This is a genomic window from Streptomyces cirratus (genome assembly GCF_014650775.1).
Taxonomy (GTDB): Bacteria; Actinomycetota; Actinomycetes; order Streptomycetales; family Streptomycetaceae; genus Streptomyces; species Streptomyces cirratus.
Genome location: NZ_BMVP01000003.1, coordinates 394,026 through 449,354 on the forward strand (window position 1 = coordinate 394,026; position 55,329 = coordinate 449,354).

A 55,329-nucleotide genomic window follows, 5' to 3' on the forward strand; every position below is an offset into this window, starting at 1 on the left:
GCTCGATGACCAGGTCGCGGTTCTCCTGCGACACCAGCAGCGCCGCCGCGGGCTGCCCGAGCGCCTCCTGCGCGGAATAGCCGAACAGCTCCTCGGCCTGGGGGCTCCAGAACACGATGCGCCCTCGGTCGTCCAGGACCACCGCGGCAAGGCTCAATACGTCGAGCAGGCCGCCCGTGGCCGCCGGATCCGCCTCCGTGCTGTGGATCTCGGCCCGGAACGCGTCGGACGTGCTCATGGCCCGAACCCTTTCCGTTCACTGCGTGGCGCACCCTGTGCCCGGCCCACACCACCGGCGCCGTCCTCCAAACCCTCCCACCGTCTCCGCGTACCGGCGACCCGGATTCCGGCGGTGGGCTTCATAAGGCAGGAGCCGCCAAACACAGCCAGGCATAAGGTCGCCTTTGGCGCGGGTGCTGCTTTCTGCTGAACCGGGCCCCCGCCCGGCGTCGCGGCCCCGCCCGGTGGGCACGCAGCACGCGTGACCCCTCCCGCCCTGCGCACGGCGACCGCGACCCGCCCCGGCGCCCGTCGTGCGCTGCTGGCCGGCTCGGCGGGCAACCTCGTCGAGTGGTACGAGTTCGGCGTCTACGGCTGCTTCGCGACCGTGATCGCGGCCCACTTCTTCACCCCGTCGGCGGAAACGCCGGGCGGCTCCTCGGCGCTGATCGCCACCTACGCCTCGTTCGCCCTCGCGTTCTTCTTCCGCCCCGTGGGAGCGCTGCTGTTCGGGCGGCTCGGCGACCGTCTCGGCCGGCGGCCCGTCCTGGTGGTCGTGGTGGGCCTCATGACGCTGGCCACCACCTTGATCGGGCTGCTGCCCACCCGGGCCGTCATCGGCCCCGCCGCGCCCTGGCTCCTCACCCTGCTGCGTGTCCTACAGGGGCTGTCGGCCGGCGGGGAGTTCGGCGGCGCCGTGTCGCTGATGACGGAATCCGCCCCGCCGGGCCGGCGGGGCCTGTACGGGGCGTGGCAGTCCTTCACCGTCGCCCTCGGGCTGCTCGCGGGCGCGGCGACGGCCGCCACCGTGGCCTGCGCCCTGTCCCCGGCCGCACTCCAGGCCTGGGGGTGGCGGATCCCGTTCCTGCTGGCCCTGCCGCTCGGCGGGGTCGTGCTGTGGCTGCGTACGGCCCTGGAGGAGCCGGCACCAGGCTCGGCTCCGGCCCCCGGTGCGGCAATGCGGCGCGAGGAGGGGCCGGTGCGCGCCGTGGCGCTCGCCGTCGCCCGCGTCATGGGCTGGTCGGCGGCCGGGTACACGTTCCTGGTCGTCCTGCCGTCCTACCTCCAGTCGGTGCCGGGCTCCTCGACGCGCGAGGCCCTGGTCGCCACCGCCCTCGCGAACCTCGGCTTCGCGGCCTGCGTGCTGCCCGCCGGGCAGCTCAGCGACCGGATCGGCCGGCGCCCGGTCATGCTCGGCGGGGCCCTGGCCGTCGTACTGCTGGCCTTCCCGCTCCTGCACCTGCTGCGGGACCCCGGGCCCTCCCCCGCGGCGCGGGCCGGCTCGCTCCTGGCGGCGGGCGCGCTCGTCGGCCTGATGGCGGGGCCGGGACCGGCCATGCTCGCCGAGATGTTCCCGCGCGGCGTGCGCTGCACCGGGTTGGGGCTGGCCTACTCGCTGGCCAACGCGGTGTTCGCGGGCTGCGCCGGGCTCGTCATCACCGCCCTCGTCGCGGCCACGGGGGACGCTTCGGTACCCGCCTGGTACGCCGCCGCGGCCTGCGCCGTCAGTGCGCCCGCGCTGGCCACCCTGCGCGGCGATAGCCACAGGGGGCCGCTGCGATGAGGGTGATCGGGCTGATGTCGGGGACCTCGTACGACGCCGTCGACGCCGCGGCCGCGGACCTGAGCACCGAGGACGGGACGCTGTACCTGACACCGCTGGGGATGGTCGGCGAACCGTACCCCGACGACGTACGGGCGGCCCTGGCGGCCGCGCTGCCGCCCGCGGCGACCACGATGGCCGACGTCTGCCGCCTGGACACGCTGATCGGGCAGGCCTTCGCCCGGACGGCGGTGCGTGCCGACCGCGAACTGTGCGACGGCCGGGCGGATTTGGTCGCCTCGCACGGCCAGACCGTGTACCACTGGGCGCAGGACGGCCGGGTGCACGGCACGCTCCAGCTCGGCGAGCCGGCCTGGATCGCGGAGGCCGCCGGCTGCCCCGTCGTGTCCGGATTCCGCCCGCGCGACGTGGCGGCGGGCGGCCAGGGCGCGCCGCTGGTGAGCCTGGTCGACCTGATGCTGCTGCGCGGACGGCCCGGTGTCCCGGCCGCGCTGAACATCGGGGGCATCGCGAACCTGACCGTCGTCCCGTCGGGTGGTGACCCGGTGGCCTTCGACACCGGCCCGGGCAACGCGCTGATCGACGCCGCGGTGCGGGAGGTGACGCGCGGGCGGCTGCCGTTCGACGAGGACGGCGCCCTCGCAGCGGCCGGGCGGGTGCACCTGCCGTTGCTGGAGCGGCTGTTGGCGGAGCCGTACTACCGGATGCCCTGGCCCAAGACGACCGGCAAGGAGCTCTTCCACCGCGACTACGTGCGGGGCATGGCGGCCGGCCCGGCCTACGCCGCTCTCCCGCCCGAGGACCTCATCACCACGCTGACGCGTCTGACCGCCACCACCATCGCCGCCGCGCTGCGCCCGCTGGGGGCCACGGAGGTCTTCGCCTCGGGCGGGGGCGTCCGCAATCCGACGCTGACGGCGATGCTGCGCGCGGAGCTGGGTCCCGCCGCGCTGCGCACCTCGCAGGAGCTGGGCCTGCCCGCCGCCGCGAAGGAGGCCTACGCCTTCGCGGTGCTGGGTTACCTCACCCTGCACGGGCTGCCGGGCAACGCGCCCCGCTGCACGGGGGCCCGCGGCCCGCGCGTCCTGGGCTCGATCACCCCGGGCCGCCGCGCCCTGCGCCTGCCCGCGGCCCCCTCGCGCGCCCCGCACTCCCTGATCGTGCGGTGACCGCGGTCGGGGCGGCGGTGGCGTTGCCCCCGTGTGCCGTCGCTCAGACGCGGGTCCCCGTCACGTCGTGCGCCGCCCTGTGCTGCGGGGGCCGGGCACGCCAGGAGTTCGCAGGGTGGACGAGGGGCCAGTGGCGGTCCCAGTGGGCACGGCGACGGTGACGGTGGTGCGGGTGGGTGTGGTGGTGTTCGTGGACCGCGGGGGCGCTGCGCGCCAGCATGACCAGCGCGGCCGTGAGGGCCGCCAGCTCTATGTGGTCCGGGTTGCCGCGGACCACCTTGATCCGGCCTATCACCAGGTCACCGGAAGGGACTTGGGCCCGCGGATCAGGGCGCCCGGCTGCCATTGCATCTGCTCCGGTGGCACCGCCAACGCCAGATTCGGGTACCGCTCGAGCAGGGTGGTGACGATGATCTCGGACTCCATCCGGGCCAGCATCGAGCCGACGCAGTGGTGGGGCCCGTTGCCGAAGGCCATGTGCGCGATGGGGCCGCGGTCGAAGTCCAGCCTGTCGGGGTCGGGGAAGACGGCCGGGTCTCGGTTGGCCGCGAGGTACGACGAGTAGACGACCTCCCCCTCGCGGACCAGGACCCCGCCGATCTCGACGTCCCTCGTGGCGACCCTCGGGATGCCGACGCCGCTGCGGTGCGGGATGTAGCGCAGCAGTTCGTCGACGGCCTGCGGGATCATCTCCGGTTCGGCGCGCAGCCGGGCGAGGTGCTCCGGATGGGTGAGCAGGGCGTAGATCATGTTGGCGCTGTTGTTGCGCACCGCGTGGGCGCCGCTCACCAGGATCGCGGTGGCGAGGGAGACGGCCTCCGCCTCGGTGATCTCCCCGGCGTCGGCGGCCGACGCCAGGACGGCGGCGAGGTCCTCGCCCGGCTCGTCGGCCGGCTCCGCGCGGCGCAGCGCGAGGAGGGCGACGACGGTGTCGCGGACGGTCTTCATCGCGTCGGCGCTGCGCTCGGGGGCCGGACCGGGCGTCATGATCACGTTCGCCCATGAGGTCATGCCCTCGCGCATGTCCTGCGGCATCCCGAGGAGGTCGGCGACGGCCGCGAGCGGGAAGGGGCCGTGCAGGTGCTCCACGAGGTCGGCGGGTGAGCCGTGGGTCTCCATCTCGTCCAGGAGCCGGTCGGCGGTGGCCTGTACGGAGGGCCGCAGCCGCTGCATGCTCTTGCCGGTGAAGGCCCGCGCCACCACGCGGCGCATGTCGTTCAGGCGCGGGGGGTCGGCGTAGTTCAGGGCGGCCTTCTGCGAGGCGATGGCGTGCGGCGAGGAGCTGGTGATGGTGCGCCCGACCAGTTCCTGCCTGCTGAAGCGCGGGTCGGTCGTGGCCGCCTTGACGTCGGCGTAGCGCGCCATCAGCCAGGCGCTGCCCTCGCCGAACGGCAGTTTCACCCGAGTGGCCCTGCCCTCCCGGAGCCGGGCGTGCAGGAACGGGTCGAACTCCAGGGCTTCGAGGTCATCCAGGTTCCAGCAGTGCACCGGCCCGTCCGCGGGCGGGTCCGGACGCGTCCCGAGGGCCGTGTCGGGGTCTGACGTCATGGTTTTCTCCCAAGCCTTGATGTCACTCCTGGTAGGCGAGATGTGCCGGGAATGCGGCTGACGATCCCTTCCCGGCACCGGCTCGCTCCGCTTCCTGCGGCCGCGACTGTCACCGCAATGGCCCACATCGGCGGCGGGACGTTCCGACGAGCAGAACCGGCACGGGTCCGTGAGGCTTGTCGGGAAATGAAAGGAGAGCCGACTGTGGCGACTCTTTGCAGACCAACGGTGCACGTGCCGGAGCACGTGATCACCATGGAGCAGACCCTGGATCTGGCCCGGTCCGTGCACGCCGATCACCCGCAGCTCGACCTGGCCCTGCGACTGATCCGGAACACCGGCGTCGCGAAACGGCACATCGTGCGACCCATCGAGGAGACCTTGCGGCACCCCGGCCTCGAACAGCGCAACGCCGTCTACGAGGCCGAGGCCAAGGCTCGGATACCGGCGGTGGTGCGCGCGGCCCTCGACGACGCGCAGCTGCGTCCCGAGAACGTCGATCTGATCATCTTCGTGTCGTGCACCGGCTTCCTGATGCCGTCACTGACCGCCTGGATGATCAACTCGATGGGCTTCCGCACCGATACGATCCAGCTCCCCATCGCCCAGCTGGGGTGTGCGGCGGGCGGTGCGGCGGTGAACCGGGCGCACGATTTCTGCACCGCCTACCCGGACGCGAACGCGCTGATCGTCTCCTGCGAGTTCTGCTCGCTCTGCTACCAGCCGAGCGACCTGGAGGTCGGCAACCTGCTCTCCAACGGCCTCTTCGGTGACGGCGTCGGCGCCGCCGTCGTCCGCGGCCGGGGCGGCACGGGCGTGGACCTCCAGCGCAACGCGTCGTACATCATCCCCCAGACGGAGGACTGGATCATGTACGACGTCAAGGCCACCGGGTTCCACTTCAAGCTGGACCGGCGCGTTCCGGGAACGATGGAACCGCTCGCCCCGTCACTCAAGCGACTCGCCCAGGTGCACGGGTGGGACGCCGCCGCACTGGATTTCTACATCATCCACGCAGGCGGCCCCAGGATCCTGGACGACCTCAGCAAGTACCTCGGTGTGCCTGCCGAGGCATTCCGCTTCAGTCGGGCCACACTGACGGAATACGGCAACATCGCAAGCGCCGTGGTCCTGGACGCCCTGCGCCGGCTCTTCGACGAGAACGGCACCGCCGATGCCGCGAAGGGCATGCTCGCCGGGTTCGGGCCCGGCATCACCGCCGAGATCTCCATCGGGAGCTGGGTTTCGGAGCCGGCGACCCCGTGAGGGAGGAATCCGAACGATGCTGAGAGACGGCCCCGCCACTTCCAGGCCACCCGTCACGCACTGGCCCGCCCGGGACCTGGACGGGGTCGACTTCGACCCCGTCCTCGCCGAGCTGATGCGCGCGGGGCCGATCACCCGCATCAAACTGCCCAACGGGAGCGGGTGGGCCTGGCTCGTCTGCCGGTACGACGACGTGCGGATGGTCGCCAACGACCCACGGTTCAGCCGCAAGCTGGTCATGGAGCACGACGTCACCCGTCTGGCCCCCCACTTCATCCCGGCCCCCGGCGCGGTCGGTCTGGAGGACCCGCCCGACCACACACGGCTGCGCCGCACCGTCGCCGCCGCGTTCACCACCACGGGGGTGGAGCGCCTGCGGACCAGGGCGCAGCGGATGCTCGACGAACTCGTCGACGCGATCTTGCGCGACGGTCCGCCCGCGGACCTCACGGAGCGGCTGCTGGCGCCGTTCCCGCTCGCGGTGGTCTGCGAGCTGATGGGCGTTCCGGCGCCGGACCGCCCGAAGGTCCACGAGTGGACCACCCTGATCCTGTCTTCCGCGCAGGGCGCCGAGCGCAGCGAGCAGGCGAAGACGCGGATGTGCGACTACCTGGGCGAACGGCTGCGGGCCGGCCGCGGCGCCACCGTCGACGGCGGCGAGGCCGACGAGGCGGGCGAGGCGGGCGAGGCGGGCGATGTCATCGGCATGCTCGCCCGGGCGGTCGAGGCCGGCGAGGTCACCGAGGAGGAGGCCGTGGGGGTGGCCCTGCTCCTGCAGATCGGTGGAGAGGCCGTCACCAACAACACCGGCAACATGGTGTACATCCTGCTCACCCGGCCGGAGCTGATGGACAAGCTGCGCGCCGCACCGGACCTGCGGCCGACGGCCATCAACGAGCTCCTGCGCTACATCCCGCACCGCAACTCGGTCGGTCTGTCCCGGATCGCGCTGGAGGACGTCGAGGTCGCCGGTCAGGTCATCCGGGCGGGCGAGGCGGTGTACGTCTCCTACCTCGCCGCGAACCGGGACCCGGAGGTCTTCCCCGACCCCGACGAGATCCGGCTGGACCGCACGCCCAACGCCCACGTCTCCTTCGGCTACGGACCGCACTTCTGCCCCGGCAACATGCTGGCCCGACTGGAGTCAGAGCTGCTCGTGAACGCGCTGCTGGACCGTTTCCCCGACCCGCGGTTCGCGGTGCCGGTGGACGAACTGGGCTGGCGGCCGGGAGCGCTCATCCGCGGACCCGAGGCCCTGCCGGTGACCTGGTCGTGACGGCGCACCTGGCCCGGCACGGACTGCTGGTGCCGCCGGGGCACGGCCGCACCCTGCACACCGCCGCCCAGCAGGTGACCTTCAAGGTCACCGGCGAGCACTCACGGGTCGCCTCCAGCTTCGAGGTCGTCGTACCCCCCGGATTCGACGTCGGGGCGCACCTCCACACGCGCAGCGAGGAGCTGTTCTACGTCCTGGAGGGTGAACTCGACGTGATGGCGTTCGAGCCTCGCGTGCGCAGCGGCGACGACTGGCGACGCTGGGAGTCGCTCGACGGCCGCCAGGTCGTCCGGGCGACCCCGGGGACGGTCATCGTCGTACCGCCCGGCTGTCCGCACGCCTTCGCCAACCCCACGGGGGAACCGGCCCGGATGTTCTTCCAGGCCTCTCCCCCGCCCGACCACGAACGGTACTTCGAGGAGCTCCTCGAACTGCTCGACGCCAACCCCTCACCGGACGCCTCGGCGATCGGGGAACTGCGGGCGCGCTACGACATCGAGCAGCTGACACCACTGCGCCACGGCCCGTCCTGACCGGCGGACGGCCGGTCGGCCGGCCCCTTGCGGCCGGAACACCGCTCACCCTCTCCAACCCATCACCACGCTCGGGAGACTCAATGCTGCGCACTCGCCGCACGCTTCGCACCGCGACGTATGCCCTGGCCGCCACGGTGGTCGCCTCCGCCTCGCTCGCCGCGGGACCCGCCCAGGCCGCCGCCGAACCCCTGCCGTCCCACTGGTGCTACGTCAACGGCCAGGAGGCCCGGCCCGGACCGGTGGTGGAGGGCACGGACGGGCCCGACACGATCGTGTGCGAGAACGACGTCGAGAACGCCATCATCGACGGCAAGGGCGGCAACGACAACATCCGGGTGAAGGGCATGCTCATCGACGCCCAGGTCCTCGGCGGCGAGGGTGACGACACGCTCCAGGTCAACAACCTGTACCCGCGCAACGGCAACTCGACGGTGCGCGGCGGCCTGGGGAACGACACGATCATCACCGCCCTCGTCGTCGGCACGGCGGCCCACGGAGCCTCCGTGTACGGCGACCACGGCAACGACACCATCACCACCGGCAGCGTGATGGGCGCGCAGGGCGAGTACGAGCGCGGCGGCGGCCAGGTCTTCGGCAACGACGGCAACGACCTGATCCGCACGAACAGCGTCGACCTCGGCGGCCGGGTGCTCGGCGGCGCCGGCGACGACGTCATCGAGCCCAAGTCGGTGGGCTCGGAATCCTCGGGCGTCATCCTGGGCGGCCCCGGCGACGACCGGGTCCGTGGTCAGAACGACAGCGTCCTGACCATCGGCCCCGGCTACGGGCAGGTCGACGGCGGCATCGGCACCAACCACTGCAAGGTGAAGCACTTCTCGACCGGTGACCGGATCCGCAGCTCAGTCGCGAACTGCCTCTGACCTCCTCGGCTCCGCGGGCCGGCCGCGGCCCCGCTCCACCGAGAGTCCCTCGGGCAGCATGAACCACGTCAGGACGGCTCCGACGGCGAAGACGGCGGCCGAAGCCGTGAACGCGGCGTGACAGCCCTCCACAGCAGCCCGGCCCGCGGTGAGCGGCCCGGGCTGCCGGTGCGTGGCCAGGTAGCCGGCGGTCGCGGCCGCCGCGACGGTGCTCATCAGGGCCGTGCCGACCGAACCGCCGACCTGGCGCATCGAGTTGACGGCGGCGGAGCCGGCGCCGGCATCCCCGGGCGCGATGCCCGCCGTGGCGAGGTTCATGGCCGCCGCCGTCAGCATCCCCACACCGAGCCCGGCGGCGATCTGGGCGGGCAGCACCTCGACCAGGTAGGACCCGTCGACGGTCAGGCGGGTCATCCAAGCCATCCCGGCCGCCGCCAGCAGCATGCCGCCGGCGACGCGCGGGCGCCCGCCGACCCTGCGCAACAGGGCCGTGCCGCTGCCCATCGCGCTGAACATGATGGCGCCGGACATCGGCAGGAAGGCCAGACCGGTCATGGCCGGGCTGTAACCCCGGGTGTGCTGGAGGTAGAACGTCAGGAACAGGAACACCCCGAAGGTGGCGACGCCGGCGATGAACATGGCCAGCAGGGCCGCGCCCCGGACCCGGTCCAGGACGATCCGCAGGGGCAGCAGCGGATGCGGGGAGCGGCCCTGCCACACGGCGAACGCGGCGATCAGCAGGGCGCCCGCGCAGAGGAAGCCCCCGGCGCGCGGGGAGAGCCAGCCGTGGGAACCCGCCCCGGCGAGCCCGTAGACGACGCAGAACAGTCCCGTCGAGGCCAGTGCGGTACCGGGCAGGTCCAGCCGGGGCCGTACGGCGGCGGGCTGCGGCGGGAGCAGCAGTACCGCCCCGACCACGGCGGCGACGGCGAAGAGCACGTTCACGTACATGGTGGAGCGCCAGCTGAAGTGCTCGGTGAGTACGCCGCCCAGCAGCAGTCCCACCGCCCCGCCGGAGGAGGCCAGGGCCCCGAATACGCCGAAGGCCCGGCCCCGTTCCGCGGGGGCGGTGAACGTGGTGGTGAGCAGGGAGAGGGCCGCGGGCGCCAGCAGGGCCGCGAACACGCCCTGGCAGGCGCGGGCGCCGACCAGCAGGCCGAAGGTGGCCGCGGAGCCGCCGACCGCGGAGGACACCGCGAAACCGGCCTGGCCGATGATGAAGGCCCGCCGGCGCCCGAACAGGTCGGCGAGCCGGCCGCCGAGCAGCAGCAGACTGCCGAAGGCCATGGCGTACGCGGTCACCACCCACTGGCGCCGGCCGTCGGAGAAGCCGATGTCGGCCTGGGCGGAGGGCAGGGCGATGTTCACGACGGTGGCGTCCAGGACGACCATCACCTGGGCGAGGCCGATCACCGCGAGGATCCACCAGCGGCGTGGATCGGGCCGCGGTGCGGCGCCGGGGGCGTCGGCGGCGGTACTGGTTCCGGGACCGTTGGGTTCTGTCGACATGGTGGCACTCCGGGGATTCCACTCGTACTGGCGGGCGGGTGTCTGCTTCGACAGTGGGCGAGCGGAGCCCCCGGGCCGGGCCCCTGCCCCGTTCGCCACGCCACGATGCCGTCCGGACGGACCAGCGCGGCCGGCCGGCGGCCTCCGTGACCGGTGGCGCCGCGCCGGTGTGTGGAACGGCGGGGCCGGGGCATCCCGTAGGCTCGGCGAATGGCGAAGTACTTCGATGTGCACCCCGAGAACCCCCAAGCGCGCACGATCGGCAACGTGGCCGACAGCATCCGCTCCGGCGCGCTCGTCGCGTACCCGACCGATTCCCTGTACGCGCTGGGCTGCCAGCTCGGCAACCGTGACGGTCTCGACCGGATCCGCTCCATCCGCGACCTCGACGACCGGCACCACTTCACCCTCGTCTGCCAGAACTTCGCGCAGCTGGGGCAGTTCGTGCAGATCGACAACGACGTGTTCCGTGCGATCAAGGCGGCCACTCCGGGCAGCTACACCTTCATCCTGCCCGCCACCAAGGAAGTGCCGCGCCAGTTGCTGCACCCGAAGAAGAAGACGGTCGGGGTCCGCATCCCGGACCACACGGTCGTCCAGGCCCTGCTCGCGGAGATCGGCGAGCCGCTGCTGTCGAGCAGCCTGCTGCTGCCCGACGAGCCCGAGCCGCTGACGCAGGGCTGGGAGATCAAGGAGCGGCTCGACCACGTCGTGGACATCGTCGTCGACTCGGGCGACTGCGGGACGAAGCCGACCACGGTCATCGACTTCTCCGGCGGCGGCGCCGAGATCGTCCGCTACGGCGCGGGCGACACGGCCCGCTTCGAGTAGCCCGCCCCGGGCGGCGCCCACCACCGGCTGCCGTCGGCGCCGCCCGGCCTGGGGCCGAGCTTGATCCACTGTGCTGTGCTGGGGACGCCCTCGGCGTTGAGCAGGAACAGCATGTAGTACCCGGGCGGGGCGTCGGCCGCGGTGGGCGGGGTGCGCAGGGTGACGGTGTCGCCCCGGGTGGCGGTCACGCGCAGGTCCAGGTGTCGCTGACTGGTGTTCACCGCGTGCGTCACGGTCGTCGGGGCCAGCAGGACGGCCCGCGCCACGTCCGCCGGGGTGGAGGTGCGGACCGGGAACTCCGCGTCGTAGGCGAGTTCGCCGCGCGGCGCCCGGTCGAGGGCGGGCCGGGTCCCGCGGTGCAGGTAGGGCGGCTCGTAGAGTTCGATGCTGCCGTCCATGCCGTCCGCGATGTCCGGGTCGTTGGCGATCTGCTGGAGTTCGTCGCCGGTGATCATCACCCGCCCGTCGGGCATGACGAGGGCGTTGGAGTGGTAGCCCCGGGGCAGCCTCTGGGCCGGTCCCAGCCTCCAGCGGCCGAGCGCGTCGCGCAGTTCGATCCGCCGGTACTTGAGGTCGGCCTTCGGGTTGAACGGCCCGTAACCGTAGTTCCTGGTGTCGACCGCCCCGTTGACGGTGAGCAGGGTGGCGTCCGGGAGGATCAGGGTGTCGTCCTGGGTGCGGCCGAAGGCCCGGGGGGTGTCGGCGCTCCAGGCGCCTCCCGCCAGCCGGTAGGTGGACGCGTCGAGCGGGTCGCCGCCGAGCACCAGCACGGAGTCCGGACCGCGCAGGCCGGCGGGCAGCGGCACGGCCGAGCCGTAGCCGCGGAAGTCGGCCGGCCGCCGGGGCAGATCGGTGCGGGTCTCCTTGACGGGGTCGAACACCCACTGCTGGTCGGCGTCGCGGCCGAGACCGTAGATCATGCCGTCCCGCAACGAGAACAGGTGCGGGTAGTCGTTGCGGAACGGGGCGTCCGCCGCGAAACGCTCCGCCGGAACGCCCGCCGGGATGTCGTACGGGCCCCAGGGCACCCGGTGCCCGCGCGCCGGGAAGCGCTCCACCAGCGGGGTGGGGTGCCCGCTGCCGCGCTCGTCCTGCCCGGACATGATGAGCTGCCGGCCGTCGGCCCCTGTGACCACGGAGGGGTACCAGCGGCCCACCGCCATGTCGCGGTTGCGGAACCAGGTCTCGGTCCAGGGGTCGAAGACGAAGGAGAGCCTGGCCCCCGTACCGCCCTTGCCGCCGCCGTTGCCTCCGAAGACGCCGACCATGCCGTTGGGCAGGTAGGAGTGGCCCGCGCAGAAGAAGGGGGCGGGGCGCGGAACGTAGGTGCCGTCCGGCATCAGCACGGTCGGCGGCGGCACCTTCTTGAACGCCTGGGCGCCGGTGCCCTTGGCGGGGTCCCACAGGTAGGCCCGGCCGGCGTTGGTGCGGCCGATGCGGTCGGTGGGGCCGGTCTCCTTGGTGGGGTCGACCTCCACCCGCTCGAAGGAGAAGAGCAGCACCTTGCCGGTGGGCAGCTGGGCCACGTGCACGCCGAAGTCGGGCGAGGGGAAGTAGTCCGTGAACCGGCCGAACCGCGGCGCGGCGAAGCCGGCGTTGAGCCGACGCTGTGAGGCGCGCAGCGAGGCGAGGCCGGCGGTGCGTCTCGACTGGGGGTACGCGCGCATCGCGTCGGCGGCCTGCCGACGGCCGGCATGGGCGCGGGCGTGGTCCTCACCGAGTACGGCGGCCTCTTGGCGGGTGTCGTCGGGCGCGGGGGGCGAGGCGAGGGCGGGCGAGCCGGTGGCGAGGACGGCCGAAGCCAGCAGAGCCGTCGCGAGCAGGCGCAGCGGCGGGACGGGACGGTGCTCGAAGACCGCCCGGACAGGACCAAGGGACATGGGACTCCTCGCAGCGACCGCCGACGAAGCGCCCATAGTAGGAGAACTTGGACAACTGTCCGCGCGTGACCCGGCCGGTCCCCCGAACGGCCCACCCGACGGCGCAAGCGGCCTGCCGGCCCGCCGGAAGCCGGCGTCCGCGTACGGCGTCGCCCGCTCCGACAGCGGGTACCGGCGCGAGCGCCCGTGTCAGCGGGTGCGCGGGCCTCGCGACGCTCCTCTGGTGCTGTGGCCGGGAAGTCGCGCTACCAGCGGACGGGGAGCCGGCTCACGCCCCTCATCAGGCTTCCCGCCAGCCAGACCGGGGGCCCGCCGGCCGGGTCCTCGGCCAGGTCCGGGAAGCGCTCCAGCAGGCTCCGGATCGCAATGCGGCCCTCCATCCGGGCCAGCGGGGCGCCCAGGCAGAAGTGCAGCCCGTGACCGAAGGCGAGGTGGCCCTGGGGGGCGCGGTGGATGTCGAAGGTGTCGGGCTCCCCGAACCGCCCGGGGTCGCGGTCGGCGCCGGCGAGTGAAACGAGGACGGTGTCCCCGGCCGGGATGACGACGCCGCCGATCTCCACGTCCTCGCCGGCGTAGCGGAAGGTGGCGTTCTGCACAGGGCCGTCGTAGCGGAGCATCTCCTCGACCGCGCCGGGCAGGAGTCCGTCGAAATCGGCACGCAGCTCGGCGAGTTGGTCCGGGTGGGCGAGCAGGGCCCGTACGCCGTTGGAGATGAGGTTGACCGTGGTCTCGTGTCCGGCGACGAGCAGCAGGAAGGCCATCCCGATCAGCTCCTCCCCCGACAGGGAGTCGCCGTCCTCGTCGCGGGTGCGGATCAGCGCGCTGAGCAGGTCCTCGCCCGGCGCCTTCGCCTTGGCTTCGACGAGGTCGGCGAGGTAGGCGCTGAGCTGCTCGTGGGCGGCGCCGGCCGGGCTGCCCTCCGTGGGCGCGACGACCTCGTTGGACCAGTGCCGAAAGCGCTCGCGGTCCAGGTCGGGCACGCCGAGCAGTTCGCAGATCACGGTCATCGGCAGCGGGAACGCCAGTGACTTGATCAGATCGGCCGTGCGCTGCGGCCGCGCGGCCATGGCGTCCAGGAGTTCGTCGGTGATCTGCTGGACGCGGGCCCGCATGGACTCCATACGGCGCGCGGTGAACTCGCGCGCGACCAAGCGGCGCAGCCGCGTGTGGTGCGGCGGATCGGATTCCAGCATGTTCGCGTTGGCCGCCGTCGCCACGATCTCGGGGAACAGGCCGGTGTCGCGCCAGTCCTTGAGCAGAGCGGGGTGGTTGAGGGCCTGGCGGGCCTCTTCGTACCCCACGATCAGCCAGCTCGGCCCCGACACCCGGTAGTCCAGCATGACTTGGTGCACCGGGCCGCTGTCCCGCAGTTTCGCGTAGTAGGTATACGGGTCGGCGTTGAAGTTGTCGGCATCGGAACTGATGTCTACTGCAGGCATCAGTCCACAGTACGGCGGTCGCGCTTCGCCGGACGCGCTGTTTCCGGCCAGTCGTCACTGCCGCAATCGCCGCCCGGCAGCCACGCGTTCTTCGCGCCGCAGTGCGCCGGATCCGCCGACTCGCGCCGATCGCATGTCGGGTTGAAGGGACGGCCTCGGGCGGACGCGCCCCGGGACCGGGTCCGGGCAGAAGCAACTGCTCCGCCCGGACCCGACGGCGGGCCCGGGCCGCTTGCCGAGCAGGACGCCCGCTCAGCGGGCCGTGCAGCGCTTCCAGGAGAAGTGGTACTTCGTGCTGATGCTGCCGTCGGTCGAGTCGACCGTGATGTAGCTGGTCTTCGTGCTGTCCGAGCTGCCGACCTCGGCCCGCAGCTCGGTGTTGATGTTGAAGTTGCGCTGGGCGCCGCACGGGGCGAAGACCAGGGCCTCGATTTCCGTGGTGTCCGTGGTCTGCCAGTTGTCGTCCAACGCGCCGCGGAAGGTGTGCGTGCGGTAGGCGGTCTGGCTCATGCCCTGGAAGTAGTAGCTGGCCTTCTGGGTGCCGACCGCGCCGGGCTGGAGGTTGCCGTAGCCGCGGTAGTCGACCTTCGACACCGCGTAGGTGAAGCCCTGCGGCACGTGGACGAGCAGGGACAGGAGGCAGTTCTTGCGGCCCTCGGTCGTGGGGACTCCCCCGCCCGCCTGGGCCAGGTACTCGCTGTAGGTGACGGTGAAGGCCGAGTTGTCGGGGGCTACGGCGACGGACGCGGAGCCGGGCCGGCAGCCCGAGCCGTTGACCGAGGCGACGTCCACGGTCACCTTCTCCGGGGGCGCGGGGACGGTGGCCCCGGCGCCGGGGGCCAGCGTGAGGAGGGAGCCGGTCACGAGGGCTGCGGTCAGTGTGGTGCGCAGTGGCTTGATCACGCCGCCATGGAAACCTCCGGCGGGCGCCGCAGCCCGAGGGCGGACACGGGGACTCACCCCGATGGACGGCCCGGTTCACCGAAGAAACGATTATGCGGAGCGCGACGCGCGTCCGAACGGCCCAGCGCGGACAAGCCGGCGCCGAAAAGGAGGTGCGCGCGGGCTATGGCCCTTGGCAGGCTGCGTCGGTGAACCGTGAAGAGATGTCCCAGATCGCCCATGCCGACCACCCGGTGAAGGCCCCGCTCGACGACGTGTCCGTACGCCGGCTGCTGGAACGCGCCGTCCCCCGCGCCGACGCCCGGGTGCTCGACCTCGGCTGTGGCAGCGCGGAATGGCTGCTGCGCGCGCTGGACAACCACCCCCACCTGCATGCCGAGGGCGTCGACCTGTCCGAGGAGGCCTTGGCGCTGGCCGACCGCGCCGCCGGCCGCCTCGGCGTCCGCGAACGCCTCGTACTCCACCACCGGTCGGCCGAGGACTTCACGTCGGCCAAGCCGTTCGACCTCGTACTCAGCGTCGGGGCCACGCACGCCTTCGGCGGCCTGCTCCCCACCCTCGCCGCGGCTCGCGAGCACCTGGCCCCCGGCGGTCGCGTCCTGATCGGCGAGGGGTTCTGGGACCGCGAACCCTCGCCGGAGGCCGTCGAGATGCTCGGGGACTTCGCCGACCTGGCGACCACCGTGGACCGTGTCGTCGCCGCCGGGTGGACGCCCATCGGCGGACACGTCAGCACGCGCCGCGAACTGGACGACTACGAATGGGCCTGCTGGGGTTCGCTGGCCTCATGGGGCCTCGACCGTCCTGCGGATCCCGACGGCGCCCAGGCCCTCGAAACGGCCGGCATCCGGCGCTCCGAGTGGCTGCGCGTCTACCGGGACACCTGGGGCTTCGTCTCCCTGGTCCTGCGCCGGACCGCCGACTGACCCCCGTCGCGGGCCCACACGACCCTCTCTTCAACCTCTGAACTCCCCGCCCTGCAAACGGCTTTGCCGGTTCCATCTCTTGACGCTCCCGGTGGCGGGGAGCACAGTGGCGGGCGGCATCGCTTTGAGAGCGCTCTCACAACGGCGCCGCAGCCCGCACCTCCCCCCCACCGCGCCCCCGGGCGCACGCAGAGAGGGCACCCACCCATGCCTGAGACACCCCGCAGAAGGCGCCGCCCGGACACCCGGCGCTCCGTCATCGCCGCCCTGGGCGCGATGGCGGTCGCGGTGGCGGCCGCCGCGGCCGTGGCCGTCACCCCGCCCGCGAACGCCGCCGCTCCCCCCACCCCGGCCGGCTGGACGCGGGTGTTCCTGGACGACTTCAACGGGGCCGCCGGCTCCGGCGTGAACACCACCGACTGGCAGTACACGACCGGGCGCGGCTACCCGGGCGGCCCCACGGGCTTCGGGACCGGCGAGATCGAGACGATGACGGCGGACCCGGCCAACGTCTCACTCGACGGCGCCGGCAACCTCAAGATCACCCCCCGCCGGGACGCGGCCGGCAACTGGACCTCGGCCCGCGTGGAGAGCAGGCGGTCCGACTTCCGGCCCCCGGCGGGCGGCACCCTGCGCACCGAGGCCCGGATACAGATGCCGAACGTCACCGGCGCGGCCGCGAAGGGGTACTGGCCGGCGTTCTGGATGCTCGGGGCCCCGTACCGGGGCAACTGGTGGAACTGGCCCGGCATCGGTGAGCTGGACATCATGGAGAACGTCCAGGGCCTCAACAACGAGTGGGCCACCATGCACTGCGGCACCAGCCCGGGCGGCCCGTGCAACGAGACCTCCGGCATCGGCGGCCAGCGCGCCTGTACCGGCACCACCTGCCAGGCCGGCTTCCACACCTACGCGGTGGAATGGGACCGGTCCACGGCCGTGGAGGAGATGCGCTTCTACCTCGACGGCGTCAACTTCCACACGGTGAAGGCGAACCAGGTCGACGCCGCCACCTGGGCCAACGCCACCGACCACGGCTACTTCATCATCCTGAACGTCGCCATGGGCGGCGGCTTCCCCGACGCCTTCGGCGGCGGACCGGACGCCGGCACCGAACCCGGCCACCCGATGGTGGTCGACTACGTCTCCGTGCTCCAGAAGCCGGGCGGCGCTACGACACCGCCCACCACGCCCCCCACCACCCCGCCCTCGGGGGCGCGGGACGCCTACGCCGCGATCCAGGCGGAGTCGTACGACGACCAGGCCGGTACCGCCAAGGAAACCACCTCGGACACCGGCGGCGGCCAGGACCTGGCCTCGCTCGCGAACGGCGACTGGGCCCTGTACAGGGGCGTCGACTTCGGCGCGAGCGCGGCCCGGCAGTTCTACGCCCGGGTCGCGAGCGGCGCGGCGGGCGGGGTCAGCGGCCTCGTGGAAGTCCGCCTGGACAGCCGCAGCAGCGCGCCGGTCGGCAGTTTCTCCGTCGCCGGCACCGGAGGCTGGCAGAGCTGGCGCACCGTCCCCGCGAACATCAGCGCCGTCACCGGCACCCACGACGTCTACCTCACCTTCACCAGCGGCCAGCCGGCCGACTTCGTGAACGTGAACTGGTTCGACTTCGGCCACTGACCGGGCCGCAGCGCCGGGCGCTCCCGGCGGTACGGGTTAACCTGCTGCGCGGCAAGTCAACCGCCGACGGCCACGCATGAGGAGCGCCCGTGCCCGAACAGCTTCGTGTTCCCGGGAACCGCCCCACCCTGGAGGCCGTGGCGGCACTGGCCGGGGTGTCCCGGGCCACGGTCTCCCGCGTCGTCAACGGCGGTGACGGTGTCCGCGCGCACCTGGTCGACAAGGTGCGGGACGCCGTGCGGGAGCTCGGTTACGTGCCGAACCACGCGGCCCGCACCCTGGTCACCCGGCGCACCGGGGCGGTGGCCGTGATCATCCCCGAACCGGAGGTACGGATCTTCTCCGACCCGTTCTTCTCACGCCAGATACGCGGCATCAGCCGAGAACTCACGGCGCAGGATACCCAGTTGGTGTTGCTGCTGGTGGAGGACCGGGGGGACTACGACCGGATCGAGCGGTACCTGGCGGGCGGCCACGTCGACGGGGCGCTCGCCTTCTCGCTGCACACCGACGATCCGCTGCCCGAGATCGCCCGCCGGGTCGGCATGCCCACGGTCTACGGCGGGCGGCCGGGCTGGACGACCGGCCCCGGTGACCCGTGCGCCGCCTACGTCGACGCCGACAACCGGGGCGGTGCGCGGGAGGCCGTTCGGCACCTGCTCGCCCGGGGCCGCCGGCGCGTGGCGCACATCGCGGGGCCGCTCGACCAGACCTCGGCCGTCGACCGGCTCGACGGCTACCGGGACGTACTGGTCGGCTCCGACCCCGCGTTGGTCGCGGCGGGCGACTTCACGACGGCCGGCGGGGCCCGCGCGATGCGGGAACTGCTGGAGCGCCGGCCGGGTCTCGACGCGGTGTTCGCCGCGAACGACCTGATGGCGACGGGCGCCCTCACGGTGCTCCGGGAGCGTGGGCTCGACGTGCCGGGGGACGTGGCGGTGGTCGGCTTCGACGACACCGAGCGGGTGGCCGAGGCGGCGGATCCGCCGCTGACGACGGTGCGCCAGGACGTCGAGGGGATGGGGCGCCTGATGGCCCGGCTGCTGCTCGGCACGCTGGGCACGCCCGGCGCGGTGGAAGTTCCGCCGGCGCCCCGGGCGGTGATCACGCCGACCGTACTGGTCCGGCGGGCCTCCGCCTGAGGCCGGCGCCCCGGTCAGCGCCTCGCGCCGGCGCGGGCTTCCCCGCCCGGTCCGACTCCGCCGGGGCGGTCCCCCGGTGCCGCTCGCGGTGACCTGCGTCGCGGTGGCCCCCGGCGGCGCGACCGGGCGGCCCCCACAGGGCCGTACCTCCGCGGGCCTCCCGTCAGACGAGGCCGAGCCCGCGCGGCGGGACGAAGAGGTGCGCGGCCCGGTGTTCGGCGGCCACCAGGGCTGCGGCGAGAGCGAACTCCGCGTCCTCGGCCCGCGCCAGTCTGCGTTCGTGGTCGCCGCAGCGCTCACAGTCGGGCGCCCAGTCGGGCAGCAGGCTCTCGTGGCTGGTGGCCAGGTGGCGGGCGAGCCGGATCCGCGAGCCGGGCCCGCTGTCCACGGGGTCCCAGTCGGCCCCCCGCTGCCCCGTGAGCCACATCTCCTCCGTGACCCGCTCGATGCGCTTCATGGAACGGTAGAGGCGGAAACAGTCGGTGCAGTCGAACATCCAGGCCGGCGGCAGCGGCCACACGTCCCGGGGGTCGAGTTCATCGGCGCTCATGCCGCAACGGTAGTGGCGGCGCACTGCCGCGTGCAGCCGATCCGCCGCACTTCCCCCTCCCCCAACGCGTGTGCGGGGTCCAGGAGTTGACCGGCGGCGCAGACGCCTCCGGCGCCCCCTCGTCGGGGGCGCCGGAAGGGGCCGTCGCGGCGGCCGGCCACTTGGTGCGCCGGCTGCTCGACGGGCCGACTACTCGATGACGAGCTCGACGGGAATGTTGCCGCGGGTCGCCTTGGAGTACGGGCAGACCTCGTGCGCCTGCTTGACCAGGAGGGCGCCGGTCTCACCCTGGAGGGACTCGGGCAGCTCGATGCGCAGGGTGACGGCCAGACCGAAGCCGGAGCCGTCCTGACCGATGGAGGTCTCGGCGGTGACGGAGATGTCACCGGTGTCGACCTTGGCCTGCCGGCCGACCAGGCCGAGCGCGCTGGCGAAGCAGGCGGCGTAGCCGGCCGCGAAGAGCTGCTCGGGGTTGGTGCCCTGCCCGTTGCCGCCGAGCGCCGGGGGCATGGCCAGCGCGAGGTCGATCTGGCCGTCGGAGCTGACTGCGCGGCCCTCACGGCCGTTGGCGGTGGCGACAGCGGTGTACAGCGCGTCCATCGGAGTTCCTCTCGGGAGGGGGAAGGGCGGTCCGGGGGGACCTCGGCGGCCGGTGAACCGATCGCCTCCACCAATAGAGCACACAATTCAGTTGTGCACAACTCAATGGCTTGCAAGTCACCTCGCGGTACACTGGCCCACATGACGCAGCAGCCCGCCGCCCCGCTCGACGACCAGGACTTCCTGCGCCTGGACGGGCAGATCTGCTTCGCGCTGAACGCCGCGAGCCGTGCCTTCAACGGTCTCTACCGGGTCGTCCTCAAGGATCTGGGCCTCACCTACCCGCAGTACCTGGTGATGCTGGTCCTGTGGGAGCACGGCACGATGCCCGTCAAGCAGCTCGGCCGGCACCTGCGGCTCGACTCGGGCACCCTGTCGCCCCTGCTCAAGCGACTGGAAGCGGCCGGCCTGATCCGGCGCGAGCGCAGCACCGAGGACGAGCGCTCGGTCCACGCCGCACTGACCGACGAGGGCACGGCCCTGCGCGCCCGCGCGGTGGAGGTGCCCCGCCGCATCGCGGCGGCGACGGGGTTCGAGCTGGAGGAGATCCGCGATCTCCAGACGCGCCTGAGCCGCCTCACGGCGGCCCTCGACGCAGCCTCGTTCGACGAGGAACCCGGCGAGGAACCCCGCGGCGGATCCCGCGAGGAGCTCTAGGCCCGGGAATCAGGCGTCCTTCTCCATGGTGGGGCGGAGCCGCTCCAGCAGGGCGTAGAGGGTCGCGCCCTCCTCCTCGTCGAGGGTGTCGAGCGCGCCGTGCGTCGCCTGCATCTCCTCGCGCACCCGGCGGATGACATCCCGCCCCTCGTCCGTGGCGACGACGTTCTTCACGCGCCGGTCGACCGGGGACGGCTCGCGCCGCACCAGCCCGCGCGCCTCCAGCCGGTCGACGATGCCGGTGACGTTGGACGCGTCACACACCAGCAGGGTGGCGAGCCCCCGCATCGGCACCGGCCCCTTCAGCTCGGCGAGGACCCTGGCCTGCGTGGAGGTGAGGCCGTAGTGGGCGGCGGCGGCGGCGAAATCCCGCCATTGGGCGGTCCCGATGGCGGCGAGCAGTTCCAGGAGCTGCAGCTTGGTGGGGCGGTGGGGGGCGGCCGGTCCGGCGGTGGCACTCATGCGGTCGAGCGTACGCAAGAAGGTTGACATTATCAATTGTTTACTTGACCTCCTTAACTATTGCGGTCTACCTTCATCCAAGTACTTGATGAGATAAAACATCTGCGATCTGAAGCATTGAGAAGGTCCTGCCAGCCATGAGCACCGCCGCACCCGCCACCGCCGCCGCCCGGCCCGGGAACGAGACGGTCATCATCTTCGCCCTGAGCCTCGCCGCCATGGTCGTGTCGATGATGCAGACCCTGCCCGTCCCGATCCTCGGTCTGATCCGCAACGACCTCGGCACCTCGACCGCCAACGTCAGCTGGGTGACCACCGCCACCCTGCTGTCCGCCGCCGTCTTCACCCCGCTGCTGGGCCGCTTCGGCGACCAGCACGGCAAGAAGCCGACCCTGGTGGCCGTACTCGCCGTCATGGTCGCGGGTTCCGTCGTCGCCGCCCTCGCGACCTCGCTGCCCCTGCTCATCCTGGGCCGGGTGCTCCAGGGCGCGGCCACCGCGATCTTCCCGCTGGCCCTCTCCGTCCTGCGCGAAGAGGTCCGGCCGCAGAAGCTGCCCGGTGCCATGGCACTGGTCAGCGGCACGCTCGCGTTCGGCAGCGGCCTGGCGCTGGTCGCCACCGGCCTGCTGACCTCCGGCGACGGCGCCGACTACCGCAACGCCTTCTGGATGGCGACCGGCTTCGCGACCCTCGCCCTCCTGGCGGTCCTCTTCCTGGTCCCGGCCACCCGCCACAAGACCGGCGGCCGTACCGACTTCCTGGGCGCGCTGACCCTCGGCATCGCCCTGCTGCTGCTCCTGCTGCCCATCTCGCAGGGCCACGAGTGGGGCTGGTCCTCCGGCCGTACGCTCGCCAGCTTCGCCGGCGCCGCCGTCATGACGGCCGTCTGGGTCATGGTCGAGCGCAAGGTGCGCGAGCCGCTGGTCGACATGCGGATGTTCGTCCACCGCCCGGTGCTGATGGCCAACCTGGCCGGGATCCTCGTCGGCTTCGGCATGTTCGCGAACTTCCTGGGCGTCTCCTACCTCGTCCAGATGCCGAAGGCGCTGACCGGGTACGGATTCGACGCGTCCATCCTGCGCGCCTCGGTCCAGTTCCTGCTCCCTGGTGCGATCGTCTCGCTGCTCGCCTCGCCCATCGGCGGTCAGCTGGTCCGCCACCGCGGCCCGCGGATCGCGCTGGCCCTGGCGGCCGGGCTCGGCGCCGTCGCCTTCGGCTGGCTGGCCCTCGACCACGGCCACACCTTCTCGGTGATCGGCGCCGGCGTCGTCGTCGGCGCGGCCGTCAGCTTCGGTTACGCGGCCATGCCCGCCGTGATCATGGCGAGCGTCCCGCACCACCAGAGCGGCATCGCCAACGGCATCAACTCGATCTCCCGCTCGACCGGCAGCGCGATCGGCAGCGCCATAGTCACCACGATCCTGGCCTCCAAGACGATCGAGCACCTCCCGCCGGGCGTTCCCGCCCTGCCCGCCGAGTCCGGCTTCACCCTGACGTTCTCCATCGGCGCGATGGCCTTCGCCCTGGTCGCGCTGATCAGCTGGCTCGGACTGCGCAAGGGCCACGGCCCCCGCGTGACGGAGCCCGTCGCGTCCAGCGCGCCCCCGGCCCCGAAGGTGGCCGAGACGGCCGACGCCGTCTGATCCCCCGCCACCCGTACCCGTACCGCCCCCGGTCCTCCTGGACGACCGGGGGCGGTCCGCGTCTGCGGTGGAGCGGTCCTCGCGGGTGTCGGGCGGTGGAACGGGCGGTGGAACGGGCCGGGCTGGGTACGCTTCCCCGGACAGCGCGCGGAGTTCGGGGCGGGGTGGGGTTCATGGGTCGTCAGGCGGGGCTGCGGGGCGCGGCGGTGGCGGTGGCGCTGCTGCTGGGGCTGGCCGGATGCGGCCGGTCCGGCGGGCTCACGGACGGCAGGCAGGGCGGGGCCACCGGCAAACCCCCGGCCGGCGGTGACGCGAAACCCGCCGCCGGGGACGTGCTGCCGGGCATGGTCAGCGCGGCCGTGGCCCGGACGCAGCTGGCCGCGCTGGTCGTCGCCAAGCCGGGGACGATGGCCGGCTACAGCCGCGACAAGTTCACGCACTGGGCCGAGCAGGGCGACAAGTGCGACACCCGTGAGGTCGTCCTGAGGCGCGGCGGCAAGAACGTCAAGCAGGACGCGGAGTGCCGGGCGGTGTCCGGCACCTGGAAGAGCCTGTACGACGGGGCGGACATCAGCGACGCGTCGAAGCTGGACATCGACCACATGGTCCCGCTCGCCGAAGGCTGGCGCTCCGGCGCGGCCGGCTGGGACGCCGCCAAGCGCAAGGCGTTCGCCAACGACCTGACGCGCCCCCAGCTGCTGGCCGTCTCGGCGGCCTCCAACCGCTCGAAGGGCGACCAGAGCCCGGACCTGTGGCAGCCGCCGGACAAGGCGAGCTGGTGCCAGTACGGGCGCGCCTGGACCACCGTCAAGTCCTATTACGGGCTGACCGTCACCCAACCGGAGAAGGCCATGCTCACCACGATGATCGACACCTGCGCCTCATGACCGCGCCGCAGCAGTGGCAGGACGACGTGCTCGCCGGGCGCGGCGGCGCCATGACCGATGAGGTCGGCGTGATCACCGGCGACCTCACCCTGCGCACCGTCGCGCAGCCGGACGGCAAGGTCCGCTTCGAGATCCAGTACGTGGACGCCGACGAGTGGTACACCCTCTCCGGCAGTCCCGTCGCCCACGGCGACCCGTACGCCCTGCACCAGGCGGCCCTGCGGGCCGTCCGCGCGGGCGGCGGCGCCGGGGCTCCGGGCCCGGGCGCCTGACCGGTCCCTCCCCGCCGAGGGGAACGCGCTGGTCAGCCGGGCTGCGGGCTGACAGACTGAGGTGGCTCCATCACTCCCAGGAGGACCCCATGGCCGACGAGACCGATACCCCGCAGGACGAATCCCCCGCCGAGGAGGCCAAGCGCAAGTTCCGCGAGGCGCTGGAGCGCAACGCGGCGAACGCCCATTCACAGCAGTCCCACCAGAGCCGGGCGAAGGTGCAGGGCGCCAGCAGCGGCCCCGGCGGCAAGAACAAGAAGGTGCGCCGCAAGACCGGCTGACGCGCTCCGCCGGGCGGCCGGGACCCCTGTGCGGGGTGCGCCGCCCAGCGGGCGCTGTCGCCTTGCGGTCTTCGGATCGTTGGGCCGCATGGGTGATGGGTGATAACCCCCGGGCAGGTCGGTAGTTGATCTGTCCGTACCCGCCGGGGACAGCTCATGCGACAGAAGGATTCCTCCCATGCTCAAGAAGTTCATGGCCACCGCCGCGGTCGCCGCTTCCGTAGTCGGCGCCGGCGTCATCGCCGCCTCCCCGGCCATGGCGATCGGCAACGACAACGGCGTGAACACCGTCAACGGCAACGGCGCCGCGCAGATCTACGGCAACCAGAAGACCGAGGGCGCCATGAGCCCGCAGCTGAGCCTGGTCCAGGGCTCGCTGAACAAGCTCTGCGTCGGTCTGCCGGCCAAGGCGAACGTGCAGTCGCTCGTGGCCCTGCTCAACATCGGTGTCCAGGACATCAACGTCCTGTCCAACCCGCAGAACCAGCAGTGCACCGAGAACTCCACCCAGGCCAAGGGTGACGAGTCGCTGTCGCACATCCTGGACAACATCCCGGTCCTGTCCGGGAACCTGTCCGCCGGCAGCTGATCAGTTCTCATCCCCGGACCGGTGTGACGGCGAAGGCCGTCACACCGGTCCGGCGCGTGTACGGCCGAAACCGAATCTGCCAAAAGCAACAGCTTTGGTCTAGACCTTGACAGGTTCAGACCACTTTCGCTTCAGTGGGTGCAGTTGCCCCCCATCGACATCCCCGGCAACTCCCCCCACCGAAGGAGCAGTTCCGTGATCCGAGCGCTACGCCGCCGCGCCCTTTCCCTGGCCGCGGCCGTCGCCGTGACCGTCGGCCTCGCCGTCGCCCTGCCCGCCTCCCCCGCCGCCGCGGCCCCCGCCTGCGCGGGTTCCTGGACCGCCGCCGCCGTCTACACGAACGGCATGAGCGCCTCGTACGGCGGACACAACTGGCAGGCCAAGTGGTGGACCCAGGGCGAGACCCCCGGCACCACCGGACAGTGGGGGGTCTGGTCCGACCAGGGCGCCTGCGGCGGCGGTGGCCAGGACCCGGACCCCGGCACCGGGAACCCGTCGGGATTCGTCGTCAGCGAGGCCCAGTTCAACCAGATGTTCCCGAACCGGAACTCCTTCTACACCTACAACGGGCTGGTCGCGGCGCTCTCGGCGTACCCGGCCTTCGCACACACCGGGGACGACACCGTCAAACGGCGGGAGGCCGCCGCCTTCCTCGCCAACGTCTCCCACGAGACGGGCGGACTGGTCTACATCGTCGAGCAGAACACCGCCAACTACCCCCACTACTGCGACGCGTCCCAGCCCTACGGGTGTCCCGCCGGGCAGGCCGCCTACTACGGGCGCGGCCCCATCCAGCTGAGCTGGAACTTCAACTACAAGGCCGCGGGCGACGCGCTCGGCATCAACCTCCTCGCCAACCCCTACCTGGTCGAGCAGGACCCGGCCGTCGCGATGAAGACGGCCCTGTGGTACTGGAACACGCAGAACGGCCCCGGCACCATGACCGCCCACGCCGCGATGGTGAACGGCGCCGGCTTCGGCGAGACGATCCGATCCATCAACGGCTCCCTCGAGTGCAACGGCGGCAACCCGGCGCAGGTCCAGAGCCGGGTGAACGCCTACGAGAGCTTCACCCGGATACTGGGCGTCACCCCGGGCGACCACCTCACCTGCTGACCCGGTCCGCCCGCCCCCGTTCAGCGCGTCCGCAGGGCCGTTGCCAGCTGGGCCCGCGAACGGACGTCGAGCTTCTGGTAGATGCGGGTGAGCCGGGACTCCACCGTCTTCACGCTGAGGAAGAGCTTCGCGGCTGCTTCCTGGTTGCTCGCGCCCTGGCTGACGAGCAGCGCGAGACGGGTCTCGGCCTCGGTCAGGGCCGCCACCCCGGGATGCAGGGCGGCGGCTTCGGGAGCGCTCTCCCGGGCCAGGTCCAGCCAGGGTTTCGCCCCGGCCCGGTCGAACACCTCGGCCGCCTCCCGCAGCGCGGTACGGGCCGGGGCGCGGCGCCGGCGGCGGCGTTCGACGCGGGCCAGGGCCAGGAGCGTTCGGCCCCGTTCGAGGGGCAGCCCGAGCTCCTCGAACCGCGCGGCCGTGGCCTCCAGCAGGGCCACGGCCGCCTCCGCGGCGCCCTGCGCGGACAGGCACAGCCCCTGGGCCCGGTCGAGGGCCGCCAGGACTGCGGTGCGCCCGAGCGCGCGGGCCACCGTACGGACGGAGTCCAGCAGTTCGGCGGCTTCGCCGGGGGCGTCGGCCGCGACCAGGGCCTCGGCGAGTTCCCCGTGCCAGCGCAGGATGGAGGGGTCGACCACCTGCTGGGCCTCTTCCAGGCCGGCGACCCGGCGCAGCGTGGCCACGGCCTTCGCGGCGTCGCCCGTGGCCAGTTCGACGAGGCCGAGGGCGTACAGGTTCCGCGAGAGGAAGACCTGGTCGTGTTCCTCCTCGGAGGCCTGGATGCCGCGGCGGGCGTAGCCGGCGGCCCGGGCGAAGCTGCCGCTCGTGGCTTCGGCCGTCGCGGCGACGTACCAGGCGGGACCGGGCGACAGGCCGGCCTCGATGGTCAGTTCCAGGGCGCGCCGGGCGTGCGCGGCCCCGGCCGCGCACCTGCCGCGGCGCAGTTCGACCTCGGTGAGGCTGCGCAGCACCTCGAAGACGTCCTCGGAGGAGCCTGTGCGCTGTACGGCGGGCAGCAGGGCGAGGAGTTGGCGGTGGGCGTCCTCCAGGCGGTCGTCGAAGAGGGCGTGCCGGACGGCGAGGTACTGCGGCGCGTTGCGCATGCCGAGCGGCACTTCGGGGGCGGGCAGGGCCAGTGCCCCGGCGAGGATGTCCTCGGCTCCCGGGTCGCCGAGGATGCGGCCCATGCGGGCCTGCACGGTCAGGGCCATGGCTTCGGCGACCTGGTCGCCGCCGAGCGCGGCCAGGGTCCCGGCCTCGGCCGCGGCGTCGCGGGAGCGTACGGGGTCGCCGTCGCTGAGGTTGTGCTTCCAGGCGACCCGCAGCCGGACGGCGGCCAGCAGCGCCGGATCCCCGGCGGCGTCGTCGATGGCGTACGCGAAGGTTTCGTCGAGGTCGGCCAGTGCCTGCCCGGCGGCGTCGATCACGGCGAGGCGGGCGCGGACCCGGTCGGCGGGCGATGCGTCACGGGCGAGGACGGCGCGGGTGGCGCGGCGGGCGAGGTCGGCGCGGCCCGCCCAGCCCGCGTCCTCGGCCGCCGTGACGAGCCGGGCCAGTTCCTCCTCGGGCCGGTCGCTGGGGGTGCGTTCGGCGGCGAGCAGGCCGAGTTCGGCGGCCAGCGCCCGCTGGCCGCGGCGCCGGCAGGCCGCGGCGGCGTCGGCGATCTCGGCGGCGAGGCGGGCGTCGGCGGTGTCCACGGCCAGCGCCCGGTGCCGTACGGCCTGGACGGGGTCGTCCACGGCGGCGGCGAGTGCGGCGTGCCCCGCGGCCCGCTCGGGCCAGCCCGCGTCGGCGGCCAGTGCCGTGGGCAGCGCGCCGGCGGTGAAGCGGACGGCGCCGTCCTCCCCCACGGTGACCAGCGCGGCCCGTTCCGCCTCGGCCAGTTCCGCTTCGGCGTCGGGGCTGCCGGCGCGGCGCAGCAGGGCGGTCGTGGGGCGGGAGGCGAGGGCGGCCAGGAGCAGGGTGCGGCGGGCCCGTGCGGGGGCTTCGGCGAGGAGCCGCCGGGCGACTTCGCGGGCTTGCCCGGACACGGGCAGGGTGTCGGCGTGGTGGGCGCCGGGGCCGCCGTCGCGGGCTGCGGCGGCTTCGGCCAGGGAGTGGCCGAGGGCGAGGGCGAGGCGCGGGTTGCCGCCGCTGGCCTGGTGGATGCGGCCGGCCAGGCGGGCGGGCAGCCCGTGGCGCACGAGCAGTTCGGCGATTTCCTCCGCGCCGAGCGGGGGCACCCGGACGGCGGGGGTGGCGGGGCCGCAGAGCGGTCCGGCGACGGGGGCGCCGCCCTGGACGCATTCGGCGACCAGGACCCGGACGCGGGGCGGGGTCAGGCGCAGGGCGAAGCGGAGGAGGCCGGTGCTTTCGGCGTCGAGCCACTGGGCGTTGTCGATGACGAGCAGCACGGGGTTGCGGGCGGCGAGGGTGCGCAGCACTTCGACGACGGCGAGGCGCAGCGCCACGTGGTCGCGGCCGGCGCCGGGGGTGTCGGTCTCCCGGCGCAGGAGGGCGATCGCGGTGCGCTGGGGTCCCGCGAGCCGTTCGAGGGCGGCGCTGGGGACGGAGGCGAGCAGGGCGGCGGCCGAGGCTTCGGGTATCGACTGGTCGGCGGCCTCCGGGGCGAGGTGCAGGACCGTTTCGCGGCGCGCTTCGGCGGCGGTGGCGACGGCGCGCACCACCTCCGTCTTGCCGGCCCCGGCGGGTCCGGTGAGGATCGCCCGGCCGTGGGTGGTCAGCGCGCGGTCGACCGCCGCGATGAGTTCACCTTGTCCGACGCTTGTGTCAGCGTTCCCCGTCGCCGCCACGCACAGCCACCAGCCTTTCGCGCCCCTGCCCTGTGCCTTTCCTGTGAGCGCGACAATACGAGGTCGGCTGCCGGGCGGACCCTCATTGTGACGCAGAAATCAGCTGTGCGGCCGCAATGCCCGGCGGACCTGCCGGTACGTGGGGTACCGGCAGGTCCGGGGGCTGTTATCGACGCTGCTGTTGGTCCGTACCATCGGCCCGTCAGGGCCGCGGCGGTGGGCTCAGAAGCCGAGGCTCCAGGAGTCGATGTAGCCGGTGTCGGCGGCGGCGACGTCCTGGACGCGCAGCTGCCAGGTGCCGTTGGCGGGCAGGGCGGAGGCGTCCACGGTGTAGGTGGTGAGGACGTTGTCCGCGCTGTCGCCCGAGGAGTTCTGGAGCCGCTTGACGGTGCCGTTCGGCGCGACCAGGTCGATGACGAGGTCACCGCGGTAGGTGTGCTTGATGTCGACGTTCACCTTGAGGGCGGCCGGGGCGTTGCCGGTGATGCCGGAGACGGTGACCGAGGAGGAGACGGCGCCGCCGTTGTCCGGGATCGCGACGTCCGTGGTGTTCTCGAAGACCGGGGTGACCGGCGTGGACGTCACCGCGTTGACGGTGGCGGCCGCGTCGGCGAGGCCGGCGCCGCAGCCGCCGGTGCAGGTTCCGGCGAGCGGGCGGGCGTTGGCCTTGATGGCGGCCTTGACCTGGGCCGGGGTGAGGGACGGCTTTGCGGCCACCAGGAGCGCGGCGAGGCCCGCGACGTGCGGGGAGGCCATGCTGGTGCCCTGGTACGGCTTGTAGATCTCCGCGCCCGGGGTGGTGGCGCCCGCGTTCAGCGAGGAGAGGATGCCGTTCTCGGGCGTGGTGACGGTGCCGGGCGTGTCGGTGGCGCGGCGGGTCTCACCGCCGGGGGCGGTGATGTCGATGCGCGTACCGAAGTTGGAGTAGAAGGAGCGGTCGCCGGTCCGGTTGGAGGCGGCCACGGTGATCACGTTGTTGCAGCTGGCGGGGGTGAAGCCTGCCGCGTCGGCGTTGCTGTTGCCGGCGGCGACCACGACGGTGGTGCCGCGGGCGACGGCCGCGTTGATGGCGTTCTGGTAGCTGGTGCCGCAAGTGCCCGAGCCGCCGAGGCTCATGTTGATGACCTTGGCGGGGGTGGCGTTCGCCGGGACGCCGGGGACGGAGCCGCCGGAGGCCCAGGTGATGGCGTCGACGATGTCCGAGGTGGCGCCGCCGCACTTGCCGAGGACGCGGACGGGCTGGATCTTCGCGTTGTACGCGATGCCGGCGATGCCCTTGGCGTTGCCCGTGGCCGCGGCGATGGTGCCGGCGACGTGGGTGCCGTGCCAGGAGGAGCCACTGGCCGTGGAGCCGGTGCCGCACTCGCCGGCCGCGCTCCAGTCGCCCTGGTCGGCCGGGTTGTTGTCGCGGCCGTTGCCGTCGCGGGCGGCGGTGGAGTCGCTGATGAAGTCGTACCCGGCGACGATGTTGGGGGCGACGTCGGAGTGGGTCACGTAGCCGGTGTCGATGACGGCGACGGTGACGCCGGAGCCGGTCGACTTGTCCCAGGCGGCGGGCACGTTCATGCCGGCGGTGGCCTCGAAGAGGTCCCACTGCTTGGCGTACTCGGTGTCGTCCGGGGTGGCCATGGCGTAGGCGCGGGAGTCCGGCTCCACGTAGGCGACGTCGGGGTCGGCGCGGAACTGGGCCATCACGTCGGCCGCGTCGGCCGGGGCGGTCGCACCACCCAGGCTGACGAGGGCCGCGCCGGTGCCGAGGCGGCGGTCGAACTTCGCCTTCTTGCCCGCCTTCTTCCCCTTGGCGGCGGCGTCGTCGGCGGCTGCGCTGTTGGAGCCGGCTTCGGCGGCGGAGGGCTTGTAGCCGACGATCAGGTTCTGCACGGGAGCCGCGCCGGGCGCGGCGGGCGCCGCGGCGGCCGGGAGGGTGGTGGCGGGGTCCGAGGAGCCGGTCACGGCCACGGAGGCGGTGGCGGAGCCCGCCAGCAGGGTGACGGACATGGCCACCACGGATATGAGCCGGCGTCTGGATGCGTGCACGAGTTCCCTTTCGCGGGCCGTTTCCGGGCAGGCCGGAGCGGCCGGTTCGAGCTGTGTGGGAGGTGAACCGGCGGCCGGGGCGGGCCGGGAGCGGGCTGGTCAGGCCCGCTCCGGACACCACCGCGCGCCGCGTTGCCCGGCCGCGACGGCGGGGCGGGGCAACGGCGGTACCGGCGATCCGGCCCGGCCGCGCAAGGCTTCACACCATGTGGGGTTGGTGCGGGGGCCGGTCGTGGCGGGGAAGACCGCCGGTGGGCAGACAGTAGGCAACGCGGGGATGAACTCGATACGGGGAAAACCCTTGTCGGCCCCCCCTGCCCCTGTCCCGTGGGCTACCGGGGCGGGTGGAGGGCGCGGAAGTAGGTCCAGCTGGTCTCGTTCGGCTCGGTCCACTTCTCGGGGGCGTGGGCGAACTCCGGGTGGTGGGCGGCGATGTACGCGCGAGTGCGTTCGGGGGCCTCTTCGTAGGAGGCGAGTTTGCGACCGCGACAGTGGAAGGTGAGGCCGCCGGGCCGCGCTCCCTGCTCCATCCAGGGCAGCCACGGGGACATGCGGGTCCAGGACATCGTTGCGGGCACGCTGGGCGCCTCGGTCGTCAGGGCGGTCGCCGGGGCGAAGAACTGGAACAGCTCCAGGGCCCGGTAGGTGTCGTCCGCCGAGTTCAGCGGATACTGCGCGACGGGCAGCGGCGAGGGGTAGGAGAGGGGGATCTCCAGGCTGAAACACACCTGGTCGCCGAGGTCGGTCACGGGTACCGGGAAGGGCCGCCAGGTCTGGTTCGCCGGGTCGTTCCAGACGTGGACGACCGGCTTGTCCTCCCAGGTCTCGAGGATCTCGCGGCTGCGCGGGTCCAGGTAGAAGGCGGCTTCCCGGGTGAGGAGCCGGTACGTGCCCTCCTCCTCGCCCTCACCTGCGGCCAGCCGGGCCACATTGACGCCTTCGAAGCCGAACAGGTGCCGATAGGGCTCTCCCGGCGCCCAGGAGTGGACGTCGCCGGTCCACCAGAAGGTCACCTCGCCGCCGTCGAGCGAGGCGCGGGTGCGGGCGAGGGCGAGGAGGAGCTCGGCGGGCGTCATGGCGTCCACTGTGCGCGTTCGGCGGCCGCCCCGGCAAGGAGGGACATGGCCAACCGGGGGCCGGCGCGGGCCGGTTGAGGGGACCGGCGCAGGGCACGGCCATCGGGCCCCGCACGGGCGCGGTTGACTCCGGTGGCGGGCACCGGCAACCGTGAGCCCCATGGGGAACGAACACCGACTGCTCGCGCTGCTGGTCTGCCTGGTCCTGGGCGGCGGGCTGTGCGCCGCCGTGCTCGGCGCGTCACGGGCCGCCGGACCGCGCGCGGGCTCGCCGGCGGCCGACTTCGCCGCCCCGCGCGACATGTCCGCGGAGCCGGGACTGCTCCCCGCCGGGCCCGACGCATCGACCGGCACGGTGACCGAGGATTGCGGGCGCAACGGTGAAGGGCACTACAACCAGGACAACCTGGTGGTCTCGCCGGGGCTGCGGGCGGGCGCCCACCACACCCACGCCTACGTGGGGAACCTGTCGACGGACGCGCTGTCCACGGACGTGTCCCTGGCGGGCGCGCCCACCAGTTGCGCGGGCGGCGACCGGTCGACGTACTACTGGCCGGTCCTGCGCCGTACGGACCGGCCGGGCCGCGACCCGCACGAGAGTGCGGCGGGGCACGGCAACGCGGGCGAGATCGTGCCGGAGGCTGCGGTGACGGTGGAGTTCCGGGGCAGCCCGGCCGGCAAGGTGGTGCCGGAGCCCCGGTTCCTGCGCGCGGTGACCGGCGACGCCGTCGCGTACACGGCGGGCGGCGAGGCGCAGGTCCGCGCCCGCTGGGGCTGTTCCGGCTCCCCGGGGCTGGGCTCCGCACACTATCCGCGCTGTCCGGCCGGGCAGCGCGTCACCCGGACCCTTGTCTTCCCGAGCTGCTGGAACGGGCTGGACACCGACGGTCCCGGGCACCGCTCCCATCTGGTGTTCCCCACGGCGAGCGGCGTCTGCCCCCAGGGCACCTTCCCGGTTCCGCAGCTGCGGATCTCGCTGGCGTACGACCTGCCGCCCGGCGTGCCCTTCGCGCTCGACTCCTTCCCCGAGCAGATGCACAGCCCGAAGACGGACCACGCGATGTTCGTGAACGTGATGAGCGACGAGCGGATGCAGGGCGTGGCCGACTGCCTCAACGAGGGCCGCACCTGCCGCACCTGAGCCCGGCACCCGCCGAGTGACGCGGGTCACATGAACCCGAGCCGCCCGGGGTTCGTGTTCGGACCGCACCACGCAAGCGAGGAAGACGGAGAGGGTGAGATGGCCGGACCACTGTGGCCCCGCACTCGGCGGGGCTCGACCGATGAGGCACTGATCACGTCGGTGTACGAGGAGCACGGCCATGCCCTGCTCGCGTACGCCACCCGGCTCACCGGGGACCGGGCCGCGGCCGAGGACGTGGTCCAGGAGACCCTCCTGCGGGCCTGGCGCCACTCCGAGGCCCTCGTCAACGGGAAGGGCTCGGTACGCGGCTGGCTGCTCACCGTCGCCCGCAACATCATCACCGACCGGTACCGCGCGAAGGCCGCACGGCCTCCGGAGGTTTCGGGTGCGGCGGCCGCTCCCCCGGTGGAGGTGGACCACGCGGACTCGGTCGTCGACACCATGACGGTGCTCGGCGCACTGGACCGGCTGACCCCGGAACACCGGGACGTGCTGACCGAGTTGTACTACCGCGAGTGCAGCGTCGCCGAGGCCGCCGACCGGCTCGGCATTCCGGCGGGCACGGTCAAATCGCGTGCGCACTATGCGCTCAAGGCCCTGCGGGAGGTCTTCGCGGACGGCGCGAGGGAAGGCAACAGGAGCAAACGATCGGGCAGGCCGCCCCAGCAGCCCGGCGGACTGCGGGAGGTGGTGGCATGAGCCGGCAGCGGCACGAGGAGGAACTGCTCGGCCCGTACGTACTCGGAGTCCTCGACGAGGCGGACGTGCGGCGCGTCGAGGAGCACGTCGGCGACTGCGTGCAGTGCCGGGAGGAGGTGGCCGCGTTGCGCGAGATGGAGAGGGCCCTGGGTGAGGTCCCCGCGGAGGCGTTCCTCGACGGACCCCCGCAGGGCGGCGACCTGCTGCTGCGGCGCACGCTGCGGCAGGTGCGCAGCGAGCGGGCGGCGCTGGCGCGCCGGCGCTACGGGCTGGCGGGGCTGGCAGCGGCCGCCGCGCTGGCCGCCGTGTTCTGGGCCGGTACGCAGCTGGGCACGGGCGGCTCCGGGAACGTCGCCCAGGCCCCGCCGCCGTCCCCGGCCGTGTCCCCCGCGCCTTCGGCGGTGCCCGGGACCCGGGTGGCGTCCGCGACGGACCGGGGTACGGGGTCGCGGATGACGGTGCAGGTGGTGCCGGCGGCGGCGTGGGTGCGGGTGCACGCGGCGGTGACCGGTGTACCTCCGGGCGAGCGCTGCCGCCTGGTGGTGGTGTCCCGCGACGGGACGCGCAGCACGGCGGGCGGCTGGGTCGTGGGCACCGCGGAGAACGGCGAGGGCAAGGGCGCCTCCCTGGACGGCTCGGCGGCCGTGGCGGCGGCCGACGTCAAGGAGGTCCTGGTCGAGAACGAGGCGGGCAAGACCTTCGTCTCGGTCCCGGTCCGGGCCTGACGGCCCCCGGACGCGACGGAGCCCGGGAACCCATCCGGTTCCCGGGCTCCCGCGTGCCACCCGATCGCGCGCACCGGCGGCGCCCAAGAGTCGCGGATCGGTCTCGAACCGACGTGTTCTGCCTTTGGACTGCCGCGCCACGAGGAGGGGTGCAGGAGGGACTTGAACCCCCATCCGTCGTTGATCGTCCGCGCCCGGTCGATCCGGTGTCCGACGGCGAACACCGGGACCGGAGCAGGATCCGAGATTCAGGGACCGCCTCTGCGGGGCTTGGGCCACCTCCAGCGTGGTGCGCGGAGGAGGCACGCTCAGCGCAGGCGGACCGGGAGGTCGAACAGGTCGTTCTGGGTCAGGATCGGCTTGTTGCGCAGCTGCTCGCGGGGGACGGCCAGGGTCAGGTCCGGGAAGCGGGCGTAGAGCGCGGGGAGCGCTACGAGGGCCTCCAGGCGGGAGAGCGCCGCGCCCGGGCAGACGTGGGGGCCGTGGCCGAAGGAGATGTGCCGGTTGGGGGTGCGGGTGACGTCGAACTCGCCCGCGTCCGGGCCGTGCTGGGCCTCGTCGCGGCCGATGGCGCCGAAGGAGACGATCAGGCCCTCGCCCTCGGGCAGGATCCGGTCGCCCACCTCGATGTCCTCGGCGGCGAAGCGGATCAGGACGTGCGAGGTCGGGGTCGACCAGCGCAGGGTCTCCTCGACGACGTTCTCCCACGGCACTTCGCCCTTGAGGACGCGTGCGCGCTGCTCGGGGTGGGTCTCCAGGGCGACGACGGCGTTGACGATCAGGCTGATGGTGGTCTCGTGTCCGGCGGCGACCATCAGCTGGAGGGTGTTGGTGATCTCCTCGGTGGTGAGGTGGTCGCCGTTCTCCGAGGCCCCGATCAGAGCGCTGGTCAGGTCGTCGCCCGGGTTCTCGCGCTTGGACTCCACGATCCGGGAGAACAGTGCGGCCAGGTCGGCCATCATCTGCGGCACCTCGTGCGGCGGCGTTTGCGTCGAGAAGAACTTCTCGAAGAGCGCCTTGAGGCGGGGGTGCTCCGCGGTGTCGACACCCATGAGCTCGCTGATGACGTTCATCGGCAGCGGGTAGGCGAACTCCGCCTTGAGGTCCACGGTCTGGCCGGCCGGCAACTCGGCCAGCCGGTCGAGCATCCCGGTCGTCAGGGCCTCGATGCCGGCGCGCAGCTTCTCCACCCGGCGCACGGTCAGGGCCTGCGCGACGAGGGTGCGCAGGCGCCGGTGCTCGTCGCCGTCGACGGTGAGCATGGAGCGGCCCGGGTTGGCGAGGCCGATCAGGGGCCAGTCCTGCGGGATTTCGCCGCGCTGCCAGGCGCCCCAGACGCCGATGTCCTTGACCAGGCGGGCGTCGGTCAGCAGCGCCCGCGCCTCGGCGTGGCGGGTGACGGCGTACACCCCGACGCCGCCGGGCAGGACGACCCGGGCCAGCGGTCCGGCGGCGCGCAGCGCGGCGCTCTCGGCGTCGAGGTCGGCGACGAAGGGGTCCAGGGTGATGGCGGCGGGTCCCGTGTGGTCGATCGGGCACGTCATCGGGAGGCTCCAAGGGCGGGGGTCGGGGTGAAGGTCACGGGCAGCGCGGTCAGGCCGCGCAGCCAGGGCGACGGCCGCCGGGCGAGGTCGGCGGCGGGTACGGCGAGGTCCACGTCCGGGAGCCGGTCGAGGAGGACCTCGATGCCGGTCCGGGCGATGGCCTCGGCGACCTCCTGGGCGGGGAAGGGGCAGCGGTGTTCGCCGTGGCCGAAGGAGAAGAAGGCGTTGTTGCCGCCGGTCAGGGCTGCGGCGTCGGTGCGCACGTGCGGGTCTGCGTTGGCGGCGGCCAGGCCGAGCAGCACGAGGTCGCCCCGGTTGATGCGCGCTCCGCCGAGGTGGGTGTCGCGGGAGGTCCAGCGGCCGGCCACGTTCTGGGTGGGCGTGTCCTCCCACAGGACCTCGTTCATCGCTTCGCCGACGCTGTGCCGACCGCCCGCGAGGGAGGCGGCGAACCGGTCGTCGGTGAGCATGAGGCGCAGCGTGTTGCCGATCCAGTCGGCGGTGGGCTGGTGGCCCGCGGCCAGCATCACCATCAGGTCCTGTGCGATCTCCTCGACGGTGAAGTCGCCCCGGGCGGCGAGCATCCGGGAGACGACGTCGTGGTTCGGGCGCACCAGCTTGTCGGCGATCAGCGCGAACATCGATTCGGCGAGGTGGCGCTGGCCGTCGAGGGCGCCCTCACGGCCGTTGATCATGTCGTTCATGGCGGTGACGAGGCCGGGGCCCTGCTCGTCGGAGAACCCGTAGATGCGGGCGAGGACGCGCAGCGGCAGCAGCATCGCGTATTCGCCGACGATGTCGCACTCGCCCTTGCCGCACAGCTCGTCGATCAGTTCGTCCGCGAACCGTTCGGCGTGGCCCTTGAGTTCGAAGGGGTCGACGGCTTCCAGCGCGCCGGAGATCACCGCCGCGCGCTCGCGGTGGCGTTCGCCGACGGTGTAGAGGATGGAGGGCTGCTTGCGGCCGATCATCGGGAGCAGGGGCCAGTCGGCGGGGATGCGGTCCCACTGGTTCCACAGCTCGGAGTCGCGGGTGAAGAGCTGCGGGTCGCTGGTGACCTGGTGCAGTTCGCGGTAGCCGAGGACCAGCCAGGCCGGTACGTCGCCGTCGAGGACGACCGGGGCGACGGCACCGTGCTCGCGCCGCATCTCCCGGTACAGCGCGACGGGGTCGGTCTGGAACCGCGGGCCGCCGAGGTAGACGGGCTGCGGTTCACGGTCGTCGGGGGTGGTCACGGGGTGGGCTCCGGGGTGTGGGACAAGGTGGCCGTCTGGAGGTGGCTGACGAGGGAGATCAGGACGTCCTTGCTGGAGGCGCGGGAGCGGGCGTCGCAGAAGACGAGCGGCACCTCGGGCGACAGGTCGAGTGCCGCGCGGACCTCTTCGGCGGTGTGGCTCGGGCCGCCGAAGTCGTTGCAGGCCACCACGAAGGGAGTGCCGTGGTGTTCGAGGCGGTCGATGGCGTACCAGGAGTCGGCGAGGCGGCGCGTGTCGACGAGGACGACCGCGCCGAGGGTGCCGGAGAACAGCCGGTCCCACAGGAACCAGAAACGTTCCTGCCCGGGCGCGCCGAAGAGGTAGAGCACGTTGTGGGCGTCGAGGGTGATCCGGCCGAAGTCGAAGGCGACCGTGGTGGCGTTCTTCCCGGCGACGGCGTCGGTGTCGTCGACGCCCTCGCCCGCCTTGGTCATGGTCTCTTCGGTGTTCAGCGGCCGGATCTCACTGACCGAGCGGACCATCGTGGTCTTGCCCACTCCGAAGCCGCCCACGATGACGATCTTCAAGCCGTTGTCGGCGGTGCTGCTGAGGGTCCGCCGGGTTTCACGCCGGTCAGAGGTTGCGGAGTCCAACGAGCACCTGCTCCAGGATGTCGGGGTCGGGAAGGCGGTACGCCGAACGCGGGTGCCGGGCGCTGATCCGGCCGGTGCCGAGGAGGTCGGCGAGGAGGATCCGGACGATCGACACGGGCAGTCCCAGATCGGCGGCGATCTCCACGACCGCCGTCGGGTACTGGCACATCCGCAGGATCGCCGTGTGTTCCGACTGCATTCCGGGGACCGGATCGCACTCGGCGACGACCAGCGTGACGAGGTCGAAGGCGTCCGAACCGGAGCTGCTGCGGCCGCCGGTGAGGGTGTAGAGCCGGTCCGGGGAGTCGTCCCGGCCCGGCCTGGTACGGCTCAACCCCGGGGCCTCGCGATCAAATGCTCGCTCAGCTGCTCCACCAGTTCGGACATGTTGTGGCCGACCAGGCCCGCGTCGGCGTCCTCGGCGGCGACGAGCGCCAGGTGTGCGCCCTCCCCGGCCTCGACGATGAACAGGATGCCGCCGTAGAACTCGGCCATCGCGGAGCGGACTCCCCCGGTGCCGTCACCGAACTCGATGGACGCCCCGTGCGACAGGCTCTGGATTCCGGCGGCGATGGCGGCGAGCTGGTCGGCCTGGTCGACGGAGAGCTCGGGGGTGCGGCACAGCTTGAGGCCGTCCCGGGAGAGCACGAGCGCGTGGCGGGCGCCGGGGGTGCGCTCCAGGAGTCCTTCCAGGAGCCAGCTGAGCGTCTCGTCGGTCGTGGAGCCGGTCATCGAGTGTTGCCTTCCGGGTACGGGGGGTTCGTGGGCTGCTGCGCCGACGCGCCGCGCACGGCTTGGCGGAAGCTGCCGAAGCGGGCGGCGGACTGCGAGGCACCGGTCGGGGCGCCCTGGGTGCGGGCCGCGCGGGCGGCGGCTTCGGGTCCTTCGGGGTGGGCCGCGGCCAGGGTGCGGCCGCGCCGCCGCTGGGGCAGGCCGGTGTCGCCGGTCCGGGGATCCCCGTCGGCGGGTCCGGGGCGTGCGCCGGAGGCCGTGGGTGCGGCGTCCGGGGCGTCGTCCTGCGGCGATCGGGTACGGTCCTTCGCGCGTCCGGCGCCCCCGGAGCCGGCGGCGCCGCCGCGCGGGCCCGGCCCGTGGTCCGCCCCCGGTTCCCCGGTCCGCGCCCCGGCGGCTCCGGCCGGGGCGGCCACCAGCGCGGGCGCGGGCCCGGCTTCGGCCGGGGTACGGCTGATCAGCTCGTGCGGCAGCATCATCAGCGCGCCGGTACCGCCGCGCGCGGAGGGCCGGAACGAGACCGTCAGCCCGTGCTTGCGGGCGAGGCGGCCGACGACGGCGAGCCCGAGGCGGGTTCCGGAGAGCCCGGCCAGGTCCAGGGACTCGCCGGCCACGGCCTGTTCGGCGCGGCGCAGCTGGACCTCGCTCATCACCAGGCCGCTGTCCTCCACGGTGATGACGATCCCGGCCGGCACCTCCTCCACGTACACGTGGACTTCGGCGGTCGGCGGCGAGAAGTTGGCGGCGTTGTCGAGGAGTTCGGCGAGGGCGTGCATGACTCCCTCGGCGCCGTGTCCCGCGACGGCGGCGTCACTGGTGGAGTGCAGGCGGACCCGCTGGTAGCCGCCGATCCGGCCCATGGCGCCGCGCAGGATCGACTCCATGACGATCGGCTTCGCCCAGCGGCGGCCCGAGCGGGCTCCGGTGAGGACGGCGATGGAGTCGGCGAGGCGGCCCGCCTGTGCGGTGCGGTGGTCGAGGTGGAGCAGGTCGCCGAGGACGTCCTCGTCGGCGTGCCGGTGTTCCATCTCGCGCAGGTCGGCCAGCATGCCGGTGGCCAGGGCCTGCATCCGTCCGGCAGCGTTGGCGGCGGCGGCCATCGCCGCGGCCCGCCCGGATTCGGCGCGCCGCAGTTCGTCGCCGAGCCGCTCGCGGTCGGCCAGCTCGGTCATGGTCACGAGGTCGAGCTCGACCCTGTGGGCGGTTTTCAGCCGCTCCAGTTCCGCCGCGTGCTCCTTCGCGAGGCGCGCGGCCTCGGCGGTGCGGGCGGCCGTGTCACGGGCGGCGTCGGCGGTGAGCCGGGCGATGTGACCGTCCCGGGCGGCGATGTCCGCGTTCAGGGCGGCGATCCGGCCGCGCAGCAGGCGGCTGCTGCGCGTCAGCCAGGTGACGGCGAAGGCGGCGAGCGAGAGCAGCAGGACACCGAAGAGCGAGAACCAGCCGAGGGGGACGCGGACGTCCGACGGGGCCGCGGCCACCGCCGCCGTGCAGAGCACTCCGGCTGCCACCGCCGTGACGAGCAGGGCGAGCGCGGAGGGGCGAAGGGGGGAGGGCGACGCCGTCATCAATCAAAGCCTCAAACCGGGGCGTAAATGGAAGAGAGGGTTCCTGTGGCAACAAGCCCTCACTATAAGAGAATTGTTGATCAGTTTGGAAAGTTCTTGGTAAGAGTTACGCTGTGTAATGGCCAATTAAGGCACTTCTCATGCGTTTTCTGTGGAATCCCCGGCTGCTCCCGGACGATCATCACATTGCGGCCATGGCATCCTGTGACGTCACAACTCGCCGGGCGGGATCGGCGGACGTCCGGAAAATATGGGGAAGGTCCATGAGGCTCTGCTTCCTGGTGGAGGAGCACTACCGCCACGACGGCATGCCGAACGAGGTGATCCGGCAACTGGGCGCGTGGGGGCACCAGGTGGACGTGCTGCGGCCGGGCGGCTCGCTGCTGCGCATGACGGACCTGGTACGGGCCGGGGTACACGACGCCTGGGTGCTCAAGACGGTGTCCGGCGGCCCCGGGCTGACCCTGCTCGAAGCGGCCGCCGCGACCGGGATGACCACCGTCAACGACGCCCGGTCGATCCGCGGCGTACGGGACAAGGCGCTGGCCGCCGCCATCGGGCGCGCCCGGGGCCTCCCGCTGCCGCCGACGTACGCCGTGGCGCGCCCCGAGCTGCTCGCGGAGATCCCGGCGTCCGAGTACCCGCTGGTCGTCAAGCCCGCGGACGGCAGCTCCGGGCGGGCGGTGCACCTGGTGGCCTCCCCCGACCGGCTCGCCGCGCTGCTGCCCCGGCTGGCCGGCGAGGGCATGCTCATCGCCCAGCCGTACGTGCCCAACTCCGGTACCGACATCAAGGTGTACTGCGTCGGCGGGGAACTGTTCGCCACCGAACGCTGCTCCCCCCTGCACCCGGAGCGCTCGGTGCGCGAACGCCGGGTGCCGCTCCCGGCCGAGGTGGCCGCGATCGCCGCGCAGGTCGGCGTGGTGTACGGGCTGGACCTGTACGGACTGGACGTACTGCTGGGCCCCGACGGGCCGGTGGTGGTGGACGTGAACGACTTCCCGAGCTTCCGTCAGGTGCCCGAGGCCGCGGCCCGCGTGGCCCGGGCCGTGCTGGACCTGTCCCGTGCCGGCGGCGTGGGGCCGTGCCCGCCGCCGCGGCCGACGGCGCTCCAGGTGTCGATCCCGGCGCAGGTCGCGGCCCGGGCGGGTGACGGCGCGTGAGGGTCGGCCTGATCACCCCGGACGCCGGGCACCCCCTGCTGGCGGGGGCGGCCGCCGCGCTCTCCCCCGCGCACGAGGTGGTGGTGCTGGATCCGCGGGACGAGCAGGCGGTGGCGGCCCGGGCGCGGGCCGACGTGTACCTCCTCAAGGCCCGGGACCCCCGGGCGCTGGAACTGGCGCGGGCACTGGAGCGCCGGGGCGCACCGGTGGTGAACACCGCGGCGGCCACGGAGCGCTGCCAGGACCGCAGGGGCATGGCGGAGCTGGCCCGCCGGGCCGGGCTGCCGTTCGCGGCGACCACGGCCTTCGCTTCCCTGGACCGGCTGGCCGGGCAGGCCGGCGACGGCCCGGGGCTGCCGGGGCTGCCCTGGCCCGTGGTGGTCAAGAGCCGCCGCAGCCGCAAGGGCGACCTGGTCGCGCGGGTCGACGACGCGGAGCGGCTGCGGCAGCTGTCGGCGGGGTGGGGCGAGGAGCCGGTGGTCGTGCAGGCCTTCGCCCCCAACAACGGCTGGGACCACAAGCTGTACGCGATCGGCGACCGCGTCTTCGCGGGGCTGCGTCGCTCGGAGATGGCCCAGGGCGACCCGGAACCCGCCCAGCCCTGGACCGAACCACCGGCCCGCTGGACGGAGCTGACGCTCCGCGTGGGCGAGGTGTTCGCGCTGGACGTCTACGGGGTCGACATCATCGACACCGGCGACGGCGCCCCGCTGATCGTGGACGTCAACGCCTTTCCGGGCCTGCGGGGCCGCCCCGGCGCCCCGGAGGCCCTGGCGGCCCTCGCCCTGCGCCGGGCCGGGTGACGCACGGGCCACCGCCGCGCCCCCCGGGGCACCGGTCCGGCACCGGGCCACCGGCCGGCCATCAGGCCGCCCGGGGCACCGCCGGGGGCTTGCGGGGTTCCGCTACGCCACGCCGGACAGGGGCCGGGCGCTCCTCGCCTTCCGGCGCCTGGCCGCGCGGAGCACGAGGACCAGGGCGATGGCCGCGACCGCCGCTCCCGCCACCGTGAGGAGCCAGGCGGGGACACCGCCGACGGTCATGAGTTCGTCGCGGTAGACGGCCCGCCGGTAGGGGGTGTCCTTGGCCGTGGCGCGCAGTTCGTGGTCGCCGTCGATGCGGGCCGGCTCCGGGAACTCCTGCTCGATCGCCGTCAGGAACACCGGCTCGGCGGAGCCGGTGAGTTCCGCCACGGGGCCCTGCGGGGTGACGGTCCCGGCGAAGGCCACCTTCGGCGCGGCTCCGCCGATCGGGGAGAGCGGCTCCATCCGGTGCGCTGCGAGGACGTACAGCCCGAGCGACTGAGGGGTCTTGGCCATGCGGGAGAGCCGCATCGGGTAGACGAGCCGGTCACTGTCGAAGCGGATCCGCAGCGGGTCGAGGTCTCCGCCCAGGGCCTTCGTCCGGTCCCGGGGCGCGAGGCGGACGGCGACGTACTCCCACTTCTGGTCGACGTAGGGCCTCAGTTCGGCGGACAGGCGGTCCGGCATCTTGAAGCCGTTGGTCTCCAGCCACCGCTTCAAGGCGTCGGGGTCGGTGGCGGTCAGCCGGGCGACATCGAAGTCGCCGAGCTGTTCGCGGCCGACGACTCCCACGGACGGGGCGCCCGCGCCGGGCATCGCGGCGCCCACCCCGTCACCGGAACCCGAGGAGAAGGGCCAGTCCGCGTCGCGCGGCCAGAAGTAACCACGGGTCCTGCGCTCGGGCACGGTGAGCCGGCCGAGGTCGGTGAACAGCTCCGCCTTGCCCAGTTCGACCGTGGCGCGGCCGGGCACCGGCATGATCCAGGCCGCCTTCTTCGCGTCCCCGTCGACCCTGAACCGCATCACGATCTGTTCGTTCCGGCCGTCCCAGCGCACGACGGAGGTCTCCCGCTGCACGCCGATGCGGGAGAAACCGTCGGGGACCATCGCTCCGCAGCCGCACGCGTACGCCGGGCTGACGAGGGACCCCAGCTGAGTCGCGAGCAGCGCGAACAGCAAGGTCAGGACTCTTCGTCTCGTCTTCACGTTCCACACGGCGTCTGGGACGAACCGCCACCGCATCCGGTTCCGCGCCCTCTGGTCCGGCCGCGTGGCGGGATCTCATAATTGCGCCATGAGACGGACGGACAAGCCGCTGCGCAGCCCGCTGGTACCCGAGGCGGTGGAGGCCGAGATCGCACGGCACGACTGGGAGTCCATCCCGTGCGGCTGCGGGCGCGGCGCCGGTCATCTGGAGGACATGCTGTGGGACGCGGCCGAAGGTCATCCGGCCGCCTTCCACGCCCTGGCGGGGCACGTCTTCACGCCGACCGCGCTCCAGCCGCCCGCGCCGGCGGCGTGCGGTGTGCTGATGGCCGTATGGGCGGCGGGCCCGCCCCGGGAGAGCACCCGCGAAGCCCTGCTGTGGACGCTGCTCGCCCTGCTGGGTACGCAGGACGACGGCAGCTCCCACGAGGCCGGCCTGTACGGGCAGTGCGCCGCCTTCATCCGCACCGCCCTGCCCGCGCTGCGCCGCGAGGCCGCGACGGCTCCCGGCTCGGTGACGGGCGCGTACGCGAAGGGCGTCGTGGAGATCCTCGACCTGTGCGCGTAGCGGCGCCCGGGCGGCCGCTCAGGCCGGAAGACGCCGGGTCACGCACTCGCGCAGGACGTCCACGGTGACGTCCTCCAGGGTGCGGGCGAAGGTGCGCGCCGGTGAGCGCGGTACCGGCAGCAGGGACGGCACCACCAGGACCGCGCAGCCGGCGGCCTCCCCCGAGGCAGCGCCGTCCGGGGAGTCCTCCACGGCGACGCAGCCGGCCGGGTCGGCGCCGAGCCGTTCGGCGGCCGCCCGGTAGGGGTCCGGGTGCGGCTTCGTCAGCGCCGTGTCGTCGGCGGAGACGGTGAGGGCGAACGGTACCCCGGCCAGGGGGCCTTCGAGCACCGCGTCCACGACCAGCCGGGGGGAGGCGCTGACCAGGGCGAAGGGGACTCCGCCGGCCTCGAGGGCGCTCAGCAGCCGCCGTGCTCCCGGGCGCGGCGGCGCCCCGGCCCGCACCCGGCGCAGGAAGCCCTCGGTGAGCGCGGCGCCCACCTCTTCGGCGTCACCCGCACCGCAGACCCGTACGAGGTGCGCGGCGGTGTCCTCCACCGCCCGGCCGACGACCTCCGGCGCGTCGGCGTCCCCGAGCCGGTGGCCGAGGCCGGCGGCGGTCTCCTCGGTGGTCTCCCACCACAGCACTTCGGTGTCGACGAGGGTGCCGTCCATGTCGAACAGGACCGCGGCGAGGGCGCTCATGCGGCGCTCGCGACGACGAGCACGGGCCGCTCGGCCAGGCCGACGGCCGCCCGTGCCCCGGGCACCAGGTCCCCGGCGGTGCGCGAGGGCAGGTCCGCCTTGACCGGGCCGGCGCCCGGCAGGTCGAGGTGGAGCCGGGTGACGGCGCCGAAGAAGGAGGCGGAGACGACGGTGGCCGCGCCGTCCGCATCGGCGGTCGCGGTGACGTTCTCGGGCCGCACCAGCACCTCCACGTCCCCTCCGGCGGGCACGGGGCCGTCCACGGGCAGCCGTGCGCCCAGCACCTCCACCGTCCCGGAGCCGGTGAGCCGGCCCGGCAGCCGGTTCATGGTGCCGACGAACTCGGCGACGAACGCGGTCGCGGGCCGCTCGTACAGCTCGGCGGGGGCGGCGCACTGCTCCAGCTTCCCGGCGTTCAGCACGGCGACCCGGTCGGCCATCGACAGGGCCTCCTCCTGGTCGTGCGTGACGAACACGGTGGTGATGCCGAGCGACAGCTGCAGGCGGCGGATCTCCTCGCGCAGGTTCGCCCGTACCTTGGCGTCCAGGGCCGACAGCGGCTCGTCGAGCAGCAGCACGCGCGGACGCAGGGCCAGGGCGCGGGCGAGCGCGACGCGCTGCTGTTGGCCGCCCGACATCTGGTGCGGGTAGCGGTCGCCGTGGTCGGGCAGGCCGACGAGGTCGAGGAGTTCGGCGGCCCGCTCGTGGCGCTGTGCCGCGCCCACCTTGCGCACGCGCAGGCCGAAGGCGACGTTGTCGCGGGCGCTGAGGTTGGGGAAGAGGCTGTACGACTGGAAGACCATCCCGGCGTCACGGCGGTTGGCCGGTACCGCGGTGATGTCCTGACCGTCGAGCAGGACTTCGCCCGCGTCGGGCTGCTCGAATCCGGCGACGACGCGCAGCGCGGTGGTCTTGCCGCAGCCGGACGGGCCGAGCAGGGCGACGAGTTCGCCGGGTTCGATCGTCAGGTCCAGTCCGTCGAGGGCGACGGTGGAGCCGAACGTCCGGCGCAGGCCGCGGAATTCGAGGCGCGCGCCCGCGGGGGCGCCCCCGGCCGTCGTGCCCGCCGGCTTCCGGGAGGCGGGAAGGGTGGTGGACATGGGGGTCAGGACTCCTTGCGGGAGGTGGTGACGGGTGCGGAAGCCGCCGCGGAGGGACTGGTTCCGGCACGTGAGAGGAGGAGCAGCAGCAGCCAGGTGATCAGGAGGCTGAGGATGGAGACGGCCACCGACATCCGGGCCTGGGCACCCGAGATGGAGACGATCCACACCGCGAAGGGACGGAAGCCCAGGAGGGAGGCGATGGTGAACTCGCCCAGCACCAGCGCCAGGGTGAGGAAGGCGGCTCCGGCGAGCGAGCCCCGCAGGTTGGGCAGCAGGACGCGCAGGACGACGTACGGCCAGCTCGCGCCGCAGCTGCGGGCCGCCTCCACGAGGGTGGGGACGTCGATGGCGCGCAGACCCGCGTCGAGGGAGCGGTAGACGAACGGCAGCGCCAGCACCGTGTACGCGAGGACCAGGACGAGGGGGAACCGCTCGTTCTGGACGGCGATGAAGGTCTGGTAGAGCGGTGTCCGCGAAAGGTGCTCGGGCCCCCAGCGCAGCACGGTGGTGATGCCGGTGACCAGGGCGATGGGCGGCACCACCAGCGGCAGCATGCACATCACCTCCACGACGGGACGCAGCTTCGGCGAGCCGATCCGCACGGCGACCAGGGCGGGTACGGCGAGCAGCAGCGAGAGCGCGATGGTGGCGGCGGCCAGCCCCAGGGAGAGCAGCAGGCTCTCGGTGAAGCCGTCGGCGCCGAGCAGCTCGGTGTACGCCTCGAAGCTGATGCCCCGGCCGGGCACGTGCACGGTGAAGACGAAGGAGGCGACCAGCGGGAGGAGGAAGTACGCGCCCGCGAGCGCGAGTACGGCTCCGCGCCAGACGCGGGGGCGCGGGCGGCGGCCGGCGCGGGGCGCGGCGGCCCGGGGCGCCGGGACGGCCTCGGGTACGTCCGTCTCCGGCACGGTCGGGGTCATCGCAGCCATCGGGCGCTCCGTCGCTGGAGGGGCAGGTAGACCGCCATGACCAGGCCGGCGATCAGGATCATGTCGAGGCCGAGGGCGAGCGCCACGTTCTCCTGGCCGGTGAGGACGTTGCCCGACAGGGCGTCGGCGATCTTCAAGGTGACCAGCGGTACGGACCCGCCGACGAGCGCGGCGGCCGTGGCGTGCGCGGCGAACGCGGTGCCGAAGAGCAGGACGAACCCGCCGAGCAGCGAGGGCGTGAGCACGGGCAGGCCGACGTGGCGCCAGAACTGCCACCCGCTCGCCCCGCTGTTCTGGGCGGCCTCGCGCCACTGCGGGCGCAGCCCGTCCAGCGCCGGGGCTGTGACGAGCACCATCAGCGGGGTCAGGAAGTACAGGTAGACCACGGTCAGGCCGGTGAAGGAGTACAGGTTCCAGCCGAGGCCCGTCAGGTCGGCGAGCTGGGTGACGACCCCGGAGATGCCGACGGTCGCGATGAACGCGAACGCGAGCGGGACGCCGCCGAAGTTGGCGAGCACGCCCGAGGCGGTGAGGGTGGCGCCGCGCAGGGCGGCGGAGCGGGAGGTGACCACGGCCTGGGCGATGAGGACACCGAGCACTCCGCCGGTCAGTGCGGTGAGGGCGGAGAGCTGGACGCTGCCGATCAGGGAGCCGAGGTAGGGCCCCTGGAGGGAGCGCGCCAGGTGCTCGCCGGTCAGCCGGGTGGCCCCGGTCGCACTGTCGGTGCTGGTGACGGCGCCGAAGGCGATGGCGCCGAGCGGGATGCCGAAGCAGAGCCCGGTGAAGGCGAGGAGCGGGAGGGCGGCGAGCCAGGTGCGCGGGCCGCGCCGCCGGCGGCGGTCGCCGCCGGCGGTCCCGATCGCTTGGGTGGGGGTGGGGGCGGACATCAGGAGAGGGCCTTGTCCCACTTCTCGGCGAGGGTGGCCTTGGCCTTGTCGAGTTCGGTGGAGGCGGGGAAGTTCGGGGTGCCCTGTACCTGCGGGAGCTTGGTGACGGCGTCCTTGTCGACGGTGCCGTCCTGGGTCATGACCGGCAGGAGCACCGGGCGGGCGTGGCCCTTGAGCCACAGGTTCTGGCCCTCGGTGCTGTAGAGGAACTCCATCCACAGGCGGGCGGCGGCCGGGTTCGGGGCGTCCTTGTTGATGGCCTGGGAGTAGTACTGGGCGTAGACGCCGTCGGCGGGGACGGCGACCTTCCAATCGACGCCCTTGCCCTTGAACTGCTCGGCGTAGCCGGCGTTCAGGTAGTCCCAGTCGATGGAGATGGGCGTCTCGCCCTTCTCGACGGTGGCCGGGGTGGACTCGACCGGGATGAAGTTCCCGCTCTTGCGGAGCTGCCCGAAGAAGTCGATGCCCGGCTGGATGTCGCCGAAGGAGCCCTTGTTGGCGAGGGCGGCCGCGTAGACGCCGCCGAAGGCCGAACCGGACTTGGTCGGGTTGCCGTTGAGGGCGACCTTGCCCTTGTACTCGGGCTTGAGCAGGTCGGCGAAGGTCTGCGGGCAGGTGGGGATCTTGGCGGCGTCGCAACCGATCGAGACGTAGCCGCCGTAGTCGTTGTACCAGCGGCCGTCGGCGTCCTTCTGGGACCCGGGGATCTTGTCCCAGGCGGTGACCTTGTACGGGGCGAAGAGGTTCTCGGTCGCGCCGCTGCGGGCGAAGGCGATGCCGAGGTCCAGGACGTCGGGGGCGCGCTTTTGTCCCTTGCGGGACTTGACCGCGGCGATCTCGTCGGCGCTGGAGGCGTCCGGGTTCTCGCTGCTGACCTTGATCTTCGGGTACTTGGCCTGGAAGGCCTTGAGCATCTCGCCGTAGTTCGCCCAGTCGGCGGGCAGCGCGATCACGTTGAGCTGGCCCTCCTTCTCGGCGGCGGCGACGAGGCCTTCCAGACCCGCGAAATCGGCGACCGAGGTGGCCGCGCCCGGCTGGACCTTGCCCTTGGCGTCGCCGGTGGCACCGGCGGGCTGCTGGTCGGGGGCGGCACCACACGCGCTGAGCGTGGTGAGGACGGCGGCGCCGAGCAGGACGGCCGCACCGCGACGGGCGGAGGAACTGAGCACGGTCTCTCCCAGAGAAAGAACCTGACAGGGGGTGTACTTGTCTGAACAAGTTGACTCCAGTTCGCCCGGGCCCGCTGTACGGACGGTGAACGGGGACTGTCGTGGGAGGCACGGCTTGAGGAAGACGGAGATTGACCGGAAGAGGGCGTGACAAGACGGGGTTCAATGATCATGAGTGGCATACCGGTCGGTTCGGCGAGGGGGCGTGGCAGTCGCGTGGGCAGCATCAGATATGTGGAGATCGCCGAGGCGCTGCGCGCGGCCATCATGGGCGGCGAGTACCCCGTCGGGGCGCGGCTGCCGTCGGAGAGCGACCTGGCCGCCCGCTGGGCGGCGTCGCGCGGGACGGTCCGTCAGGCGGTGGCCACGCTGGCGGCGGAGGGGCTGATCGGGTCGCGGCAGGGGGCGCGGCGGATCGTGCTGCGGCAGGAGCGCAAGCACAGTTTCAGCGAGCTGAACAGCTTCGCGCAGTGGGCGGAGGGAGTGGGCCACGAGGTGTCGAGCCGTTTCCTGTCCCGGGTCCGCCGGCCGGCCACGGTGGAGGAGGCGGAGCGGCTGGCGGTGGCTCCCGGGGCGGAGGTCCTGGCCGTGCTGCGGCTGCGGCGGCTCGACGGGGAGCCGGTGATGGTGGAGCGGACGGCCTACGCGCAGTGGGTCGCGGCGGCGGTCGAGGCGATGGCCGAGGACTGCCGCTCGGTGATGGACGGGCTGGCGCGGGACTGGGGGGTGGTCGCCCAGTACGGCGAGCACCTCATCGACGCGCTCCCGGCGGGCAGTGAGGACGCCCGGCTGCTGGGACTGCGCCGCGGTAGCCCGCTGCTGCGCCAACGTCACGTCTCGGCCAACCGGACGGGCCGCCCGATCGAGTGGTCCGACGACCGCTACCGCGCGGGCAGCGTCACGTTCAGCGTGAGCAACTCCGCGGTAACCACCCCCTTGGCCCGCCGCACCGGCGAGGGCTGACCCCCCGTCACCGTCCACCGGCCCGACCCGCCCCGCCCCCGTCGCGACACACCGCGCGGCCCCGTCCCGGCCCGCCGGACACTGGCCACCCGGGCCGCCGGCCACCGCCGGGTGCGAGAACGGCCCCGCCGGACGTCGGCTCTGCCCCGCGCAGCCGGACGGGCTCCGACCCGCCCCCGCCGCCGGACCACCCGGCCACCGCCCGGTAGGCGGACAGTCCCGCCGGACGGTGACCGTGCCTGCCGCCCCGCGCGGCCGGGCGGAGCGGCTTCGCCCCGTGGGGCGAGGCGGAGCAACCGGCCGGCGGAACCCGCCGGGTACCCCGGCCGGATGGTGACGCGCACTGACCGGGACCGCGCGGACGGTGCAGCTCCGCCGACCGGCCGACCCGGCGGACCCCGACCGGCCCGGTCCGCTGAGGACCCCGGCCTGCCCCGAGGTGGAGACCCGCCGGCGGTGCGGCCGGTGGGCCCCGACCCGCCCCGGCATACAAGCGGCCCTTGCCCGCCGCAGGGTGGAGGCCCGCCCACGGCACGAGTCCGCCGCGGGCCCGCTGGGCTCCGGCCTGCGCCGCTGGACGGTCCTGTCCGTCGGGTGGCCCGCTGGGCTCCGGTCTGGGCCGTTACTCCGGGGCCGGGCGGGCGGCGCGGTCGGCGGCGCGGCGTTGCTTCTCGGCGGCGGCGAGCCCCGCATGGGCCTGCTCCCGCGCCGCGCGGGCCCTGGCGGCGTCCCGCTCCAGCCGCTCCACCTCCGCGTCCGCCTCGGCGACCCGCTCCAGCGCCCGCTCCCGGGCCTCCTCGGCCGCGCGCAGCTCCTCCTCGCGGGCGGCCACGGCCCGTTCCGCCTCCAGGTCGGCCTGCCGCTCGGCCTCCCGGTCGGCGCTCCGCTCCGGCCGCCCGCGGCGGGCGGTGACCGCGTCCGGGGACGGAGCCGGGAACTGCGTCACCGGCGGCGGGGGCTTCGAGAGCCGGCCCGACGCCCAGTCCCCGGCCGCCGCCGGGTCGGCGAGGACGGTGTGGAGGATCTGCTCCACCTCCCGCTCCACCGCCTCCGAGACCGGTGTCCCCGCCTCCTGCGCCAGCCGTACGGCCTCGCGCGCCAGCGCCCCGATCACCACGTGCTGCTGGTGCGAGAGGGCGCGTAGCTGCTCCCCGTCCAGCGCCCGGTGCGCCTCCCGCAGCGCCTGGCCGAGCTGGAGGAACTGCGCCACTTCCTCCGGATCGGCCCGCACCAGCGTGTTCGACGCCCAGGCGGCCAGCGTCGGCCGCCGCAGCCCCGCGACCCGTTTCGCGGCGGCCTTGTCCCCCGCCGCCTTGAACCCGGCCGCCGCCGCGTCCCGGGCCGCCGTGAACCCCGCGGGCGGCGACACGTACAGGGCGTCGATGACCTGCTCGACCTCGTCAGAAGCGTCCACGCCGACCACTGTCGGCCATCACCGCCCGCCTACGGCGGACCCCCGCCCCCCGCGCGCCGCGTACGGGCGTCACTTCCGCGGGCCGGGTGTCGTTAGGCGCACGGGGCTGACTCGGGGGGCGAAGGGATGACGGAATGCGGCAGTTTCCTCTGGAGATGCACACCTTGGCGCCCGGACGGGTGGTCGAGTGGCGCGTGCGGTCCACGGCCGCCCAGGCCACCGGCCCGGGCGGCGCGGCGGGCAGGAGGGCGTCCTTCAACCAGGACAAGCACTTCACGGTGGCCGAGGAGAGCCGGGGGGCCGACGATCCGGTGGCGTCCTGGCTCGCGGTGACGTTCGAGGTGCAGGGGCCCCTCGACGAACAGGCCCTCGCCCAGGCCCTGCTGGCGCTGGTACGGCGGCACGAGGTGCTGCGGTGCGAGTTCCGCCGCCTGGCCGGGGAGCTGGCGTGCGAGCCGCTCGCCGCGGACGAACTCGCGCTGGACGCCGTACCGGTGGGAGACTTCCGGACCACCGAACTGCTGCGCGCCTTCCTCGCCGAACGGTTCCGGCGCAGCATCGACACCCTGTCCTGGCCCCTGTTCACGATGGGCGCGGTGCTGCGAGAGGACTCCGCCACCGTCTACCTCGCCTTCGACCACATCGTCTGCGACGGCATGTCGATGCCCATCGTGGTGAACGAGGTACTGACCGCCTACGAGGCCCTGTGCCGGGGTGAGCACTCCGCCCTGCCGGCCACCGCTCCCAGCTACCTCGACTTCGCCGAGGAGCAGCGGCGCCGCTACCTCTCCATCGACGCCGGCGACGAACGGCTCGGCTACTGGAAGTCGTTCATCGCGCGCAACGGCGAGTTCTTCCCCAGGTTCCCGCTGGACCTCGGGGTGGAGCCGGACCGGATGTACCCCATCGTCAACGAGGCCTCGCCCCTGCTGGACGCCGGGGAGGCGGAGGTCTTCGACAAGTCCTGTCTGGCCGTCGACGGCAAGCCGTTCATGGGCGTGCTCGCCGCCGTCGCACTGTCCTTGCGCGAGGCCGGCGGCCCGGGCGTCTACCGGGGGTTCATGCCGGTGAGCGAGCGCGGCCGCGACGGCTGGTCCGATTCGGTCGGCTGGTTCGTGAACACCATGCCGATCGAGTTCGACGCCTCGCCCGGGCGGGATTTCGCCCAGGTCATGGCCGGGATCCGGGCGGGGTTCGGGGAGTTGCTCCGCCATATCGACGTGCCGTTCGTGCGGGCGTGGGAGCTGTTGGCGCCGCAGGAGTTCGCGGCCCGGTCCTGGCCCTACCCGGTGAACTTCTTCTCGTACATCGACATGCGCAAATGCCGGGGTGCCGAGCGGCACGAGGACTGGCGGCCCGCCTCCCACGTGTGGTCGGCGCGCGCGAACGGGGCCTGTTCGTGGTACCAGCGCGACGCGGACGGACTGCACATGAATTCGATCTACGTCGACACGCCCGCCGCCCGGCGCACCATGGGCGACTTCCAGGAGGCGCTGCGCGAGACGGTACGGGACATCGCCCGCTCGGGCGGCTTCCGGCGGCCGATCGCCCTGACCGCGCCCCGCCGGCCGCTGGACGCGCCCGTCCGGGTCTGACCGCTGCGGCTCCGGTCACGGCGTGCCGTGCGAACGCGCCCGGTTCAGCAGCAGGTCCCGTTCGCGCGCGTTGCGGGTGAGGGAGGCGGCCCGTTCGAACTCGGCGCGGGCTTCCGCCCGGCGGCCGAGCCGCTCCAGCAGGTCTCCCCGTACGCTCGGCAGCAGGTGGTAGGCGCGCAGCGCGGGCTCCGCCGCGAGGGCGTCGACCAGCGGCAGGGCCACCTCGGGGCCTTCGGCCATGCAGACGGCGACCGCCCGGTTCAGCTCGACCACCGGTGAGGGGACCAGCCGGACCAGGCGTCCGTAGAGTGCGGCGATGGTTCCCCAGTCGGTGTCCTCGTACCGGACGGCCCGGGCGTGGCAGCCGGCGATGGCCGCCTGGACGGAGTAGGGGCCGGTGCCCGCGCGGCCCAGGGCGTCGAAGCCGCGCCGGATGAGCATGCGGTTCCACTTGGCCCGGTTCTGGTCGGCGAGCAGGACCGGCTCGCCGTCGGGGCCGGTGCGGGCCGCGATCCGTGAGCCCTGGAACTCCAGCAGCGCCACCAGCCCGTGGACTTCCCCCTCCCCGGGCATCAGCGCAGCCAGCACGCGGGCGAGCCGGAGGGCGTCCTCGCACAGGGCGGGGCGGACGAGGTCGTCCCCGGCGGTGGCCGAGTAGCCCTCGTTGAAGACGAGGTAGATCACTTCCAGGACGGAGGCGAGCCGGTCCTCGCGGTCGGCTCCGTACGGGACTTCGAAGGGCACCCCGGCCTTGGCCAGCGCCCGCTTGGCACGGACGATGCGCTGGGCGACGGTGGGCTCGGAGGTGAGGAAGGCGCGGGCGATCTCCTGCGTGGTCAGGCCGCCGACCAGGCGCAGGGTGAGTGCGATCCGGGCTTCCGCGCTCAGCAGGGGGTGGCAGGCGGTGAAGACCAGGCGCAGCACGTCGTCGTCGATGTCGTCGGGGGCCGCGGGTTCCGGCGGGGGCGGTACGTCCTCCAGGGTGCGGCCGACCTCCGCGAGCTTGCGCGCGTAGGTCTCCTTGCGACGGACGAGGTCGACCGCGCGGTGCCGGGCGGTGGCCATGAGCCAGCCGGCCGGGTTGTCGGGGATCCCGGAGCGCGGCCACTGTTCGAGCGCGGCGACCAGGGCGTCCTGGGCGAGTTCCTCGGCGATGCCGACGTCCCGCACGATCCGGGCCACGCCGGCGATGATCCGCGCGGACTCGATCCTGAACACCGTTTCGACCGTCTGGGCCGGGGTCACTGCCGTCACGGCCACCCATCAGAGCAGCCGTGACGAGGCAGGGCAAACGGGGCTCGCCCGCGAGGCGCCGGCCCTGTCGCGCCGGCCGCGGGGCTCAGCCCTCGGCGATCTGCCGGAGTTCGATGCCCACCGTCCATTCCTCGGGGTGGATCTCCAGGAAGCGCTTGGTCCACTCCAGCGCCTCGGCCTTGTCCTTGGTCTGGAGGAGGGCGTAGCCGCCGACGACCTCCTTGGTCTCGGTGAAGGGGCCGTCGGTGTAGCTCAGCTTGCCCCCGGACCAGGTCACACGGGTCGCCTCGGGGGTGCGGAGCAGTCCGGCGGTGTCCAGCATCACCCCGGCCTTGGTCATCTCCTCCATCAGTGCGCCCATCCGCTGCAGGAAGCCCTCCGGGAAGGGGGTGTCCTCGGGGAGGCTCTGCTCGTCGATGCGGACGAGGGAAAGGAAGCGCGGCATGGTGACTCCTCGGTCGGTGGGCGGGGGCTTTCCCCGCCTTTCACTCCTGTGTCGATCGGGAGGCGCCGGGATCGACAGCTCCGGGGAAGTTTCTTCGGATTCTTTTCCCGGACTCCCGGGCGCTTCGCCCGAACGGCCCTTTACTACCGGCGAGTAGGATCGCGGGCGTCCCGCGTACCGCGGTCCGCCCTCCGAGAGGACACCTCCATGCCGCGCACACCCTCCTCACCTCTGCTGCTCGCCGGCCTGCTGGCGACCGCGGGAGTGGCGCATGCGGTCAGGCCCGAGCAGTTCGACAAGATCGTCCCGCGTTCCCTGCCCGGCACTGCCCGGCAGTGGACGTACGTGAGCGGCGCCGCGGAGCTCGCGCTCGCCGCCGGGCTCGCGCATCCCCGCACCCGTCGGGTGGCCGCGCTGGCCACCGCGGCGTTCTTCGTCGGCGTCTTCCCGGCCAACGTGAAGATGGCGGTCGACGCCCGCCGCGGCGCCCCCGCCGTGCGGGCCGCGACCCTGGCCCGGCTGCCGCTCCAGGTGCCGCTGGTGCTGTGGGCGCGCAAGGTCAGCCGGAGCGCGGCTGCCGGCTGACCTTCCCCCGTGTCCGATCGCCCGTCCGGTCGCGCATCCGATCGCGCCGCCCGGGCAGAAGTGCCGCACAGAGCCCCCGGTCACACGTCGGCGGACCGGGGGCTCGCCGCGCCGCCCCTGCCGCACGGCCCGGGGCGGTCAGGCGTCAGGGGCTGTCGCCCGACCAGTCCCAGCGCCGCGGGTCGTCCGCGCGGCGGCGGTAGTGGGCGCGGCCGCCCGCCCCGTAACGGCCTATCTCCGTGGGGAGGCGGGCCTCTTCGGTCAGCCGTGGCCCGCTCCAGCCGGTGACGTCGAGGAGGAGGCCGTCGAGCGGCCCGCCCACGAGTTCGCCGTAGACGTGGCCGGGGCGCGGGCCGGGGTCGGGGTCGTCGTGGTCGGCGCCGTAGACCCGGCGCCGCAGCATCCTGTCGTCCATGCGTCCAGGCTGCCAGCCACCACTGACAACGCGCCGCCGCAGCCCGGGGATGATGGGGGTACGCGGGCCGGCACACGGCCGACCGGACGGGACCCGCCGGGACACACGAGGAGCAGCACACATGGCACGTCGGGTACACCAGCCGCTGGAGGACCAGGAGTTCGATTTCATCCTGGGAATGTCCCCCGGGCCGGTTCTCGCCTACTTCACGGGC

The 55,329-nt window shown here is 73.3% G+C and carries 56 protein-coding genes (2 of these 56 running past the window's edge); 27 read left to right on the forward strand and 29 right to left on the reverse strand.

Translation table 11 applies throughout. The annotated features are described in order from the left end of the window. Positions 1-238: the start of a SpoIIE family protein phosphatase gene (locus tag IE207_RS11445; protein ID WP_190183972.1), read on the reverse strand. It extends 1,850 nt beyond the left edge of the window; 238 of the gene's 2,088 nt are visible here — the first part of the coding sequence; the start codon lies at positions 236-238; the stop codon falls past the left edge of the window. 243 nt (positions 239-481) lie between these two features. Here IE207_RS11445 and IE207_RS11450 point away from each other — a divergent pair, with 243 nt between their 5' ends. Then, positions 482-1,783: an MFS transporter gene (locus IE207_RS11450; RefSeq protein ID WP_229873648.1), complete on the forward strand. Its 1,302-nt coding sequence runs from the start codon at positions 482-484 to the stop codon at positions 1,781-1,783. Beyond that, on the forward strand, positions 1,780-2,952 hold the full coding sequence (locus tag IE207_RS11455) for an anhydro-N-acetylmuramic acid kinase (RefSeq protein WP_190183973.1): 1,173 nt from the start codon (positions 1,780-1,782) through the stop codon (positions 2,950-2,952). Before IE207_RS11450 ends, IE207_RS11455 begins: the two co-directional genes overlap by 4 nt. A 43-nt stretch (positions 2,953-2,995) precedes the next feature. Here the strand turns inward: IE207_RS11455 and IE207_RS11460 are convergent, their stop codons facing one another. Further along, a complete protein-coding gene (locus IE207_RS11460) occupies positions 2,996-3,247 on the reverse strand; it encodes an acyl-CoA carboxylase subunit epsilon (protein ID WP_190183974.1) in 252 nt (83 codons plus the stop codon). Then, positions 3,244-4,500 carry a cytochrome P450 gene (locus tag IE207_RS11465; RefSeq protein ID WP_190183975.1) on the reverse strand — a complete coding sequence of 419 codons (1,257 nt, stop codon included), beginning with the start codon at positions 4,498-4,500 and terminating at the stop codon, positions 3,244-3,246. The genes IE207_RS11460 and IE207_RS11465 overlap by 4 nt, the downstream gene beginning before the upstream one ends. Before the next feature lie 204 nt (positions 4,501-4,704). Here IE207_RS11465 and IE207_RS11470 point away from each other — a divergent pair, with 204 nt between their 5' ends. From IE207_RS11470 to IE207_RS11485, 4 genes are all read left to right on the forward strand, one after another. Further along, positions 4,705-5,766 (forward strand): type III polyketide synthase, encoded by a 1,062-nt coding sequence (locus tag IE207_RS11470; protein WP_190183976.1) that lies wholly within the window; start codon positions 4,705-4,707, stop codon positions 5,764-5,766. Positions 5,767-5,782: 16 nt separating this feature from the next. Next, a complete protein-coding gene (locus tag IE207_RS11475; protein WP_190183977.1) occupies positions 5,783-7,042 on the forward strand; it encodes a cytochrome P450 in 1,260 nt (419 codons plus the stop codon). Further along, entirely contained in the window at positions 7,039-7,575 is a 537-nt protein-coding gene (locus tag IE207_RS11480) for a cupin domain-containing protein (protein ID WP_190183978.1), read from the forward strand. Before IE207_RS11475 ends, IE207_RS11480 begins: the two co-directional genes overlap by 4 nt. Positions 7,576-7,658: 83 nt before the next feature. Further along, positions 7,659-8,459, forward strand: a complete 801-nt coding sequence (locus IE207_RS11485) for a hypothetical protein (RefSeq protein ID WP_190183979.1) — start codon at positions 7,659-7,661, stop codon at positions 8,457-8,459. Here the strand turns inward: IE207_RS11485 and IE207_RS11490 are convergent. After that, a complete protein-coding gene (locus IE207_RS11490; RefSeq protein ID WP_190183980.1) occupies positions 8,439-9,968 on the reverse strand; it encodes an MFS transporter in 1,530 nt (509 codons plus the stop codon). The genes IE207_RS11485 and IE207_RS11490 overlap by 21 nt on opposite strands. Before the next feature lie 210 nt (positions 9,969-10,178). On the opposite strand from IE207_RS11490, the gene IE207_RS11495 reads away from it, so the two are divergent. After that, positions 10,179-10,799, forward strand: a complete 621-nt coding sequence (locus tag IE207_RS11495; protein WP_190183981.1) for an L-threonylcarbamoyladenylate synthase — start codon at positions 10,179-10,181, stop codon at positions 10,797-10,799. Here IE207_RS11495 and IE207_RS11500 read toward each other — a convergent pair. The 3 genes from IE207_RS11500 to IE207_RS11510 all read right to left on the reverse strand — a co-directional run bounded on the left by IE207_RS11500 (position 10,766) and on the right by IE207_RS11510 (position 15,021). Beyond that, positions 10,766-12,679 carry a galactose oxidase early set domain-containing protein gene (locus tag IE207_RS11500; protein WP_190183982.1) on the reverse strand — a complete coding sequence of 638 codons (1,914 nt, stop codon included), beginning with the start codon at positions 12,677-12,679 and terminating at the stop codon, positions 10,766-10,768. The two genes, IE207_RS11495 and IE207_RS11500, sit on opposite strands and share 34 nt — an antisense overlap. Positions 12,680-12,924: 245 nt before the next feature. Beyond that, entirely contained in the window at positions 12,925-14,118 is a 1,194-nt protein-coding gene (locus tag IE207_RS11505) for a cytochrome P450 family protein (protein WP_190183983.1), read from the reverse strand. 252 nt (positions 14,119-14,370) lie between these two features. After that, positions 14,371-15,021, reverse strand: coding sequence for a DUF4360 domain-containing protein (locus IE207_RS11510; protein ID WP_190183984.1), 651 nt, complete (start codon positions 15,019-15,021; stop codon positions 14,371-14,373). A 188-nt stretch (positions 15,022-15,209) separates the two neighbouring features. Between IE207_RS11510 and IE207_RS11515 the strand changes: the two genes are divergently transcribed. From IE207_RS11515 to IE207_RS11525, 3 genes are all read left to right on the forward strand, one after another. After that, a complete protein-coding gene (locus tag IE207_RS11515; RefSeq protein WP_190183985.1) occupies positions 15,210-15,947 on the forward strand; it encodes an SAM-dependent methyltransferase in 738 nt (245 codons plus the stop codon). Between the two features lie 207 nt (positions 15,948-16,154). Further along, positions 16,155-17,576, forward strand: a complete 1,422-nt coding sequence (locus IE207_RS11520) for a glycoside hydrolase family 16 protein (protein ID WP_190183986.1) — start codon at positions 16,155-16,157, stop codon at positions 17,574-17,576. 89 nt (positions 17,577-17,665) lie between these two features. Further along, positions 17,666-18,718 carry a LacI family DNA-binding transcriptional regulator gene (locus IE207_RS11525; RefSeq protein WP_190183987.1) on the forward strand — a complete coding sequence of 351 codons (1,053 nt, stop codon included), beginning with the start codon at positions 17,666-17,668 and terminating at the stop codon, positions 18,716-18,718. Positions 18,719-18,881: 163 nt separating this feature from the next. On the opposite strand, the gene IE207_RS11530 is transcribed toward IE207_RS11525, so the two are convergent. Together IE207_RS11530 and IE207_RS11535 are read right to left on the reverse strand one after the other, a co-directional pair. Then, positions 18,882-19,268, reverse strand: a complete 387-nt coding sequence (locus IE207_RS11530) for a hypothetical protein (protein ID WP_190183988.1) — start codon at positions 19,266-19,268, stop codon at positions 18,882-18,884. Between the two features lie 189 nt (positions 19,269-19,457). Beyond that, a complete protein-coding gene (locus IE207_RS11535; protein WP_190183989.1) occupies positions 19,458-19,868 on the reverse strand; it encodes an organic hydroperoxide resistance protein in 411 nt (136 codons plus the stop codon). Positions 19,869-20,009: 141 nt separating this feature from the next. Here IE207_RS11535 and IE207_RS11540 point away from each other — a divergent pair, with 141 nt between their 5' ends. After that, on the forward strand, positions 20,010-20,525 hold the full coding sequence (locus IE207_RS11540) for a MarR family winged helix-turn-helix transcriptional regulator (RefSeq protein ID WP_190183990.1): 516 nt from the start codon (positions 20,010-20,012) through the stop codon (positions 20,523-20,525). Between the two features lie 9 nt (positions 20,526-20,534). Here the strand turns inward: IE207_RS11540 and IE207_RS11545 are convergent, their stop codons facing one another. After that, positions 20,535-20,987, reverse strand: a complete 453-nt coding sequence (locus IE207_RS11545; protein ID WP_190183991.1) for a MarR family winged helix-turn-helix transcriptional regulator — start codon at positions 20,985-20,987, stop codon at positions 20,535-20,537. A gap of 137 nt (positions 20,988-21,124) precedes the next feature. On the opposite strand from IE207_RS11545, the gene IE207_RS11550 reads away from it, so the two are divergent. The 6 genes from IE207_RS11550 to IE207_RS11575 all read left to right on the forward strand — a co-directional run bounded on the left by IE207_RS11550 (position 21,125) and on the right by IE207_RS11575 (position 25,775). Then, positions 21,125-22,630 carry an MFS transporter gene (locus IE207_RS11550; protein WP_190183992.1) on the forward strand — a complete coding sequence of 502 codons (1,506 nt, stop codon included), beginning with the start codon at positions 21,125-21,127 and terminating at the stop codon, positions 22,628-22,630. A gap of 173 nt (positions 22,631-22,803) precedes the next feature. Further along, positions 22,804-23,517, forward strand: a complete 714-nt coding sequence (locus tag IE207_RS11555) for an HNH endonuclease family protein (RefSeq protein ID WP_229873649.1) — start codon at positions 22,804-22,806, stop codon at positions 23,515-23,517. Further along, entirely contained in the window at positions 23,514-23,789 is a 276-nt protein-coding gene (locus IE207_RS11560) for a hypothetical protein (RefSeq protein ID WP_190183993.1), read from the forward strand. The genes IE207_RS11555 and IE207_RS11560 overlap by 4 nt, the downstream gene beginning before the upstream one ends. 89 nt (positions 23,790-23,878) lie before the next feature. After that, positions 23,879-24,070 (forward strand): DUF5302 domain-containing protein, encoded by a 192-nt coding sequence (locus IE207_RS11565; RefSeq protein ID WP_190183994.1) that lies wholly within the window; start codon positions 23,879-23,881, stop codon positions 24,068-24,070. Between the two features lie 178 nt (positions 24,071-24,248). Then, positions 24,249-24,659, forward strand: coding sequence for a rodlin (locus tag IE207_RS11570; RefSeq protein ID WP_190183995.1), 411 nt, complete (start codon positions 24,249-24,251; stop codon positions 24,657-24,659). A 195-nt stretch (positions 24,660-24,854) separates the two neighbouring features. Then, a complete protein-coding gene (locus tag IE207_RS11575) occupies positions 24,855-25,775 on the forward strand; it encodes a glycoside hydrolase family 19 protein (protein ID WP_190183996.1) in 921 nt (306 codons plus the stop codon). 20 nt (positions 25,776-25,795) lie between these two features. Here IE207_RS11575 and IE207_RS11580 read toward each other — a convergent pair whose 3' ends face one another. From IE207_RS11580 to IE207_RS11590, 3 genes are all read right to left on the reverse strand, one after another. Further along, a complete protein-coding gene (locus IE207_RS11580) occupies positions 25,796-28,561 on the reverse strand; it encodes a helix-turn-helix transcriptional regulator (RefSeq protein ID WP_190183997.1) in 2,766 nt (921 codons plus the stop codon). Between the two features lie 222 nt (positions 28,562-28,783). Further along, positions 28,784-30,559, reverse strand: coding sequence for a S8 family peptidase (locus IE207_RS11585; RefSeq protein WP_190184230.1), 1,776 nt, complete (start codon positions 30,557-30,559; stop codon positions 28,784-28,786). Between the two features lie 371 nt (positions 30,560-30,930). Continuing rightward, positions 30,931-31,674, reverse strand: coding sequence for a DUF1838 family protein (locus IE207_RS11590; RefSeq protein WP_190183998.1), 744 nt, complete (start codon positions 31,672-31,674; stop codon positions 30,931-30,933). A 160-nt stretch (positions 31,675-31,834) separates the two neighbouring features. Between IE207_RS11590 and IE207_RS11595 the strand changes: the two genes are divergently transcribed. From IE207_RS11595 to IE207_RS11605, 3 genes are all read left to right on the forward strand, one after another. Next, positions 31,835-32,815, forward strand: a complete 981-nt coding sequence (locus IE207_RS11595) for a DUF1996 domain-containing protein (RefSeq protein WP_190183999.1) — start codon at positions 31,835-31,837, stop codon at positions 32,813-32,815. Positions 32,816-32,914: 99 nt separating this feature from the next. Beyond that, a complete protein-coding gene (locus IE207_RS11600; RefSeq protein WP_190184000.1) occupies positions 32,915-33,517 on the forward strand; it encodes a sigma-70 family RNA polymerase sigma factor in 603 nt (200 codons plus the stop codon). Next, a complete protein-coding gene (locus IE207_RS11605; protein ID WP_190184001.1) occupies positions 33,514-34,242 on the forward strand; it encodes an anti-sigma factor family protein in 729 nt (242 codons plus the stop codon). The genes IE207_RS11600 and IE207_RS11605 overlap by 4 nt, the downstream gene beginning before the upstream one ends. Before the next feature lie 308 nt (positions 34,243-34,550). On the opposite strand, the gene IE207_RS11610 is transcribed toward IE207_RS11605, so the two are convergent. The 6 genes from IE207_RS11610 to IE207_RS11635 are packed head-to-tail and all read right to left on the reverse strand — an operon-like array spanning position 34,551 to position 39,932. Further along, positions 34,551-35,786, reverse strand: a complete 1,236-nt coding sequence (locus tag IE207_RS11610) for a cytochrome P450 family protein (protein ID WP_190184002.1) — start codon at positions 35,784-35,786, stop codon at positions 34,551-34,553. After that, the gene (locus IE207_RS11615) at positions 35,783-37,021 is read right to left on the reverse strand and encodes a cytochrome P450 (protein WP_190184003.1); all 1,239 of its coding nucleotides are present in this window, start codon (positions 37,019-37,021) and stop codon (positions 35,783-35,785) included. The genes IE207_RS11610 and IE207_RS11615 overlap by 4 nt, the downstream gene beginning before the upstream one ends. Then, complete coding sequence (locus IE207_RS11620; RefSeq protein WP_190184004.1) at positions 37,018-37,635, reverse strand: GTP-binding protein; 618 nt, start codon at positions 37,633-37,635, stop codon at positions 37,018-37,020. The genes IE207_RS11615 and IE207_RS11620 overlap by 4 nt, the downstream gene beginning before the upstream one ends. Beyond that, positions 37,616-37,969 carry a DUF742 domain-containing protein gene (locus IE207_RS11625; RefSeq protein WP_190184005.1) on the reverse strand — a complete coding sequence of 118 codons (354 nt, stop codon included), beginning with the start codon at positions 37,967-37,969 and terminating at the stop codon, positions 37,616-37,618. The genes IE207_RS11620 and IE207_RS11625 overlap by 20 nt, the downstream gene beginning before the upstream one ends. Further along, the gene (locus IE207_RS11630; RefSeq protein WP_136214855.1) at positions 37,966-38,367 is read right to left on the reverse strand and encodes a roadblock/LC7 domain-containing protein; all 402 of its coding nucleotides are present in this window, start codon (positions 38,365-38,367) and stop codon (positions 37,966-37,968) included. The genes IE207_RS11625 and IE207_RS11630 overlap by 4 nt, the downstream gene beginning before the upstream one ends. Continuing rightward, positions 38,364-39,932: a sensor histidine kinase gene (locus IE207_RS11635; protein WP_190184006.1), complete on the reverse strand. Its 1,569-nt coding sequence runs from the start codon at positions 39,930-39,932 to the stop codon at positions 38,364-38,366. The genes IE207_RS11630 and IE207_RS11635 overlap by 4 nt, the downstream gene beginning before the upstream one ends. 263 nt (positions 39,933-40,195) lie before the next feature. Here IE207_RS11635 and IE207_RS11640 point away from each other — a divergent pair, with 263 nt between their 5' ends. Both IE207_RS11640 and IE207_RS11645 read left to right on the forward strand, forming a co-directional pair. After that, positions 40,196-41,095, forward strand: a complete 900-nt coding sequence (locus IE207_RS11640) for an ATP-grasp domain-containing protein (RefSeq protein WP_190184007.1) — start codon at positions 40,196-40,198, stop codon at positions 41,093-41,095. Beyond that, positions 41,092-41,898 (forward strand): ATP-grasp domain-containing protein, encoded by an 807-nt coding sequence (locus tag IE207_RS11645; protein WP_190184008.1) that lies wholly within the window; start codon positions 41,092-41,094, stop codon positions 41,896-41,898. Before IE207_RS11640 ends, IE207_RS11645 begins: the two co-directional genes overlap by 4 nt. Before the next feature lie 102 nt (positions 41,899-42,000). Here the strand turns inward: IE207_RS11645 and IE207_RS11650 are convergent, their stop codons facing one another. Then, entirely contained in the window at positions 42,001-43,140 is a 1,140-nt protein-coding gene (locus tag IE207_RS11650; RefSeq protein ID WP_190184009.1) for a DUF2330 domain-containing protein, read from the reverse strand. Between the two features lie 52 nt (positions 43,141-43,192). Between IE207_RS11650 and IE207_RS11655 the strand changes: the two genes are divergently transcribed. After that, complete coding sequence (locus IE207_RS11655) at positions 43,193-43,672, forward strand: hypothetical protein (protein WP_190184010.1); 480 nt, start codon at positions 43,193-43,195, stop codon at positions 43,670-43,672. An 18-nt stretch (positions 43,673-43,690) separates the two neighbouring features. Here the strand turns inward: IE207_RS11655 and IE207_RS11660 are convergent, their stop codons facing one another. The 5 genes from IE207_RS11660 to IE207_RS11680 are packed head-to-tail and all read right to left on the reverse strand — an operon-like array spanning position 43,691 to position 48,444. Further along, positions 43,691-44,356: an HAD family hydrolase gene (locus IE207_RS11660; protein WP_190184011.1), complete on the reverse strand. Its 666-nt coding sequence runs from the start codon at positions 44,354-44,356 to the stop codon at positions 43,691-43,693. After that, the gene (locus IE207_RS11665; protein ID WP_190184012.1) at positions 44,353-45,456 is read right to left on the reverse strand and encodes an ABC transporter ATP-binding protein; all 1,104 of its coding nucleotides are present in this window, start codon (positions 45,454-45,456) and stop codon (positions 44,353-44,355) included. Before IE207_RS11665 ends, IE207_RS11660 begins: the two co-directional genes overlap by 4 nt. A gap of 5 nt (positions 45,457-45,461) precedes the next feature. Beyond that, positions 45,462-46,388: an ABC transporter permease gene (locus IE207_RS11670; RefSeq protein ID WP_229873651.1), complete on the reverse strand. Its 927-nt coding sequence runs from the start codon at positions 46,386-46,388 to the stop codon at positions 45,462-45,464. Beyond that, the gene (locus IE207_RS11675; RefSeq protein ID WP_190184013.1) at positions 46,376-47,275 is read right to left on the reverse strand and encodes an ABC transporter permease; all 900 of its coding nucleotides are present in this window, start codon (positions 47,273-47,275) and stop codon (positions 46,376-46,378) included. The genes IE207_RS11670 and IE207_RS11675 overlap by 13 nt, the downstream gene beginning before the upstream one ends. Then, the gene (locus IE207_RS11680; protein ID WP_229873652.1) at positions 47,275-48,444 is read right to left on the reverse strand and encodes an ABC transporter substrate-binding protein; all 1,170 of its coding nucleotides are present in this window, start codon (positions 48,442-48,444) and stop codon (positions 47,275-47,277) included. Before IE207_RS11680 ends, IE207_RS11675 begins: the two co-directional genes overlap by 1 nt. A 216-nt stretch (positions 48,445-48,660) precedes the next feature. Between IE207_RS11680 and IE207_RS11685 the strand changes: the two genes are divergently transcribed. After that, positions 48,661-49,407, forward strand: a complete 747-nt coding sequence (locus IE207_RS11685) for a GntR family transcriptional regulator (RefSeq protein ID WP_190184014.1) — start codon at positions 48,661-48,663, stop codon at positions 49,405-49,407. Between the two features lie 622 nt (positions 49,408-50,029). On the opposite strand, the gene IE207_RS11690 is transcribed toward IE207_RS11685, so the two are convergent. Continuing rightward, on the reverse strand, positions 50,030-50,821 hold the full coding sequence (locus IE207_RS11690) for a hypothetical protein (protein WP_190184015.1): 792 nt from the start codon (positions 50,819-50,821) through the stop codon (positions 50,030-50,032). Positions 50,822-50,955: 134 nt separating this feature from the next. Between IE207_RS11690 and IE207_RS11695 the strand changes: the two genes are divergently transcribed. Then, positions 50,956-52,416, forward strand: coding sequence for a condensation domain-containing protein (locus tag IE207_RS11695; RefSeq protein ID WP_190184016.1), 1,461 nt, complete (start codon positions 50,956-50,958; stop codon positions 52,414-52,416). Between the two features lie 15 nt (positions 52,417-52,431). Here the strand turns inward: IE207_RS11695 and IE207_RS11700 are convergent, their stop codons facing one another. Then, positions 52,432-53,661: an RNA polymerase sigma factor gene (locus IE207_RS11700; RefSeq protein WP_190184233.1), complete on the reverse strand. Its 1,230-nt coding sequence runs from the start codon at positions 53,659-53,661 to the stop codon at positions 52,432-52,434. A gap of 94 nt (positions 53,662-53,755) precedes the next feature. Then, the gene (locus tag IE207_RS11705) at positions 53,756-54,115 is read right to left on the reverse strand and encodes a YciI family protein (RefSeq protein WP_190184017.1); all 360 of its coding nucleotides are present in this window, start codon (positions 54,113-54,115) and stop codon (positions 53,756-53,758) included. A 207-nt stretch (positions 54,116-54,322) separates the two neighbouring features. Between IE207_RS11705 and IE207_RS11710 the strand changes: the two genes are divergently transcribed. Next, the gene (locus tag IE207_RS11710) at positions 54,323-54,700 is read left to right on the forward strand and encodes a DoxX family protein (RefSeq protein WP_190184018.1); all 378 of its coding nucleotides are present in this window, start codon (positions 54,323-54,325) and stop codon (positions 54,698-54,700) included. Between the two features lie 145 nt (positions 54,701-54,845). On the opposite strand, the gene IE207_RS11715 is transcribed toward IE207_RS11710, so the two are convergent. Then, on the reverse strand, positions 54,846-55,115 hold the full coding sequence (locus tag IE207_RS11715; RefSeq protein WP_190184019.1) for a hypothetical protein: 270 nt from the start codon (positions 55,113-55,115) through the stop codon (positions 54,846-54,848). A 121-nt stretch (positions 55,116-55,236) separates the two neighbouring features. On the opposite strand from IE207_RS11715, the gene IE207_RS11720 reads away from it, so the two are divergent. After that, positions 55,237-55,329: the 5' end (the start) of a thioredoxin family protein gene (locus IE207_RS11720; RefSeq protein ID WP_190184020.1), read on the forward strand. 246 nt of this gene lie beyond the right edge of the window; 93 of the gene's 339 nt are visible here — the first part of the coding sequence; its start codon is at positions 55,237-55,239; its stop codon lies beyond the right edge, outside the window.

Excerpts from the sequence above, each read along its gene's own strand:
- IE207_RS11455 (WP_190183973.1), top strand. The coding sequence starts at position 1,780 with ATGAGGGTGATCGGGCTGATGTCGGGGACCTCGTACGACGCCGTCGAC.
- IE207_RS11465 (WP_190183975.1), bottom strand. The coding sequence starts at position 4,500 with ATGACGTCAGACCCCGACACGGCCCTCGGGACGCGTCCGGACCCGCCC.
- IE207_RS11475 (WP_190183977.1), top strand. The coding sequence starts at position 5,783 with ATGCTGAGAGACGGCCCCGCCACTTCCAGGCCACCCGTCACGCACTGG.
- IE207_RS11485 (WP_190183979.1), top strand. The coding sequence starts at position 7,659 with ATGCTGCGCACTCGCCGCACGCTTCGCACCGCGACGTATGCCCTGGCC.
- IE207_RS11490 (WP_190183980.1), bottom strand. The coding sequence starts at position 9,968 with ATGTCGACAGAACCCAACGGTCCCGGAACCAGTACCGCCGCCGACGCC.
- IE207_RS11495 (WP_190183981.1), top strand. The coding sequence starts at position 10,179 with ATGGCGAAGTACTTCGATGTGCACCCCGAGAACCCCCAAGCGCGCACG.
- IE207_RS11500 (WP_190183982.1), bottom strand. The coding sequence starts at position 12,679 with ATGTCCCTTGGTCCTGTCCGGGCGGTCTTCGAGCACCGTCCCGTCCCG.
- IE207_RS11505 (WP_190183983.1), bottom strand. The coding sequence starts at position 14,118 with ATGCCTGCAGTAGACATCAGTTCCGATGCCGACAACTTCAACGCCGAC.
- IE207_RS11520 (WP_190183986.1), top strand. The coding sequence starts at position 16,155 with ATGCCTGAGACACCCCGCAGAAGGCGCCGCCCGGACACCCGGCGCTCC.
- IE207_RS11530 (WP_190183988.1), bottom strand. The coding sequence starts at position 19,268 with ATGAGCGCCGATGAACTCGACCCCCGGGACGTGTGGCCGCTGCCGCCG.
- IE207_RS11535 (WP_190183989.1), bottom strand. The coding sequence starts at position 19,868 with ATGGACGCGCTGTACACCGCTGTCGCCACCGCCAACGGCCGTGAGGGC.
- IE207_RS11540 (WP_190183990.1), top strand. The coding sequence starts at position 20,010 with ATGACGCAGCAGCCCGCCGCCCCGCTCGACGACCAGGACTTCCTGCGC.
- IE207_RS11545 (WP_190183991.1), bottom strand. The coding sequence starts at position 20,987 with ATGAGTGCCACCGCCGGACCGGCCGCCCCCCACCGCCCCACCAAGCTG.
- IE207_RS11550 (WP_190183992.1), top strand. The coding sequence starts at position 21,125 with ATGAGCACCGCCGCACCCGCCACCGCCGCCGCCCGGCCCGGGAACGAG.
- IE207_RS11555 (WP_229873649.1), top strand. The coding sequence starts at position 22,804 with ATGGGTCGTCAGGCGGGGCTGCGGGGCGCGGCGGTGGCGGTGGCGCTG.
- IE207_RS11560 (WP_190183993.1), top strand. The coding sequence starts at position 23,514 with ATGACCGCGCCGCAGCAGTGGCAGGACGACGTGCTCGCCGGGCGCGGC.
- IE207_RS11565 (WP_190183994.1), top strand. The coding sequence starts at position 23,879 with ATGGCCGACGAGACCGATACCCCGCAGGACGAATCCCCCGCCGAGGAG.
- IE207_RS11570 (WP_190183995.1), top strand. The coding sequence starts at position 24,249 with ATGCTCAAGAAGTTCATGGCCACCGCCGCGGTCGCCGCTTCCGTAGTC.
- IE207_RS11585 (WP_190184230.1), bottom strand. The coding sequence starts at position 30,559 with ATGTCCGTCACCCTGCTGGCGGGCTCCGCCACCGCCTCCGTGGCCGTG.
- IE207_RS11590 (WP_190183998.1), bottom strand. The coding sequence starts at position 31,674 with ATGACGCCCGCCGAGCTCCTCCTCGCCCTCGCCCGCACCCGCGCCTCG.
- IE207_RS11595 (WP_190183999.1), top strand. The coding sequence starts at position 31,835 with ATGGGGAACGAACACCGACTGCTCGCGCTGCTGGTCTGCCTGGTCCTG.
- IE207_RS11600 (WP_190184000.1), top strand. The coding sequence starts at position 32,915 with ATGGCCGGACCACTGTGGCCCCGCACTCGGCGGGGCTCGACCGATGAG.
- IE207_RS11605 (WP_190184001.1), top strand. The coding sequence starts at position 33,514 with ATGAGCCGGCAGCGGCACGAGGAGGAACTGCTCGGCCCGTACGTACTC.
- IE207_RS11610 (WP_190184002.1), bottom strand. The coding sequence starts at position 35,786 with ATGACGTGCCCGATCGACCACACGGGACCCGCCGCCATCACCCTGGAC.
- IE207_RS11630 (WP_136214855.1), bottom strand. The coding sequence starts at position 38,367 with ATGACCGGCTCCACGACCGACGAGACGCTCAGCTGGCTCCTGGAAGGA.
- IE207_RS11635 (WP_190184006.1), bottom strand. The coding sequence starts at position 39,932 with ATGACGGCGTCGCCCTCCCCCCTTCGCCCCTCCGCGCTCGCCCTGCTC.
- IE207_RS11640 (WP_190184007.1), top strand. The coding sequence starts at position 40,196 with ATGAGGCTCTGCTTCCTGGTGGAGGAGCACTACCGCCACGACGGCATG.
- IE207_RS11650 (WP_190184009.1), bottom strand. The coding sequence starts at position 43,140 with ATGCGGTGGCGGTTCGTCCCAGACGCCGTGTGGAACGTGAAGACGAGA.
- IE207_RS11655 (WP_190184010.1), top strand. The coding sequence starts at position 43,193 with ATGAGACGGACGGACAAGCCGCTGCGCAGCCCGCTGGTACCCGAGGCG.
- IE207_RS11660 (WP_190184011.1), bottom strand. The coding sequence starts at position 44,356 with ATGAGCGCCCTCGCCGCGGTCCTGTTCGACATGGACGGCACCCTCGTC.
- IE207_RS11665 (WP_190184012.1), bottom strand. The coding sequence starts at position 45,456 with ATGTCCACCACCCTTCCCGCCTCCCGGAAGCCGGCGGGCACGACGGCC.
- IE207_RS11670 (WP_229873651.1), bottom strand. The coding sequence starts at position 46,388 with ATGGCTGCGATGACCCCGACCGTGCCGGAGACGGACGTACCCGAGGCC.
- IE207_RS11675 (WP_190184013.1), bottom strand. The coding sequence starts at position 47,275 with ATGTCCGCCCCCACCCCCACCCAAGCGATCGGGACCGCCGGCGGCGAC.
- IE207_RS11695 (WP_190184016.1), top strand. The coding sequence starts at position 50,956 with ATGCGGCAGTTTCCTCTGGAGATGCACACCTTGGCGCCCGGACGGGTG.
- IE207_RS11705 (WP_190184017.1), bottom strand. The coding sequence starts at position 54,115 with ATGCCGCGCTTCCTTTCCCTCGTCCGCATCGACGAGCAGAGCCTCCCC.
- IE207_RS11710 (WP_190184018.1), top strand. The coding sequence starts at position 54,323 with ATGCCGCGCACACCCTCCTCACCTCTGCTGCTCGCCGGCCTGCTGGCG.
- IE207_RS11715 (WP_190184019.1), bottom strand. The coding sequence starts at position 55,115 with ATGGACGACAGGATGCTGCGGCGCCGGGTCTACGGCGCCGACCACGAC.